This is a genomic window from Saccharomonospora amisosensis (assembly GCF_011761185.1).
GTDB classification, from domain to species: domain Bacteria; phylum Actinomycetota; class Actinomycetes; order Mycobacteriales; family Pseudonocardiaceae; genus Saccharomonospora_A; species Saccharomonospora_A amisosensis.
The window spans coordinates 4656785-4711662 of record NZ_JAAOYM010000001.1; the positions used below are offsets into that span (position 1 = coordinate 4656785).

Consider the following 54878-nt stretch of genomic DNA (forward strand, 5'->3'; position numbering starts at 1 on the left):
CATCCACAGCCAAGCCCCGCAACGTTTTGCCCGCGAAACGCGATGCGTCGACATGGGCGACTTGGGCAGTGGCGTGGACGCCCGCATCTGTGCGGCCCGCGACCACCATGGGTCCGACCATCGCCTCGCCCGGTGGTTGCTTCGCGAGCGCTTCCTCGAGCACTCCCTGCACTGTCCGTTGCCGTGGCTGCTTTGCCCACCCGGAAAAGTCGGTGCCGTCATAGGCCAAGTCGAGACGAATACGAACGAGCCCGCCATCCACTGTGGGAACGGCGGGCTCGTTCATCGGACTTTGAGCCGTCAGGACTCTTCCTTCTTGTCGCTCGGCTCACCGGTAGGCGCTTCAGCGCCCTCGGCGGGGTCCGCAGTGGCCTCGTCCGTCGCAGTGGTCGGCGCCTCCGCGTCCTGGTCGGCGGCCGACTCCTTCTCAGCCTGAGCAGTCTCCTCGGGCTTCGACTCCTCTGCCCGCGTCTCGGACGCCGCAGACTTGTCCTTCGCGAACTTCGTCTTCTTCGCGGCCTCGGCCTCTGCCGTCACGGTCTTCTCCGACACCAGTTCGATGACTGCCATCGGAGCGTTGTCGCCCTTGCGTGGCAGTGTCCTGGTGATTCGTACATAGCCACCGTTGCGGTCCTCGAAGAAGGGGCCGATCTCGGCCATCAGCTTGTGCACGACGTCCTTGTCGCGCACGACACGCATGATCTGGCGGCGGTTATGCAGATCACCGCGCTTGGCCTTGGTGATCAGCTTCTCCGCGAGTGGCCGCACACGCTTCGCCTTCGCCTCGGTCGTGGTGATCTTGCCGTGCGCGAACAACGACGTGGCCAGGTTGGCCAGCATCAACCGCTCGTGCGCGGGCGATCCGCCGAGACGGGGTCCCTTGGTGGGAGTGGGCATCGGTTCTCCTCGTTCAGCTCGTCAGCCGCAAGACGACTTACAGCTGCTCCGTCTCTGCGTAGTCCTGACCATCGTCATGACCGGTGTCGGGCAGGCCAGGGGTAGCTTCGGCCCCCCACGTCTCACCCTCGTAGGTGGACGCCGCCGCAGTGGGATCAAACCCAGGCGGGCTGTCCTTCAACGTGAGACCAAGACCGACGAGCTTCATCTTGACCTCGTCGATCGACTTCGCACCGAAGTTACGAATATCGAGCAAGTCCGCCTCACTGCGGGAAACCAACTCGCCGACAGTGTGGATGCCCTCACGCTTGAGGCAGTTGTAAGACCGCACCGTCAGGTCGAGGTCCTCGATCGGCATCGCGTAGGCCGCGATGGTGTCCGCCTCCTGCGGCGAGGGGCCAATCTCGATGCCCTCGGCATCAACATTCAGCTCACGCGCGAGGCCGAACAGCTCAACCAGCGTCTTGCCCGCCGATGCGACGGCGTCCCTGGGAGTGATCGACGGCTTGGTCTCCACATCGAGAACCAGCTTGTCGAAGTCCGTGCGCTGCTCGACACGGGTGGCCTCAACCTTGTAGGTCACCTTCAGCACCGGTGAGTAGATCGAGTCAATGGGAATTCGACCGATCTCGGCACCAGCCTGCTTGTTCTGCAGTGCAGGAACGTACCCGCGGCCACGTTCGACGACGAGCTCGATCTCGAGCTTGCCCTTGCCGTTCAGCGAGGCGATGTGCAAATCCGGATTGTGAACCGTCACACCAGCTGGTGGCACAATGTCAGCGGCGGTGACCTCACCGGGTCCCTGCTTGCGCAGGTACATCGTGACGGGCTCGTCCTCCTCGGAGGAGACCACGAGCTCCTTGAGGTTCAGGATGATCTCGGTGACATCTTCCTTCACCCCGGGAACGGTGGTGAATTCGTGCAGCACACCGTCGATGCGAATGCTGGTGACCGCAGCGCCCGGGATCGAGGACAGCAGCGTACGCCGCAGCGAGTTGCCGAGCGTGTAGCCGAAGCCTGGCTCGAGCGGCTCGATGGTGAACCGTGAGCGGGTCTCGTTGACCGTCTCTTCGCCGAGAGTCGGCCGCTGGGAAATGAGCACTTTCCTTCTTCCTTTCCTGCCGGCGCCCGCCATATGACGCCGAAAGGTGTGGCGTAGCGGCGACGCGCTTCGGGCGCCGCCGCCAACCCATTCCTGGCCGAAGCCAGGCCCTGGGTTACTTCGAGTAGAACTCGACGATCAACTGTTCCTGCACCGGAATCTCGATCTGCGCACGTTCGGGCAACTGATGCACAAGAATCCGCAGGCTCGACGGCACGACCTGCAGCCACGCCGGAATAGGGCGCTCGCCCATGGCTTCCTTGGCCGCCACGAACGGCAGCGTCTGAAGCGACTTGGGCCGCACGTCGATGATGTCGAACTTCGAAACCCGGAAGCTCGGGATATTCACCTTCTCGCCGTTGACGAGAAAATGGCCGTGACTGACGAGCTGGCGGGCCTGCCGCCGCGTGCGGGCCAGGCCAGCACGGTAAACCACGTTGTCCAGTCGCGACTCAAGGATCTGCAGCAGGTTCTCACCCGTCTTGCCAGCGCGGCGGGCGGCCTCCTCGTAGTAGCGCTTGAACTGGCGCTCCAGAATGCCGTAGGTGTGGCGCGCCTTTTGCTTCTCCTGAAGCTGGAGCAGATACTCGCTTTCCTTGACGCGGCCCCGGCCGTGCTGGCCGGGCGGGTAAGGGCGGCGCTCGAACGCCTGGTCGCCACCGATGAGGTCGACCTTGAGCCGACGCGAAACGCGCGTCGCGGGGCCGGTGTAACGGGCCATCTGTTCTTACTCCTCCCGTTCCTCAGACCCGGCGCCGCTTCGGCGGGCGGCAGCCGTTGTGCGGCTGCGGGGTCACGTCCTGGATCGTCCCCACCTCGAGGCCGGCGGCCTGCAGCGACCTGATCGCCGTCTCACGGCCGGAGCCGGGACCCTTGACGAAGACGTCGACCTTCTTCATACCGTGCTCGGCGGCCTTCCTGGCCGCGCTCTCGGCTGCCATTTGTGCGGCGAACGGCGTGGACTTGCGGGAGCCCTTGAAGCCGACGTGGCCGGAGGAGGCCCACGAAATTACCGCACCGTTGGGGTCGGTGATGGAAATGATGGTGTTGTTGAATGTGCTCTTGATGTGGGCATGCCCGTGAGCGACATTCTTCTTTTCCTTGCGCCGGACCTTCTTGGTTCCGGTCGTGCGTGCCTTGGGTGGCATGGTCTGGGTGACTCCTCGTTAGCGCGAGTTCTTCTGGTGGGCCGCAGCGGCTTCACGCTGTCCACGCCGAATCAACGTGCCGGCGTCGGTGTACAGCTGGCGCAGCGCCATCGGGCGAGCGTAAAGAGCCTTCGGCGACATGTAGGAAGCGCTGCCCTGACGTTGCATGGCTCCGCCCACGAGCTTCTTGCCCCGGATACTCACTTCTTGCCCGCCTTCTTCTTGCCCGCGACCGTCTTCTTCGGGCCCTTGCGCGTACGGGCGTTGGTCTTGGTGCGTTGCCCGCGGACAGGAAGTCCGCGTCGCCAGCGCAGGCCTTCGTAACAGCCGATCTCGATCTTTCGACGGATGTCAGCATTTACCTCGCGACGGAGGTCACCCTCGACCTTGAAGTTCTCTTCGATGTAGTCCCGCAGTTTCACAAGGTCGTCATCGCTGAGGTCCTTCACGCGGGTGTCCGCGTTCAGTTCCGTGGCGGTGATCAGTTCCTTGGAACGGGTACGGCCGATGCCGTAGATGTAGGTAAGCGCGATCTCGAGCCGCTTCTCGCGGGGAAGATCGACGCCAGCGAGTCGTGCCATTGGCGCTCATGCTCCTTCTTCATCGTGTCTCCAGGTCTGCTCCCTGACCATTCCCGGGACGACTCGCTGTCGCACCACCCGCTCTCGCGGGCGGCGTCCCGGCCCCGGCCTGGAGTCCGGGGGTGAGCCGGTCCCGTCGGCTTTCGCCGCGGTCCGGCAGGTACGGGGAGTGGTTCTCGGCTATGAATTCACTCGGACGAGTGCCGGTGATCAGCCCTGCCGCTGCTTGTGCCGCAGGTTGTCGCAGATCACCATGATCCGACCGTGCCGACGGACGATCTGGCACTTGTCACAGATCCGCTTGACGCTCGGCTTGACCTTCACGTCTCCTGCTCTCCTGCTCGTGCTGAGTTGCTGCGTGCCCCCTGGTGGAGGTCTCCCTCCACCACGCTCACCGTGATCACTTGTAGCGGTAGACGATGCGACCACGGGACAAGTCGTAGGGCGAAAGCTCTACGACAACCCTGTCCTCCGGCAGAATGCGGATGTAGTGCTGCCGCATCTTGCCACTGATGTGTGCAAGGACCTTGTGGCCGTTCTCCAACTCGACGCGAAACATCGCGTTGGGAAGCGGCTCGATTACGCGGCCTTCGACCTCGATGGCCCCGTCCTTCTTCGCCATGTCCTCCGCGTTTCGTGATTGGTTGAGCGGTGAGTGCTTGCCTGCCTGGTGGCACGCACGCCACGCCAATCCCGCTGCCCAGTGGAAGTGAGCATGCTGGAACCGGCGTGATGAGCACGCCGAATAGTCAGTGTACGCGCCGCGTGTCAAGCCCCCTAAGCCGGGGTTGCTTGAGTCAGCCGCCTACCAGGTGAACGACTCACGAGTAATGATAACAGCGTTTCGGAGGAGTGCCGCGCTCCCAAATCACGTTTAGCGGGCAAACCGTGCTTGCCGGGCAACGTTTAGCGGGCAAACCGTGGTAAGCGGTGACAGATCATCACTGTTCTGGTTCCGTCAACACCCACGGCCCCTCGTCGGTGACCGCTACCGTGTGCTCCCAGTGCGCGGCGCGAGATCCATCAGCGGTGACCACCGTCCAGCCGTCTTCCAGCTCGACGGTCTCTGGCGAGCCAGCCGTGAGCATGGGCTCGATTGCCAACGCCATACCCACCTCGAGCAGCGGCCCTCGGCCTGGCCTGCCCACGTTGGGCAGGAATGGGTCCATGTGCATTGCCGAACCGATACCGTGCCCGCCGTACTCGAGCACCATCCCGTACTCGACACCGTCCTCGGCGGCAGCTCGCCGGGCCGTCTGCTCGATGGCATAAGAGATGTCGGTGAGCCGCGCGCCCGGGTTGACCGCCCTCACCCCTGCTAGCATCGCGGCCCTGGTGGCCGCCGACAGCTTCTTGTCCGCCTCCGCAACGGCACCGATCTCGATGGTGACCGCCGAGTCACCGTGCCAACCGTCCAGGATGGCCCCGCAGTCCACCGACAGCAGGTCACCTTCCCGTAGGACACGCGCCGGCGAGGGGATGCCATGCACGATCTGCTCGTTCACCGATGTGCAAATCGACGCCGGAAACCCGTGATAGCCCTTGAACGACGGCACCGCGTTGGCTTCCCGGATGGTCTGCTCGGCCAACTCGTCGAGTTCTGCCGTGCTTACGCCCGGCGCAGCGGTTTGGACTACGTCACGCAAGGTTCGAGCGACAACCAGACCTGCCGCGCGCATGGCTTCCAGCTCGCCCCGGCTCTTCACCTCGATGGAGCGATCCCGACGGAACAACTGCCGCACGCGGCGTGGGAGGAGCTTCACGAGCGGTTGCCGAGAGCTTCCAGCACTCGAGCCGACACCTGGTCCACGTCGCCCACGCCGTCCACCGTCACAAGGATGCCAGAGTAATACTGCAACAGCGGAGCGGTCTCAGAACGGTACACCTGCTGCCTGCGTCGAATCACGTCCTCGGTGTCGTCCGTACGCCCCCTAGCCAGTAAGCGATCCACCAGCACGTCTTCAGGTACCTGCAGCTCGATCACGGCGTCCAATGCGGTATCCGACTCCGCGAGCATCTGGGCCAGCACATCAGCTTGCTTGGTGTTGCGTGGGAAGCCGTCGAGCAGGAAGCCCGACTTGGCGTCCGGTTCCGTGAGCCGCTCCCGCACCATCTCGTTGGTCACCGAATCCGGAACCAGTTCACCGGAGTCCAGGTAACGCTTCGCTTCTCTGCCAAGTGGTGTCTGCTCCCCTACGTGGGTCCTGAACAGCTCGCCCGTGGAGATATGCGGTACGCCGAGTCGCTCGGACAACGCCGCAGCCTGCGTACCCTTTCCTGCCCCAGGCGGACCGACTAGAACCACGCGCGTCATCGCAGGAACCCTTCGTAATTGCGCTGCATCAGCTGGCTTTCGATCTGCTTCACCGTGTCGAGACCGACACCAACCATGATCAGCACAGCAGTGCCGCCGAACGGGAAGTTCTGGTTCTGACCTTCACCGGTGATCGACAGGAAGAAGTTCGGCAGGATGGCAACGATGCCGAGGTAGATCGACCCCGGAAGTGTGATACGGCTGAGCACGTGACCGAGGTACTCGGCCGTGGGCCTGCCTGGCCTGATGCCGGGAATGAAGCCACCGAACTTCTTCATCTCCTCCGCACGCTCATCCACGTTGAAGGTGATCGTGATGTAGAAGTAGGTGAAGAAGATGATCAGCGCGAAGTACATCAGGATGTGCACCCAGCTCGACTGGTCGACCAGGTACGTCTGCAGGAAGCGTTGCCACCAGGACGCCTCGTTCGGGTTCCCCACGAGCCTGCCGATCAGGTCGGGCAGGTAGAGCAGCGAGGACGCGAAGATCACCGGAATGACACCGGCCTGGTTGACCTTGATCGGCAAATAGGTGGACGTCCCGCCGTACATGCGTCGGCCGATCATGCGCTTGGCGTACTGCACGGGGATTCGGCGCTGCCCCTGCTCGACGAAGATGACACTCGCGATGATCGCCAGCCCGAGCACACACACGAAGAAGAACACCAGGCCGCCCTGGTTGTTCAGGATGTTGCCACCCTCAGCCGGGATGCGCGCGGCGATGTTAAGGAAGATCAACAGCGACATCCCGTTGCCAACGCCGCGTTCGGTGATCAACTCACCCAGCCACATCATCACGGCGGTGCCTGCCGTCATGGTGAGCACCGTGAGCGCGAGCGCGTACACGCTGTTGTCCGGCAGCACCGGCTGGTCACAGTCACCGAAAAGCTGACCTCGATCGGCCAGCGCGACCACACCCGTCGCCTGCAAGATCGCCAGCGCGATAGTCAGGTACCGCGTGTACTGGGTGAGCTTGCTCTGCCCCGCCTGGCCTTCCTTCTTCAACTCCTCGAACCGCGGGATGACCACGGTCAGCAACTGCACGATGATGCTCGCCGTGATGTAGGGCATGATCCCGGTGGCGAACACCGATAGCTGCAGCAGCGCACCACCGCTGAACAGGTTCAGCAGCGAGAAGATGTTCTGATCTTGAACCTGCGCCTGACAAGCCTGGACGTTCGGGTACGACACCCCAGGTGCTGGCATGGTCGCGCCGATCCGATAGACGGCCACGATCATCAGCGTGAACAGGATCTTCTTGCGCAGGTCCGGCGTCGCGAGAGCCGAGCGGAAGGCGCTGAGCACGCGGGGGACCTCCTCGGCGTCGTCGGCGATCAGCCGACGATCGGCTTGGCCGGCACTGGACCGGCAGGACACACTGTTGCTGGCGGGCAAGCCAGGGGCGCGTCGGGGCACGGGTATCCCGAAGCGTGGCTCCGACTCTAACAGCCCCGCTCAACGCGACATCACGTAGTGCCGCTTTTGAGCCCGCCTGCCCCGGCTCGCCGCCGCAGCCCGGGCTCGCCGGGCACGTTTAGCGGGCAAACCGTGGTGAGGGGACCCGATGGGAACGCGTTTAGCGGGCAAACCGCGGTAAGGGGAGCTGGCATGGAACGGCCCGGAGGGGTTTCCCTTTGGGTGGGTTCTCCTCCGGGCCGGTTCCGCTCACTCAGAGCTTGGTGGCCGAGCCACCTGCCGCCTCGAGCTTCTCCTTCGCCGAGTTGGAGAAGGCATCGGCGGTCACATCCAGCTTGACGCCGTTCAGCTCACCGTTACCGAGCACCTTCACCAGCTCGTTCTTGTGCACCAGGCCGCGGGCGACAAGTTCCTCCTTGCCGACCTTGCCACCGTCGGGGAACACCCGGGCCAGGTCGCCCACGTTCACCGCCTGGTACTCGGTGCGGAAGCGGTTCTTGAAGCCACGCAGCTTCGGCAATCGCATGTGAATGGGCATCTGCCCACCCTCGAAGCCGGCTGGCACATTCTTACGGGCCTTGGTGCCCTTCGTGCCGCGACCGGCGGTCTTGCCCTTCGAGCCCTCACCACGGCCGACCCGGATCTTCTCCCGGTTGGCGCCAGGAGCGGGCCTGAGGTGATGGATCTTGATGGCCATTACTTGACCTCCTCCACGGTCACCAGGTGCCGCACCGTGTGGATGAGGCCACGCACCTGCGGGGTGTCATCACGCACGACCGACTGCCGGATCTTGCGCAGACCCAGCGTGCGCAGCGAATCCCTGTGGTTGCGCTTGGTCCCGATCGTGCTCTTGATCTGGGTGACCTTGAGCTGAGCCATGTCAGACCCCCTGCCCCGCACGCTGGCGCAGCATCCGGGCCGGTGCCACGTCCTCCAGCGGAAGACCACGGCGCGCCGCGACCTCCTCCGGACGCTGCAGGTCCTTCAGTGCCCGCACGGTCGCGTGCACGATGTTGATCGCGTTGTCGCTGCCGAGCGACTTGGACAGCACGTCGTGCACGCCCGCGCACTCGAGCACCGCACGAACCGGCCCTCCCGCGATAACTCCGGTACCAGGGCTGGCCGGGCGCAGCAGCACGACACCGGCGGCCTCCTCACCCTGCACAGGGTGGGGAATGGTGCCTGCGATGCGAGGCACGCGGAAGAAGTTCTTCTTCGCCTCCTCGACACCCTTGGCGATGGCCGCGGGCACTTCCTTGGCCTTGCCGTAGCCGACGCCGACCTGTCCGTCCCCGTCACCGACGACGACCAGCGCGGTGAAGCTGAAGCGCCGACCACCCTTGACGACCTTGGCCACTCGGTTGATCGCTACGACGCGCTCGAGGTGCGGGGTCTTGTCCTGGGCCGCCCCGCCACGGCCACCGTCACGACGGTCCCTGCGGTCCCTGCCGCCACCGCGCTCGCGGTCGCCGCCGGGTCCGCCCTGGCCGCCGGATTGCCGCGTACGTCCCGGCATCAGGCGTTCCTTCCGTTCTCGAGAATGTTGCTCACTGTTAGAACTCCAACCCCGCCTCGCGGGCGGCGTCGGCCAGCGCGGCGATCCGGCCGTGGTAGGCGTTGCCACCACGGTCGAACACCACCTTGGAGATTCCCGCGTCCTTGGCGCGGGCCGCGACCAACTCGCCGACCTTGGCTGCCTTGGCCTTCTTGTCGCCCTCGACCGAGCGCACACTCGCTTCGAGGCTCGATGCCGACGCCATGGTGTGCCCGGCGATGTCGTCGATCAACTGGACGACGATGTGTCGCGAGGACCGCTTCACCGACATCCTGGGCCGCTCGGCCGTACCGTTGATCTTCTTGCGCAGCCGGTTGTGCCGCCGGATCTTGCCTTCGCGCCGACGGGTCGAGATGTCCTTGCCGATGGGCTTGCGCTTTGTAACCGTTTCGCTCATGATCACTTACCCGTCTTTCCGACCTTGCGGCGGATGCGCTCACCCTCGTAGCGCAGGCCCTTGCCCTTGTACGGGTCGGGGCGACGTAGCTTGCGGATGACCGCCGCGGTCTGGCCGACCTTCTGCTTGTCGATGCCGGACACCGAGAACCGCGTCGGGCTCTCCACCTTGAAGGTGATGCCCTCCGGTGCCTTGATCGTCACCGGGTGGCTGTAGCCGAGGGCGAACTCCAGGTCCTGCCCCTTGGCCTGCACGCGGTAACCGACCCCGTGGATCTCCATCCGCTTCTCGTAACCGTCGGTCACGCCGACGACCAGGTTGTTCACCAAGGTGCGGGTCAGACCGTGCAGCGAGCGGCTCTCCCGCTCGTCGTCGGGACGCCTCACCTGCAACGTGCCGTCCTCGGCGCGCTCCACCATGATCGGCTCGGGAACGGTGTGCTCGAGAGTGCCCTTGGGGCCCTTGACCGTGACGCGCTGTCCGTCGATGGTCACCTCGACCCCGGAGGGGACGGTGATCGGCAGCTTACCGATGCGTGACATGCCAGTCCCCCTTCCTCACCAGACGTAGGCGAGGACTTCCCCGCCCACGCCGTTGCGCTTGCACTGCCTGTCGGTCTGCAGCCCCGACGACGTCGAGATGATCGCCACCCCGAGGCCACCCAGAACACTGGGCAGGTTGGTCGATTTGGCGTACACCCGCAGACCGGGCTTCGAGACTCGCCGCAGCCCCGCGATGCTGCGCTCCCGGTTCGGGCCGTACTTCAGCTCGACGACGAGGTTCTTGTGCTTCTCGCCCGGCTCTGTCCGGTAGCTCGAGATGTAGCCCTCGCGCTTGAGGATCTCGGCGATGTTCACCTTGATCTTCGAGTGGGGCAGCACGACCTCGTCGTGGTACGCCGAGTTCGCGTTGCGCAGACGTGTCAGGAAGTCTGCGATCGGGTCGGTCATCGTCATGGTGACCTTCAACCTTTCTCGCCCTGGTTCCCCGCGTCGCGGGGCCTGTGGCGAAGTGGGAGTCGGTAGTGAGCCTTCACCAGCTGGACTTGTTCACACCGGGAAGCTGGCCGGCGTGCGCCATCTCCCGCAGGCAGACGCGGCAAAGGCCGAACTTGCGGTAGACGGAGCGCGGCCGCCCGCAGCGCTGGCAGCGGGTGTAGCCCCGAACCTTGAACTTCGGCTTGCGCGCGGCCTTGGCGATCAGAGCTTTCTTGGCCATCTGCTCAGTTCTCCTGTGTCTTGCGGGACACCCGCGCCCGGCTGGCTTTCCTGAGCGTGTGCACTCGGGTGTCGCTCATGACGCCTCCTTGAACGGGAAACCGAGCTTGCGAAGCAGCGCACGGCCCTCGTCGTCAGTGGTGGCGGTGGTGACGACCGTGACGTCCATGCCGCGAGGGCGGTCGATGGAGTCCGGGTTGATCTCGTGGAACATCGACTGCTCCGTGAGACCGAAGGTGTAGTTGCCCTTGCCGTCGAACTGCTTCGCGGACAACCCGCGGAAGTCACGGATACGCGGCAGTGCGATGGTGAGCAGCCGGTCGAGGAACTCCCACATGCGGTCGCCGCGCAGCGTCACTCGCGCACCGATCGGCTGCCCCTCACGCAGCTTGAACTGCGCGATGGACTTGCGGGCCCTGCGCACCTCCGGCTTCTGGCCGGTGATGGTGGCCAGGTCGCGGACGGCGCCCTCGATCAACTTGCTGTCGCGGGCGGCGTCGCCGACGCCCATGTTGACCACGACCTTGACCACACCGGGGATCTGGTGCGGGTTGGTGTAGCCGAACTCCTCGCGGAGCTGCCCTGCGATCTCTTCGCGGTACCGGATCTTCAACCGCGGTGTCGGATATGTCTTCTCTGCGGTGGTCATCAGATGTCCTTGCCGGTCCTGCGCGAGATCCGAACCTTCTTACCGTCCTCGCCGATGCGGTGGCCCACCCTGGTCGGCTTGCCATCGGAGTCCACCACCATCACGTTCGACACGTGGATGGGGGCCTCCTGCGTCACGATGCCGCCGGACTGAGCGCCCCGCTGGGTCTGGGTGATCCTGGTGTGCTTCTTGATGCGGTTCACACCCTCGACCAGAACCCGTTGGCGGTCTGGATAGGCCTGGATGACCTTGCCCTTCGCGCCCTTGTCCTTGCCTGCGATGACGAGGACGGTGTCGCCCTTCTTCACCTTCATCTAGAGCACCTCCGGCGCGAGCGAGATGATCTTCATGAACTTCCGATCGCGCAGCTCGCGCCCAACCGGGCCGAAGATGCGGGTCCCTCGCGGTTCGTTGTCGTTCTTGATGAGGACCGCGGCGTTCTCGTCGAACCGGATGTAGGAGCCGTCGGGGCGACGCTTCTCCTTCACCGTCCTGACGATGACGGCCCTGACGACGTCACCACGCTTCACGTTGGCGCCCGGGATGGCGTCCTTGACGGTGGCGACGATGATGTCGCCGATGCCCGCGTAGCGCCGCCCCGAGCCACCGAGCACCCGGATGGTCAGGATCTCCTTGGCACCCGTGTTGTCGGCGACTCGCAGTCGCGACTCCTGCTGGATCACGTCAACTCCTGTATGTCGCGCCGGTTCTCGGTAGACCCGAGCCTGGCGGAACGAACGGGGCCACTCGAGCCCCTGCTTACTTGGCCTTCTCGCGGATCTCGACGAGCCGCCAGCGCTTGGTGGCCGACTGGGGCCGGGTCTCCATGAGGAGCACGCGGTCGCCCACACCGGCCGTGTTCTGCTCGTCGTGCGCCTTGACCTTCTTGGTCGAGCGCATCACCTTGCCGTACAGCGGGTGCTTCTTGCGGTCCTCGAGCTCGACCACGATCGTCTTGTCCATCTTGTCGGACACGACCAGACCTTCCCGGACCTTCCGGTAGTTACGGCCGGACTCCTTCTTCTGCACCGGCTCCGTCATGCGGCACCTTCACTCTCGTTCTCGTCAGGCGCGATGGAGAGCCCGAGCTCACGCTCGCGCATCACGGTGTAGATGCGGGCGATGTCCGCGCGCACGGTGCGCAGCCTGCGGTTGTTGTCGAGCTGCCCGGTGGCCATCTGGAACCGGAGGTTGAACAACTCCTCCTTGGCTTCCTTCAGCCGCAGCACGAGCTCCTCCGCAGTGAGCTCACGAAGTTCTGACGCCGCAACTCCTCCGGCCTTAGCCATCAGAACTCACCACCTTCGCGCGTCACGATCCGGCACTTCATCGGCAGCTTGTGGATCGCGCGGCGCAGCGCCTCGCGAGCCACGGTCTCGTTCGGGAAACTCATCTCGAACATGACCCTGCCCGGCTTCACGTTGGCCACCCACCACTCGGGCGATCCCTTACCGGAACCCATGCGGGTTTCGGCTGGCTTCTTCGTCAGCGGCCGGTCGGGGAAGATGTTGATCCAGATCTTCCCGCCACGCTTGATGTGCCGGGTCATGGCGATACGGGCAGACTCGATCTGCCGGTTCGTCACATAGCTGTGCTCGAGCGCCTGGATCCCGTACTCACCGAAGTTGACCTTGGTGCCACCCTTGGCGGCGCCGGAACGCTTCGGCGAGTGCTGCTTGCGGTGCTTGACCTTGCGTGGGATGAGCACGCCTCAGCCCTCCGTTTTCTCTGCGGCGTCCTGCGCCGCCACCTGCGGAGCCTGGCCTGCGGCCACATCGGTGTCGCTCTGCGCGCCACCCTGCGAGGCCGCGGCGGCCCGGCCGGCTTCGGTCGAGGTCGGCGTGGTGCCGGAGGAACCGGAACGACGCCGGGAGGGCCGCTCGCGCCGTGGGGCGCGCTCGGCGGCCGCGGCCGCGTCCCGCTCCTGCTTGCCCTTCAGCCCACCGACGATGTCGCCCTTGTAGATCCACACCTTCACGCCGATCCGGCCGAAGGTGGTGCGAGCCTCAAAGAAGCCGTAGTCAATGTCGGCACGCAACGTGTGCAGCGGAACCCTGCCGTCGCGGTAGTGCTCCGAGCGCGACATCTCGGCGCCGCCGAGCCTGCCGCTGCACTGCACGCGGATGCCCTTGACCTGCGGCGAACGCATCGAGGTCTGGATCGCTTTACGCATGGCCCGCCGGAAAGCCACCCGGTTGGACAGCTGCTCGGCCACGCCCTGGGCGACCAGCTGCGCGTCCGACTCGGGGTTCTTCACCTCGAGGATGTTCAGCTGCACCTGCTTGCCGGTGAGCTTCTCCAGTGCGCCACGAATCCGGTCGGCCTCGGCGCCACGGCGGCCGATGACGATGCCCGGCCGCGCGGTGTGGATGTCCACACGGACCCGGTCCCGGGTGCGCTCGATCTCGACCTTGGAAATACCGGCCCGCTCCATGCCCGTCGACAGGAGCTTGCGGATCTTGACGTCCTCGGCGACGTACTCCGAGTACTGCTTGTCGGCGTACCAGCGGGACTTCCAATCCGTGGTGATCCCGAGCCGGAAGCCGTGCGGGTTGATCTTCTGGCCCACTACCGGCCACCTGCCTTCTTCTTGCTCTTCGACTTCGCCTTGTCGGACGCGGGCCGGGACTCGAGCTCAACCGTGATGTGGCTGGTCCGCTTGCGGATCCGGTACGCCCGGCCCTGGGCGCGCGGCCGGATGCGCTTGAGCGTCGGACCTTCGTCGGCGTAGGCGTTCTTGACCCAGAGCGTGTCCGGGTCGAGGTCCAGGTTGTTCTCCGCGTTGGCCATGGCACTGGCGAGCACCTTCGCCACGGGCCCACTGGCCGCCTGCGGAGCGAACCTGAGCACGGCCAGCGCCTCGTTGGCGTTACGGCCCTTGATCAGCTCGATCACCCGGCGCACCTTGGTCGGCGAGTCCCGGACGAAGCGAGCTCGCGCGAAGGCTGTCGGCAGGGTCTCCTCTGCCTCGGCCACCGCGTCATTACGCGCGTTCATCGCTGCTTCCCCTTCTCGGTGCGCGCTCAGCGGCGGCGCGACTTGCGGTCTTCCTTGACGTGGCCCTTGAAGGTCCGCGTCGGGGCGAACTCACCAAGTTTGTGTCCGACCATCGCCTCGGTGACGAACACCGGCACATGCTTGCGGCCGTCGTGCACCGCGATGGTGTGGCCGAGCATGTCCGGAATGATGGTCGACCTGCGAGACCAGGTCTTGATCACTGTCTTCTTGCCCGACTCGTTGAGCGCGTCCACCTTCTTGAGCAGGTGGTCGTCCACGAACGGGCCCTTCTTCAGGCTGCGCGGCATCTCTTACTACCTCCCTGCTCAGCGCTTCTTGCCGGTGCGCCGACGGCGGACGATCAGCTTGTCGCTCGGCTTGCTGCGACGCGTGCGGCCTTCCGGCTTGCCGTTCGGGTTCACCGGGTGCCTACCGCCGGAGGTCTTGCCCTCGCCACCACCGTGCGGGTGGTCGACCGGGTTCATCACGACACCACGGACGGTGGGGCGCTTGCCGCGCCACCGGTTACGTCCCGCCTTGCCCCAGTTGATGTTGGAGTGCTCGGAGTTGCCGACCTCGCCGACCGTCGCCCTGTTGCGCACGTCCACGTTGCGGATCTCGCCGGAAGGCATCCGCAGCTGGGCGTACGGACCGTCCTTGGCGACCAACTGCACGCGGGCACCCGCCGACCTCGCGATCTTCGCGCCGCCGCCGGGACGGAGTTCGATCGCGTGGATCACGGTGCCCACCGGGATGTTGCGAAGCGGCAGGTTGTTGCCCGGCTTGATGTCGGCCCTCGGACCGCTCTCCACCCGGTCACCCTGCTTGAGGCGTTCCGGCGCGATGATGTAGCGCTTGTCGCCGTCGGCGTAGTGCAGCAACGCGATGCGGGCACTGCGGTTGGGGTCGTACTCGATGTGCGCGACCTTGGCGGGAACACCGTCCTTGTCGTTACGCCGGAAGTCGATGACCCGGTACGCGCGCTTGTGTCCACCACCCTTGTGCCGGGTGGTGATCTTGCCAGCGGAGTTGCGGCCGCCACGCCCGTGCAGCGGACGCAGCAGTGCCTTCTCCGGCGTCGAGCGGGTGATCTCGGCGAAATCCGAGACGGAGGAGCCACGACGACCAGGCGTCGTCGGCTTGTACTTGCGGATGCCCATGTCTTCTCAGTCCCTTACGCGGCGGGTCCGCCGAAGATCTCGATCGGCTTGCTCTCGGCCGAGAGCGTGACAATGGCGCGCTTGGTGTCCTTGCGCTTGCCGTAGCCGTACCGGGTGCGCTTGCGCTTACCCGGCCGGTTCAGCGTGTTCACGCTGATCACCTTCACGCCGAAGACCTTCTCGACCGCGACCTTGATCTGGGTCTTGTTGGCGTCGGGGCGGACAAGAAAGGTGTACTTGTGATCCTCAAGCAGCCCGTACGACTTCTCGGAGATCACCGGCGCGATCAGGATGTCACGCGGGTCGGGAATCGCCACGGAGCTCATGCCTGGTCACTCCTTTCGGCATCGCCCGACTTGGCCGCCCTGCTCGGGCCGGCGAGAAACACGTCGAACGCCGCCTTGGTGAACACGACGTCATCGTTGACGAGAACGTCGTAGGTGTTGAGCTGGTCGGGGGTCAGCAGGTGCACGTTCGGCAGGTTGCGCACGGAAAGCCTGCTCAGCTCCTCGTCGCGGTGCAGCACCACGAGCACACGCTTGGCCTGCGTCACCGCGGCGAGCGCGGCCTTGGCTGCCTTCGTGGACGGCTTCTCACCGGACACCAGCTCCGTGACCACGTGCAGTTGCCCTGAGCGCGCCCGGTCGGAGAGGGCGCCGCGCAGCGCGGCCGCCTTCATCTTCTTCGGGGTCCGCTGGGTGTAGTCACGTGGCGTGGGGCCGTGCACGGTGCCACCGCCGGTGAACTGCGGTGCACGGACCGAACCCTGCCTGGCGCGACCGGTTCCCTTCTGCCGGTACGGCTTGCGGCCACCGCCGCGCACCTCGCCCCTGGTCTTCGTGTCGTGCGTACCCTGCCGCGCCGCGGCCAGCTGGGCCACGACGACCTGGTGCATCAGCGGGATGTTCGCCGGTACGTCGAAGATCTCGGCGGGAAGCTCGACCGTCCCCTCGGCCTTGCCTGCCGGGGTCTTGAGTTCCACGGTCGCGGTCACTGCGTCACACCACCCTTCGCGGCGCTGCGGACGAAGATCAGCCCGCCCTTGGGTCCGGGAACCGCGCCCTTGATCAGCAGCAGGCCGTCCTCGGGACGCACCGCGTGCACGGTGAGGCCCTGCGTCGTCACTCGCTGGTTGCCCATCCGGCCCGCCATGCGCAGGCCCTTGAACACACGGCCAGGAGTGGCGCAGCCGCCGATCGAACCGGGAGCACGGTGCTTGGCCTGGTTACCGTGGCTGGCGCCCTGCCCGGAGAAGCCATGTCGCTTCATTACACCGGCGTAGCCCTTGCCCTTGCTGGTACCGGTCACGTCGACCACGGAACCGCTGGGGAACACCTCCGCGGTGATCTCCTGGCCGACCTCGTAGGACTCGGCGTCGGCCGTGCGTAGCTCGGCGATGTAGCGCCGCGGTGTCACACCGGCCTTCTCGAAGTGGCCCGTCCTCGGCTTGTTGACCCTGCGTGGGTCGACGGCACCGAAGGCGAGCTGTACGGCCGAGTAGCCGTCCGTCTCCTTGTTGCGCACCTGGGTCACCACGTTCGGCCCGGCCTGCACGACGGTCACCGGGACAACCCGGTTGTTCTCGTCGAAGACCTGGGTCATGCCGAGCTTGGTGCCCAGAATGCCCTTCACTTGCCTTTCAGACATGAGTCTCTATCTCCGCCGCTCGACCAACGCTTACTGGATGTTGACGTCGACGCTCGCCGGAAGGTCGATGCGCATCAGCGCGTCGACCGTCTTCGGCGTCGGGTCGAGGATGTCGATCAGACGCTTGTGCGTGCGCATCTCGAAGTGCTCGCGCGAGTCCTTGTACTTGTGCGGCGAACGGATGACGCAGTAAACGTTCTTCTCGGTGGGCAGCGGCACAGGTCCGACGACCGAGGCGCCGGTGCGCGTCACCGTCTCGACGATCTTGCGCGCGCTGGCGTCGATCGCCTCGTGGTCGTAGGCCTTGAGCCTGATGCGGATCTTCTGTCCCGCCATGGTTCCTTACCGTCTCGTACCGCTGTTACCGCACGTCAACGACTTGCCTTCCGGTCCACGCGGTCGGGCGTGTCGCGCCCACTACGCAGACTGATCCCGCAGGATCGTTGTCGTGCCGCTAGGTCTGTCACATCACGAAGGGCCGACGGCGCGGCCGGCCACTCCCGACCCACGGAAAGACCGTGGGTCCAGGACGCTCGCAGCAGGGCGGCCGATTTCTTGAACTCAGTCCCTGGAAATCGGCCGCCCCGCGTCGAGCAACCTTAACAGGATGCCACACGGGCACCCGGCATTCGCACCGGGGGGTGCACTGCCTTACTTGATGATCTTGGTGACCTGACCGGCACCAACGGTACGGCCACCCTCACGGATGGCGAACCGCAGACCCTCGTCCATGGCGACCGGCTGGATCAGCTGCACCGAGATGTGGGTGTTGTCGCCGGGCATGACCATCTCCGTGCCCTCGGGAAGGGTCACGACGCCGGTCACGTCCGTGGTGCGGAAGTAGAACTGCGGGCGGTAGTTGTTGAAGAACGGCGTGTGCCGACCACCCTCGTCCTTGGACAGAATGTAGACCTGGCCCTCGAACTCGGTGTGCGGCGTGGTGGTGCCGGGCTTCACGACGACCTGACCGCGCTCCACGTCCTCACGCTTCACACCACGCAGCAGCAGAGCCGCGTTGTCACCGGCCTGACCGTAGTCCAGCATCTTGTTGAACATCTCGATGCTCGTGACCGTGGTCTTGCGCGAGTCGGGCCGGATACCGACGATCTCGACCTCTTCGTTGAGCTTGATCTCACCGCGCTCGATACGGCCGGTGACGACCGTCCCGCGACCGGTGATGGTGAAGACGTCCTCGATCGGCATCAGGAACGGCTTCTCGGTGTCACGCACCGGGTCCGGGATGTTGTCGTCCACGGCCTCCATGAGGTCGAGCACGCTCTGCGACCACTTCTCGTCGCCCTCGAGCGCCTTCAGCCCGGACACGCGAACCACCGGAGCGTCGTCGCCGGGGAACTCCTGGGCGCTCAGCAGCTCACGGACCTCCATCTCGACGAGCTCGAGGATCTCCTCGTCGTCCACCATGTCGGCCTTGTTCAGAGCCACCACGATGTAGGGCACACCGACCTGACGGGCGAGCAGCACGTGCTCGCGAGTCTGCGGCATCGGGCCGTCGGTGGCCGCCACCACGAGGATCGCGCCGTCCATCTGGGCCGCACCGGTGATCATGTTCTTGATGTAGTCGGCGTGACCCGGAGCGTCGACGTGCGCGTAGTGCCGCTTGTCGGTCTGGTACTCGACGTGCGAGATGTTGATCGTGATACCGCGCTGCTTCTCCTCGGGCGCGTTGTCGATCTGGTCGAACGCGCGCGACTGGTTCAGCTCGGGAAACTTGTCGTGGAGAACCTTGGTGATCGCCGCGGTCAGAGTGGTCTTGCCGTGGTCGACGTGCCCGATGGTTCCGATGTTGACGTGCGGCTTGCTCCGCTCGAACTTCGCCTTCGCCACTGGAATGTCCTCCTGGACTTTCTTGCTCGTGACCGGCGTGGCTGCCGATCTACGACTCGATCTGGTCAGTTGTGCGGACCTTCAGGGAACAGCCCCTTGGCGCCCGCTTTGGATGCTTTGAGGGTTGTTACTCCCCCACCGCCGCGGTGCCGATGTGAAGACACCGGGTTCGCCGTACCCGTCCCAGGGCGCTCACTCCCCCGTCGCCTTCGCGATGATCTCCTTCGCGACGTTCGCCGGAACCTCCGCGTAGGAGTCGAAGTGCATCGTGTAGTTGGCACGACCTTGGGTCTTCGACCGCAGGTCGCCCACGTACCCGAACATCTCCGACAGCGGCACGAGCGCCTTCACGACGCGCGTGCCCGACCTCTCCTCCATGGCCTGGATCTGGCCACGGCGGGAGTTCAGGTCGCCGATGACGTCACCCATGTAGTCCTCGGGTGTGGTCACCTCGACCGCCATCATCGGCTCCAGCAGTACCGGGCCTGCCTTCCTCGCGGCCTCCTTCATCGCCATCGAACCGGCGATCTTGAAGGCCATTTCCGAGGAGTCGACCTCGTGGTACGCACCGTCCAACAAGGTGAACTTCAACCCGACGAGCGGATAGCCTGCGAGCACGCCGTACTGCATGGCGTCCTGCGCACCCGCGTCCACCGATGGGATGTACTCCCTCGGCACGCGGCCACCGGTGACCTTGTTGTCGAACTCGTAGAGTGCGCCGTCCGTGGTCTGCAGCGGCTCGAGCTTGACGATCACCTTCGCGAACTGACCGGAACCACCGGTCTGCTTCTTGTGGGTGTACTCGAGCTTCTCGACGGTGTTGCGGACGGTCTCACGGTAGGCGACCTGGGGCTTACCGATGTTCGCCTCGACCTTGTAGTCGGACTTCATCCGGTTGACGAGCACCTCGAGGTGGAGCTCGCCCATGCCCTCGATGATCGTCTGCCCGGTCTCCTCGTCCTGGCTGACCCGGAAGGTCGGGTCCTCCTCGGCGAGCTTCTGGATCGCGGTGGAGAGCTTCTCCTGGTCCGCCTTGGTCTTGGGCTCGATGGCGACCTTGATGACCGGCTCGGGGAAGGTCATCGACTCCAGCACAACCGGGTTCTGCGGGTCGGCGAGGGTGTCGCCGGTCGTGGTGTCCTTCAGCCCGATGACGGCGTAGATGTGGCCCGCCTGCGCCTCATCGACTGGGTTCTCCTTGTTGGAGTGCATCTGGAAGATCTTGCCGATGCGCTCCTTGCGCTCCTTGGTCGCGTTGACGACCTGGCTGCCCGCCGCGACCTTGCCCGAGTAGACCCGGATGTAGGTCAGCTTCCCGAAGAACGGGTGCGCGGCGATCTTGAACGCGAGCGCGGAGAACGGCTCAGTAACCGACGGCTTGCGCATGACCGCGGTCTCGCCGTCGGTCAGCGTCCCTTCCACCGGCGGCAGATCCAGCGGCGACGGCAGGTAGTCGATCACGGCGTCGAGCATGGGCTGCACGCCCTTGTTCTTGAACGCCGAACCGGCAAGCACCGGGTAGGCCGCGCGCTCCGTGGTGAGCTTGCGGATGCCGTTCTTGATCTCGGCTTCGGTCAGCTCTTCGCCGCCGAAGTACTTCTCCATGAGCTCGTCGTCGGTCTCTGCGACGGCCTCGACCAGCTTGTCGCGATATTCGGCGGCCTTGTCGGCGAGCGAGGCCGGGATTTCCTCGACCTCGTAGTCCTCGCCCTTCTTGACGTCGCCACGCCACGTCAGCGCCTTCATGCGGACGAGGTCGATCACACCCTCGAACTCGCTCTCCGCGCCGATCGGCAACTGGATGACGAGCGGGCGGGCGCCGAGGCGCTCCTCAATGGTGCGCACGGTGAAGTAGAAGTCCGCGCCCAGCTTGTCCATCTTGTTGACGAAGCAGATGCGAGGGACCTCGTACTTGTCGGCCTGGCGCCAAACCTGCTCGGACTGCGGCTCGACACCCTCCTTGCCGTCGAAGACGGCGACCGCGCCGTCGAGCACGCGCAGGTTGCGCTCCACCTCGACGGTGAAGTCGACGTGGCCAGGGGTGTCGATGATGTTGATCTGGTAGTCGTTCCAGAAGGTGGTGGTGGCAGCCGAGGTGATGGTGATACCCCGCTTCTGCTCCTCCTCCATCCAGTCCATCGTCGCGGCGCCGTCGTGCACCTCGCCGATCTTGTAGTTGATCCCGGTGTAGAACAGGATCCGCTCGGTGGTGGTCGTCTTACCGGCGTCGATGTGGGCCATGATGCCGATGTTGCGGACCTTGCTCAGGTCGGTCAGCACGTCACGTGCCACTTCAGTGTTCCCCTGTCTCAAACGTGGGGCCCGGCATTGGCTGATCGTCCCGGACCGGGCGACTGTGTTCCTTGCTCACCAGCGGTAGTGGGCAAAAGCCTTGTTGGACTCGGCCATCTTGTGGGTGTCCTCGCGGCGCTTCACGCTGGCCCCGAGGCCGTTGCTCGCGTCGAGCAGCTCGTTCTGCAGGCGCTCGATCATGGTCTTCTCGCGGCGCTGCCGCGCGAAGGTGACGATCCAGCGCAGCGCAAGGGTGGTCGAGCGACCGGGCTTGACCTCGATGGGCACCTGGTAGGTCGCGCCACCAACCCTGCGGCTCTTCACCTCGAGAGTGGGCCGCACGTTGTCCAGCGCACGCTTCAGTGTGACGACCGGATCGGTGCCGGTCTTCTCACGAGCCCCTTCCAGCGCGCCGTAGACGATTCGCTCGGCGAGCGAACGCTTCCCGTCCGTCAGCACCTTATTCACCAGCTGGGTGACGAGCGGAGATGCGTACACCGGGTCAGCGATCAGCGGCCGCTTCGGGGCCGGACCCTTGCGGGGCATTAGCTCTTCTCCTTCTTCGCGCCGTACCGGCTGCGCGCCTGCTTGCGGTTCTTCACACCCTGGGTGTCGAGCGAACCGCGGATGATCTTGTAGCGAACGCCCGGCAGGTCCTTCACACGCCCGCCACGCACGAGCACCATGGAGTGCTCCTGGAGGTTGTGACCCTCGCCGGGAATGTAGGCCGTGACCTCGATGCCGCTGGTCAGCTTCACACGCGCGACCTTGCGCAGCGCCGAGTTCGGCTTCTTGGGTGTGGTCGTGTACACGCGCGTGCACACACCACGACGCTGCGGGCTCCCCTTGAGCGCCGCGGTCTTCTGCTTGGCAGCCTTGTCCTGGCGGCCCTTGCGGACCAACTGCTGGATCGTGGGCAATGGACCAGCTTTCTGTCGCGTCCTTCAGCTATACAGCTCTGCTTGTCTCCCCGGTCCCCGAGGTCGGGCGTGTCGGCCCGCGTCAGGATCTTCGCGACCCTTCAACTTCCCATCGGGATTGCCGTGGAGCTCCGCCTGGCCAGCGCGGCGAACCGGGAACACCCGGACGTGGCCCGATGGCGCACGGAGCAGCCCGACAGCTGCCGGGCACGGTCGTCAAAGATACCCGCCCGCATTGATGGCTACCACATCGGGGGTCGCTTCCGGCCCACCAAGCAGCCACGGACGGATGGCCTGCGGTTACCAGCTTACCCGATTCCGGCCCACGGCCGTGTGGGGATGATCCATCATGAGTCCGCAAAGCAAGCCGGCCGTCGCAGCCACCATAGCCCGGGAGGCCCCTCGTGTCAGCGGAGTTCGACCAACTGGTCGCGGAGTTCGAGAAGTTCCAGTCCAAGATCAAGAATGTGGATGACCGATTCGCGAACCTCGGTCAGCTGCGCAACGAGATTGCCTCGCTCGAGGCAACCGCCACCTCCGCCGACCGCTCCATCACCGTCGTGGCTGGTCCCGGCGGCGCCATCAAGGACATCCAGTTCACAGAGAAGGCGCTGGGCCAGCAACCACAGGCGTTGTCTTCGGCTCTGCTCACAACTATCCAGCAGGCCGTGGCGGAGGCGGCACGCAAACAGGCCGGGCTCGTCGACGAGCACCTCGGTGACGACGCCCAACTCAGCGAGCAGGTTCTCCAGGCCCAGGCGGAACTGTTCGGCACTTCCGTTGAGGAGCTGCGCTCCCAGCACGGCGACGGCGTCCGCAGGCAGCCTGCCGAGGAGGAGTACCACGACGACTACTCGCAGCGGACGGTGCTGAGCTCCGGCGCTGACCGTGGCACCCAGGCACCGCCACCCAGCGCGGGTGGCAGCTCGGCGGGCGAGGAGTTCCTGCAGAACCTGTTCAACGAGGAGGACCGCTGATGACCGGGTTCAACGTCAATTCCGAGGAACTACGCACCTACTCGGGCAAGCTCGCGGGGCAGAAGGACACGGCTAGCGAGATCGCGGGCCTCGTCGACACCGCCGACGTCGGGGACAAGTCGTGGGGCGTCGTCGGGTTGTTCGTGAAACACAGTTACACCGAGATGCTCGGCGATCTCAAAGAACTGTTCACCAGCCTGCAGGACGGTTTCCAGTCGGCATCCGAAAAGTTCGCCATGGCCGCGGACGGCTACCAGCAAAACGAGGACGCCGTGAAACAACTCCTCAACGGGGTCAAGTTCGAGATCGACGGCAAGTAAGGGACACGGAATCAACCAACATGACTGAAGAAGAGCACGAAGCAGGCGGCGTCAAGATCAAGGTCGGGGAGAAGGACACCGGCACGAAGGCACGCGAAGCCGTACCCATTTACGGCAACGCACTGAAAGCGTTCGAGGCCGGAGGCAAACTGACCGACGGCGCCACCGGCTCCGAAGTGTCCGGCTTGGTGTCCGAGGGTTCCGGTCTGATCATGTCCCTCGGTGGCGCTGCCATGGGAATCGCCACCGATCCGATCGGCTGGCTGGTAAGTCAGGGCCTGAACTTCCTGATCAGCGTGGTACAACCGCTCGAGGACGCCATTCACTTCGTCAGCGGCGACGGGCCAGCACTGTCACAAGCCGCGGAGAACTTCGACGCCATCGGCAAGGGCGTGGAGAAGCTGCGCGAGAAGTTCAACGAGGACCTCGCCAACTCCCTGCAGAACTGGGGAGGAGCGGCGTCAGAAGCAGCTGGCACCAAGCTCGCCGACTTCGCCAGGGGCATCGACGGCGTCGCCGGGCAGGCGGGCGAGCTGGCCCAGTTCCTGCAAATGTCAAGCATGGTAATGACGGTCATCGAGGACTTCATCAAGGCGCTGCTCACCGAATTCATCACCTGGCTGATCATGATCTGGATACCCGCCCTCGCCGCCGCCGTTCCAACCGCAGGCGCCTCGACCGCCGCCGCTGGGACAGCCACCACAGCACGCGCGGCCACGACCGGAGGAAAGGTCTCACAGGCGATCGCGAAGCTGCGCAGGCTTTTCGACAAGGTCATGGACTTCCTGCGGGGGCTCCGTACCCGGATGGGCAACCTGCGCACCGGGTTCAAACAGGCCATGGACTACAAGAAGCTCGACAGCGCCTTGGCGGACATGGCGCTGGAGGCGGGCAGCAAGTCTCCGATCGTCAAACTCATGAGCGGCGACGGCCTGGTCGGCGAGCGGGTGCAGGCCGGGTTCGCGCGCTCCGTGGGCAAGAACGTGATGGATACTGCCGTCGCCCAGGTAGGACTCGGCACGGGTGCCAACGCCGGGCCGGAGAAGTCGGCTCGCAACATCGGCAACGCGCAGAAGGCCGGGGAGTATGACGAGACGGGTGCGGACCAATCCAGGAGTGAGACCGAGGGCTACCTGGACATCTGAGCCAGTTCACGACTGAGAAGGTTGGACCGATGGACCCGGCAATCTGGCTGCCCGACAACGTGTGGGGATGGTTGATCCTCGCCCTGCTCGTACTCGGGCTTGGCTGGTGGCTGAAACGACTCATCCCCAGGGTGATCTTCCGGTGGGGCGGAGCCCGCCGCATGGCGCGGCAACACGGTTGGCTGGTGAAGACCGGCAGCGGCACGAACGGTGATCTGAGCCCGGACGGTACGGCCACACCTGAATCGTGGGAGGCCACAGCACTGCCGGGAACCGACATCGAACTGCTCGGTGAACACCGCGGGTACATCTTTCACGCGCGCCAGCAGCGAACTCGGATCAGGGTCAGTGCGGGCACGTCGGGTGGATACAGAAAGGCCTGGCGCTACGACTACGTGGTGAGCATCGCCATGAACCGCTACCCCTATGGCGGTTTCTTCACCTCCAGCAGCCGCCAGGCGATCATCGACTGGCGGCTGGCTTTGTACCCGGCGTTCATCGAATGGGAACAGCCGATCTTCAAGGATCTGTCCTCCGGGGCTTACACACCACCCGAAGGCTTCCGCAGCCGGCAAGGAATGATCTCCACCGAACACAGGGACCGCAGGCTCAGCAAGGGCGCCCTGCTGAACCATCTCGACCAACTGCTGAACGAAGTCCAGCCAGGCGCCCCGCGCGTTTAGCGGGCTAACCGTGGTCGTCGACACCACGGTTAGCCCGCTAAACGTGGCATGCGAATGTCGGCCCGGGCTAGATGCCGCAGCTGGAGGCCGACCAGAACCGGCTCGACCGGTGGTCGACGTGGGTGTGATCACTGTGCCCCGGGTAGCCGGGTCCGAGGATCCCGTTGAAGCCGTGGTTGCGTGCCTGCCTGGCGAGCGTGCAAAGCGAGTGCGGGCCCGACCCGAGGTCCACCGCGTCGCCGTAGAGGTGACGGCTGTTGGGTGCGCCGCCAACCGCGTCGTTGCAGGAATGGCTGCGGAAGCCGCTGGTCACCCGAATCGGCTGATCACCAAGTGCGTGTCGCATGGCCTGTAGCTTCCACATCGAGACCAATGCGTTGGCTCTTGCCGTGGACGCACCGACCGCACCGCCCGACCAACTGGAGTTGCAGTTGTTCAACTCGCCGTAGGAGAAGTTCACCGGGCTGCAGTCGTCGTCCTGGAGTGCGTAGATCTTGCTGAACGTCTGCGGGCCGGCGATCCCATCAGCACTGAGGCCGTACGCCTGCTGAAAACGGGTGACCGCGGCCTTGGTGGCTGGGCCGTACGAACCGTCGAGCGCGAGCACCGACCCGTATCCGGGATAGCCGGAGACGCGTACTTGCAGCTGACGGACGTCCTCACCCGAGGCACCTTGTGACAACGTTCGGTTCCAGGTGTAACAGCCGTCAGCCTGCGCGGGCGCTGCCGTGACCACGGCGCCCACAAAACTGGTGACGACAGCGATCAGCAACACGGCGAGCAACCCGGTTACGCGTCTCTTCATCAACAACCTCCTCACACGAACGAGTGACGATGAGGAAGCTTGCTGTAACGACTCTCAAGCTGTCAACAACTCACCAACTGATCGCATAACACGAGTAACAATCACCTCCGCTGGCTGCCCTGACCACGTTTTGCCCGCGAAACGCGGTCCATGGGCCGGGCCTGGGCACGTTTAGCGGGCAAAACGCGGTGAGGGCGCAAGAAAAGGGGGAGGCCTCGGCCTGGTGGCCGGGGCCTCCCCCCTTTTGCTGACGCAGCGTGAGTTGGCGCTGCCGCTGGTACGACCGGTTACCGGAAGTCGCGACCGAAGTCGTAGTCGTCCAACGGCACTGCCGCACCGGTACCGGTGCCGAACACGTCCGGGGTGTAGTAGCCGTCGTCGTAGGACGGGATCGCGTACGCGGCGACCCGAGCCTCCTCGGTCGGCTGCACCTGGATGTTGCGGTACCTGTTGATACCCGTGCCAGCCGGGATCAGCTTTCCGATGATCACGTTCTCCTTGAGGCCCACGAGCTTGTCGCTGCGGCCGTTGATCGCCGCATCGGTCAGCACTCGCGTGGTCTCCTGGAACGACGCCGCCGACAGCCACGAGTCCGTGGTCAACGACGCCTTCGTGATGCCCATCAGCACCGGACGACCGGAGGCCGGCTCGCCGCCCTCGGCCACTGCCTGCCGGTTGACCTGCTCGAACCTCGTGCGCTCCGGCAGCTCACCCGGCAGGAACTCGGTCGCACCGGAATCGATGATCGTGACACGCCGCAGCATCTGCCGCACGATGACCTCGATGTGCTTGTCGTGGATCGACACACCCTGCGCCCGGTACACCTTCTGCACCTCGTCCACCAGGTGCATCTGGGCCTCGCGCGGCCCCATCACACGCAGCACCTCGTGCGGGTCGGGCGTGCCTTCCAGCAGCGGCTGGCCCACGTTGACGTGATCGCCGTCCTGCAACGGACCATCCGGTCCCAGCGCGAGCCGCTGCCGCTTCGACAGCTTGTCGAAGACGATCTCCTCGCTGCCGTCGTCCGGGATGAGCGTGATCTTCCAGAACCGCTCGCTCTCCTCGATCCGCACGCGGCCGTCGACGTCGGCGATCGGCGCCTTGCCCTTCGGGACCCTCGCCTCGAACAACTCGGTGACACGAGGCAGACCGGTGGTGATGTCGTCACCGGCGACACCACCCTGGTGGAAGGTACGCATCGTGAGCTGCGTGCCCGGTTCACCGATCGACTGCGCAGCGACGATACCGACGGCCTCACCGACATCAACCAGCTTGCCCGTCGCCATGGACCGGCCGTAGCAGGTGGCACACACACCCATCGCCGACTCGCAGGTGAGCACGCTGCGCACCTTCACCCGGGTGATGCCCGAGGTGATCAGCCGCTCGATCGCCGGGTCACCAAGGTCGTCACCCGCATTCAGGACGACGTTGCCCTGCTCGTCCACCGCGTCGGCGGCGAGGTTGCGGGCGTAAACGCTGGTCTCCACGTGCTCGGCGCGCGCGACGCGACCGTCGGGCAGCTTCTCCCCGATGGTCATGTTTATGCCGCGGCTGGTGCCGCAGTCAGTCTCACGGACGATCACGTCCTGCGACACGTCCACCAGCCGTCGGGTCAGGTAACCCGAGTCGGCGGTCCGCAGCGCCGTGTCAGCCAGACCCTTCCGCGCGCCGTGCGTGGCGATGAAGTACTCCGCCACCGACAGGCCCTCACGGAAGTTCGACTTGATCGGCCTGGGGATGTACTCGCCCTTCGGGTTGGACACCAGACCACGCATCCCGGCAAGCGAGCGGACCTGCGTCATGTTGCCCGCCGCACCGGACTTCACGATCATGGCGATCGGGTTGTCCTCGGGGAAGTGATCCTCCATGACCTTGGCGACGTCCTCCGTCGCCTGGCCCCAGACCTTCACCAGTTCGTTGTTGCGCTCGGCGTGCGAGAGCTGACCGCGCTGGTAGCGCTTCTCGACCTGGGCTGCCCTGGCCTCGTACTGGTCCAGGATCTCCTTCTTCTCCGGCGGCACCAGCACGTCGGAGATCGCCACCGTGACACCCGAACGGGTAGCCCAGTGGAACCCGGCGTCCTTGAGCCGGTCGAGCGTCTGCGCGACCTGCGTCATCGAGTACCGCTCCGCGAGGTCGTTCACGATGACCGCCTGCCGCTTCTTCGGCAGTGGTTCGTTCACGAACGGGTAGTCCGCGGGCAGCAGCTCGTTGAACAGCACCCGGCCCAGCGTGGTCTCGGCCAGCCACGGCTGCCCCGGCTCCCAACCGTTCTCACGCAGCTTGGCCTCTTCGGCCTTCGGCGGCTGCCGATCGCGGATGCGGATCTTCACGGGGGCGTGCAGTCCGACCTGCTTCATGTCGTAGGCCATCACCGCCTCGGCGAACGACGAGAACGACTGGCCGGCGCCCTTGGCGTTCTCGTCCAGCCTCGTCAGGTGGAACAGCCCGGTCACCATGTCCAGTCGTGGCATGGCCAGCGGACGACCCGACGCGGGCGAAAGGATGTTGTTCGCCGACAGCATCAGGATGCGCGCCTCGGCCTGCGCCTCCGCCGACAGCGGCAGGTGCACGGCCATCTGGTCGCCGTCGAAGTCCGCGTTGAACGCCTCGCAGACCAGCGGATGCAGCTGGATGGCCTTGCCTTCCACCAACTGCGGCTCGAAGGCCTGGATACCGAGCCTGTGCAGCGTCGGCGCGCGGTTGAGCAGCACCGGGTGGCCGTTGATGACCTCTTCCAGCACGTCCCACACCTGCGGACGCGCCCGCTCCACCATCCGCTTGGCGGACTTGATGTTCTGCGCGTGGTTGAGGTCCACAAGCCGCTTCATCACGAACGGCTTGAACAGCTCCAGCGCCATATCCTTCGGCAGCCCGCACTGGTGCAGCTTCAGCTGCGGACCGACGATGATCACCGAACGGCCCGAGTAGTCGACGCGCTTGCCGAGCAGGTTCTGGCGGAACCGGCCCTGCTTACCCTTCAGCAGGTCGGAAAGCGACTTCAGCGGACGATTTCCCGGACCGGTGACCGGCCTGCCGCGCCTGCCGTTGTCGAACAGCGCGTCAACGGCCTCCTGCAGCATCCGCTTCTCGTTGTTGACGATGATCTCGGGCGCACCGAGATCGATCAGCCGCTTGAGCCGGTTGTTGCGGTTGATGACGCGGCGGTACAGGTCGTTGAGGTCGGACGTCGCGAACCGGCCACCGTCGAGCTGCACCATCGGGCGCAGCTCCGGCGGGATGACCGGAACGGCGTCGAGCACCATGCCGCGCGGGTCGTTGCCGGTGGCCTGGAACGCGGCGACGACCTTCAGCCGCTTCAGCGCCCGCAGCTTCTTCTGGCCCTTGCCGTTGCGGATGGTCTCTCGCAGCGACTCCGCCTCTGCGTCGACATCGAACTCGGTGGCCAGCTTCTGGATGGCTTCCGCGCCCATGCCGCCGGTGAAGTACTCACCGTAGCGGTCGACCAGCTCACGGTAGAGCTGCTCGTCGACGATGAGCTGGCGCGGTTCCAGTTTGGTGAAGGTCGACCAGACCTCCTCCAGCCGGTCCAGTTCGCGCTGGGCGCGGTCGCGGATCTGGCGCATCTCGCGCTCGCCGCCCTCCTTGACCTTGCGGCGAACGTCGGCCTTGGCGCCCTCGTTCTCCAGCTCTTGGAGGTCGGCCTCGAGCTTCTGCGCGCGCGCCTCGATGTCGGCGTCCCGCTTGGCCTCGATGTTCTTGCGCTCGACACTGATCTCGTTCTCCAGTGTCGGCTGGTCGTTGTGCCGCAGCTCCGTGTTCACGCCGGTGATCACGTACGCCGCGAAGTAGATGATCTTCTCGAGGTCCTTCGGAGCCAGGTCGAGCAGGTAGCCGAGCCGCGACGGCACACCCTTGAAGTACCAGATGTGTGTCACCGGCGCGGCCAGCTCGATGTGGCCCATCCGCTCACGACGAACCTTGGCGCGGGTCACCTCGACGCCGCAGCGCTCGCAGATGATGCCCTTGAAGCGGACCCGCTTGTACTTACCGCAGTAGCACTCCCAGTCCCGGGTGGGTCCGAAGATCTTCTCGCAGAAGAGCCCGTCCTTCTCCGGCTTGAGTGTGCGGTAGTTGATGGTCTCCGGCTTCTTGACCTCGCCGAACGACCACTGGCGAATGTCGTCGGCGGTGGCCAGACCGATCCGGAGCTCATCGAAGAAATTGACGTCCAGCACGTCCTTGCATCCCCTTGGGTTGATTCGGCTAGAGGGGTTGGGCTACCTGGCGGGGGTACGCGGGAGGCACACCCCCGCCAGGCGGCTGGGTCATTGCACGACGTCGTCCACCGAGGGCGACTCGTTACGGGACAGGTTGATGCCGAGGTTGGCGGCGGCACGCTCGAGGTCCTCGTCGTCGGAGTCGCGCATTTCGATCGCGGCCCCGTCGCTGGAGAGCACCTCGACATTCAGGCACAGCGACTGCAGTTCCTTGAGCAGCACCTTGAACGACTCCGGGATACCAGGCGAAGGCATGTTCTCGCCCTTGACGATGGCCTCGTAGACCTTCACCCGGCCGAGCACGTCGTCGGACTTGATGGTGAGCAGTTCCTGCAGCGTGTACGCAGCGCCGTAAGCCTGCATCGCCCAGCACTCCATCTCACCGAAGCGCTGGCCACCGAACTGTGCCTTACCGCCGAGCGGCTGCTGGGTGATCATGGAGTACGGTCCGGTGGAACGCGCGTGGATCTTGTCGTCCACCATGTGGTGCAGCTTCAGGATGTACATGTAGCCGACCGCCACCGGGTACGGGAACGGCTCGCCGGTCCTGCCGTCGAGCAGGGTCGCCTTGCCGTCCGACTGCACCAGCCGGTCGCCGTCGCGGTTGGGCTTGGTGCAGGAGAGCAGCCCCATGAGCTCCTCCTCCTTAGCACCGTCGAACACCGGGGTCGCGGTGTTGGTGCCCGGCTCGACGTCGCGCAGGTCGTCAGAGAGGTTCGCGGCCCACCCCGGGTTGCCCTCGATCTTCCAGCCCTGGGAGGCCAACCATCCGAGGTGGAGCTCGAGGATCTGCCCGATGTTCATCCTTCGCGGCACGCCGTGGGTGTTCAGCACGATGTCGACCGGGGTGCCGTCCTCGAGGAACGGCATGTCCTCCACCGGCAGGATCTTGCCGATGACACCCTTGTTGCCGTGCCTACCCGCGAGCTTGTCACCGTCCTGGATCTTGCTCTTCTTCGCGACGTAGACGCGGACCAGCTCGTTGACGCCGGGGGGCAGCTCGTCGTCGTCCTCTCGAGAGAACACCCGGATGCCGATGACCTTGCCGGTCTCGCCGTGCGGCACCTTCAGTGAGGTGTCGCGAACCTCGCGGGCCTTCTCACCGAAGATCGCGCGAAGCAGCCGCTCCTCCGGGGTCAGCTCCGTCTCGCCCTTCGGCGTGACCTTCCCGACCAGGATGTCGCCGTCGCGGACCTCGGCGCCGATCCGGATGATGCCCCGCTCGTCGAGGTCGGCGAGCACGTCCTCGGAGACGTTGGGGATGTCCCTGGTGATCTCCTCGGCACCCAGCTTGGTGTCGCGCGCGTCGATCTCGTGTTCCTCGATGTGGATCGAGGTGAGCACGTCGTCCTGGACCAGTCGCTGCGAGATGACGATGGCGTCCTCGTAGTTGTGGCCCTCCCACGGCATCACCGCGACGAGCAGGTTCTTGCCGAGCGCCATCTCGCCGTCGTCGGTCGACGGACCGTCGGCGATGACCTGGCCCTGCTCGACCCGATCTCCTTCGGACACGACCGGCCGGTGGTTGAAGCAGGTGCCCGCGTTGGTGCGACGGAACTTGTAGAGCCCGTAGCTCTTCCTGGTGCCGTCGTCGTGCATGATCGTGATCATGTCGGCGGACAGCTCCTCAACCACGCCTGCCTGCTCGGCAACGAGCACGTCACCGGCGTCGACCGCCGCGGTGAGCTCCACGCCGGTTCCGACCAGCGGCGCCTCGTTACGCAGCAGCGGAACGGCCTGCCGCTGCATGTTGGCACCCATCAGCGCGCGGTTGGCGTCGTCGTGCTCGAGGAACGGGATCATCGCCGTGGCCACCGACACCATCTGGCGCGGCGACACGTCCATGTAGTCGATCTCGAGCGGGTCGATCAGCTCGACCTCGCCGCCCTTTCGCCTACCGAGCACCATGTCCTCGGCGAAGTACCCCTCCGTCGTGAGCGGCGCGTTGGCCTGTGCCTTGACGAAGCGGTCCTCCTCGTCGGCGGTCAGGTAGTCGATCTGGTCGGTGACCCTGCCCTCGACGACCTTGCGGTACGGGGTCTCGATGAAGCCGAACGGGTTGACCCGCCCGTAGGAGCACAGCGACCCGATGAGGCCGATGTTCGGGCCTTCCGGTGTCTCGATCGGGCACATGCGGCCGTAGTGGCTGGGGTGCACGTCGCGGACGTCCATGCCCGCCCGCTCACGGGACAGACCGCCAGGGCCCAGCGCGTTGAGGCGGCGCTTGTGGGTCAGGCCCGAAAGCGGGTTGTTCTGGTCCATGAACTGCGACAGCTGGGAGGTTCCGAAGAACTCCTTGATCGCGGCCACCACCGGACGGATGTTGATCAGCGTTTGCGGCGTGATCGCCTCCACGTCCTGCGTGGTCATGCGCTCGCGCACCACGCGCTCCATGCGGGAGAGGCCGACGCGGATCTGGTTCTGGATCAGCTCGCCCACGGTGCGCAGCCTGCGGTTACCGAAGTGGTCGATGTCGTCGGTCTCGACAGGGACCTCGTTCTCACCGACCCGCATCGTCTCCTCGCCCGCGTGCAACCGGACCAGGTACTCGATGGTGGTAACGATGTCCTCTTCGGTGAGCGTGCCGGTTTCGTAGGGCAGATCGAGCCCCAGCTTCTTGTTGATCTTGTACCGGCCGACCTTGGCGAGGTCGTAGCGCTTCTCCTTGAAGAAGAGGTTCTCCAGCAGCGTCTGCGCGCTCTCCTTCGTGGGAGGCTCGCCAGGTCGCAGCTTGCGGTAGATGTCGAGCAGCGCCTCGTCGGTACCCGCCGTGTGGTCCTTCTCCAACGTCGCCAGCAGAGTCTCGGAGAAGGAGAACCGCTCCCGGATCGCTTCGGTGGTCCAGCCGAGCGCCTTCAGCAGCACGGTGACCGGCTGGCGGCGCTTGCGGTCGATCCGGACACCGACGGTGTCACGCTTGTCGACGTCGAACTCCAGCCACGCACCGCGACTGGGGATGATCTTGACGCTGAAGACGTCCTTGTCCGTGGTCTTGTCCACGGTCTGGTCGAAGTACACGCCCGGTGAGCGCACGATCTGCGACACCACGACGCGCTCGGTGCCGTTGATGATGAACGTGCCCTTGTCGGTCATCACGGGGAAGTCACCCATGAAGACCGTCTGGCTCTTGATCTCACCGGTGTTGTTGTTGACGAACTCGGCCGTGACGAACAGCGGCGCCGCGTACGTCATGTCCTTGTCCTTGCACTCCTCGACGGAGGCCTTCACCTCGTCGAAGCGCGGATCGGAGAAGGACAGTGACATCGAGCCGGAAAAGTCTTCGATCGGGGAGATCTCGTTGAGGACCTCCTCGAGGCCGCCGACCGGGTTCTCCTCGCCCTCGTTGACGGCGCGCTCGTACCACGCCTCCGAGCCGGTGAACCATTCGAAGGACCGGATCTGCACGTCAAGCAGGTTCGGAGTGCCGAGCGGCTCGCGGATCTTCCCGAAAGAGACCCGCTTCGGTGCTCCTGGAATACCCGTTGACTGTCGAATAGAGTTGGTCGCAGCAGTGGCCTGGTTCGCGGGAGAGACTGCCAAGATGCGTCCTTCCGGGGACATAGCTGGTTGAGCAGCCGCGTTAGCAACTACCAACGCGTACTGTCAAGGTGCGGTGTTGCCGACCATACTAGCTACCGCATTAGGGCAGCCTGAAAGTGGGCAGCGCAAAGAAGCAGTCTAGCCCGGAAGACGCCGCTTGTCGAGGGGGCCTACCCGATGGGTGCCCAGCCTCGACGGCCTGTCTCCTGGCTCGCCTCCCGCAAGGCGTGCCGTTGCCTGTAAGCGTGAACCCCTGAAGACGCTGAGTCAAGCGCCCAGGTGGGGTTACCCGCCGGTTGGCGCAGTGTCAGTTACCGCCTTGGGGCTGCCCTGCCTGCGATGACGGCGCGGGCTGTTGACTCGGAGCCGCCTGGTCACCGCCGTAGGTGTCCATGTTGACGACCTTCCACTCACCGTCACGACGCTCGGTCGTCAGCCACATCGCGGCGCCGCCCGCGGAGGTCTGGTTATTGTCTGTCCTCGTCGCCGTCTGGTCGATGTACACCATGACCTTCGCGCGGTCACCGTCGAGCTGCACCACCGCGCTCCGAGTTGCCTTGACGGTGACGACCATCTTCTGCTTGGGCGCGATCTCGCGCACCTGGCCCATCAGCGCGTCGTACTTGCGTTTGACCTCGTCGTTGACCAGCAGCCTGTCGGCGGCACGCTGGGTCTTGTTCAGGTCGTTGAAGTCCACTGAGAACAGCGACTCGGCCGCCTCGCTCATCGCCTGCTTGACCTGCGCCGTCGTCGCCACGTCCACCAGCGCGGTGTTGTCGGTGGCTGAAGCGACCTCCCCGTGCCGGAACTTGAACAACACGGCCAGACCGGAGAACACCAGACCGACCACCAACAACAAGGCCACCGCGGCGTAACCGAACCGGCGCGGCGGTCGCTTCGAAGACTCGCCCTCCGGTCGCGCCGACGTCAGCGGGTCGCCATCGACCTCCGCGGTGGTCACTTCCTCCTCCGCGGCGGGCTTGGCCCTGCCAGCGTCCCTGGTCTTGCGGCGCGGGCTCGGGCGGGATCGCTCGGTGGCACGCTGCCCGCTGTCTGGCTCCCGCTCCGCGTCCGCCTTCCCTGACCTCGGTTCCTTCGGGGCTTCGACCTGCTCGGTTTCGTGCCGCCCTTCGGGGGCCTCCGGCCTGCGCAGACCGGCGACACGGGGACGGCGCGCCGGTGTCGGTACACCGTCGAGTCGGCGACGGGGTGATGGCACGACTGACTCCTGACTGCTAACGCGTTGGTTTGCTGAGCGAGGGACTCACTGCCCGGGTCCGACCACCGGTACCTCGCCCATGTTGGCCAGCTTCCAGACCTGCTCGCCGTTCTCGTCGACGCGGGTCAACTGCAGCTCCAGCCGCAGCGCCTTGGCGCTCTGCTTGTCGCCCTGCGTCACGTCGAGATTCACCGTGGCCAGTGCGCTCGCCTTGCCCTCGTGCACGTTGAGCTCTTCCACGGCGACGTCCTGAACCGTCGAGACAACCTTCGTCTTTGCCTTGGCGATGGCGTCGCGGTAGCTCTTCTCCGACTGCTCGATCATCTTGCGCAGCTCGTCCGTCGCGAGCGTCTTCTGCCGCTCGAAGTAGGCGTCGGGGTTCTCGTAGTCCAGCTCGGTCAACGCCGTTACCGCGTTGCCCGCCGCACGCACGACGTCCTCCCTCGCACCCGCGATCTCGGCGTCGTCGCTGCCTGACGCGACCCACCACATGACCCCGAACACCGCCGCCACCACGAAGGCGGCGACTGCGAACGCGGCGCTGGCGGCGACGAGCCACTTCGGTGGTCCGGCACTCGACCGCCCCGCCCGCTCCTCGGAGGCGCCCTCCACCTCCGGTTCCGCGTCGGTGACCTGGTCAGCCCCGGTGTCGGTGGCTTCCGCGGTCTCCTCGGCGTCGGCGGCCTCGTTCGCCCGCGTCCGCCGCTGCTCGTCCGAACTCATAGCGCTCCAGAGTAGGTATGCGGTGTGATGTGGCTGTCAGCCCGGCAGCCCGGCCAGCTGCGACAGACTCGTGATGTCGAGGCCAGGACCACCCGCGATGCCCGGCAAGCCGCGCAGCGAGGCCAGCTCCTCCTCGTCGCGGTGGGAGTTGGCTTCCACCTGCTGCTCGCTCGGCTTCTGCGGAACGCCGTGGTAGGGCGCGTTCTGCGACCCGCGCACCGCGATCGGGCTGCCTGGTGGTTCGGCGCAGTACGCGTCCTGTTTGGGCTCCCTCGGCGCGGTTTCGCTGCCGGGTCGGTACTGCTCCGGCGGCAGGTAGCCCTTGGTGCAGGTCGGCGGGTTGAACAGGTTCAGCGCCAAGCCGAGGTGCGCGGTGCCGTCGCCGGGGGTGACCGTGTACGCCCCTGCCGCGACGACCGGGTAGGTCACGAACGCCTGCTCCAACCCGTCGAGCCGAGTGACCGCCAGGTTCGAGGTGGTCAACAGGTTGGCCACAAGCGTGGAAAGGCCAGGGCCCGACTCGGCCAGTACCTGGCTGACCTGCCCAGACACCTTCGGCGTTATGTCGATCAACTCGCGCAGCTCGCCGTCGGAGTCGCGCAGTGTCGCCGACAGGTCCTTGAGGTCCCTGCTGAACGAGCGCATCGAGGATGCCATCTCGTTCTGCGTCGTCAACACCGTCGTGCCCGCGTCGAGCAGCTGCACCGTCTGCGGCAGGTGCTGCTGCGCGACCGTGGTGAACTCGCGCGTGGTGTCCATCAGCACCTGCAGATCATCGCCGGTGCCACGGAAGGCGTTGTAGGACTCGTCGACCACTGTTCGCAGCGCGTCCGTGGGTACGGAGGCGGCCAGACTGTCGAGGTCGGCGATGACCTGCTCGGTGGGCACCGGCGTGTCGGCACGCTCCACCGATATCACCGAACCGTCCCGCAGGAACGGTCCACGGTCGGTCACCGGGCGTAGGTCGACGTACTGCTCCCCGACAGCCGACCGGTTCGCCACCACGGCATGCAGGTCACTGGGCACCTTCGGCGCGTCGCCCTCGATGTTGAGTTCGGCCTGCAGCCCGGTTTCGGTGAGACTCAGCCTGCCGACCTTGCCGATGTTGTAGCCGCGGTAGGTCACCTCGGCGCCGGTGAAGATGCCTCCCGACTCGGCGAGCTGCAACCGCACCGTGTAGCCGCCGGTGCCGAAGGTCTTCTCGACGTCGGTGAACCGCACCAGCGCGTACCCGATCGCCAGCACCGAGATGACCAGGAAGGCCACCAGCTGGATTTTCGTCCTGCGCAACAGCATCAGCCGGCACCTCCGGAAAAGAGGTCGAAGAGCCCGCCGAGGCCCGTCGACTCGTCCTGGCGCTGGTCGTCGCCGGTGTTGTTGCCTCCCTCGCCGGGCAGCGGCAGCGGCGGCGGACCGTCACCGGAGCCGTCCTGCCCGCTGGTGAGACCGCCGAGGATCGGCACGTCCTGCAGCGGGTTCTGCCTGCTGCGGCTGAGGTTGGCGAGGATTTCCTGCAGGTTGAGGTCGATGTCGGCGTAGAGGTTGAAGTAATCGCCCTTGGCGCCCTCCACCGCCGCGTCGCTGAACGGGTAGGTGAGCATCACCTCCAGCGCCTTCGGCAGGTCGGACCCGGCCTCGCCGAGCTTGCGCAGGGTCGGCAGCAACGCCTCCAGGTTGGCGACCAGATCCTCCTGGCTCGCGTTGACCGTATCGACCGCGACCACGGACAGTTCGTCCAACGCCCGCAACATCGTGACCAGCTGGCCGCGCTGCCGCTCCAGCACTTCGAGCCCCGGACCGAGGTCGTCGATCGCTCCCACGATCTGGTCGCGCTGGCCGTTCAGCGTCGAGGAAAGCCGGTTCAACCCGTCCAGCGCGCGAGTGATGTCGGCCGACTGCTCGTCGAGTGCACTGACCAGCTCGTCAGTGTTGCGCAGCAGGGCCTTGACGTCGGCCTCGTTGCCATCCAGGGCGTTGTTCAGCTCCTTTGTGATGGTGTTCAACTGCTCGACACCGCCGCCATTGAGCAGCATGGACAGCGCGCCGAGCACCTCCTCCACCTCGACGCTGCGGTTGGTGCGCGTCACCGGGATCACGTCGCCGTCACTGAGTTCGGCCTGTGCCGCGGCCTCGGGTGGCGCGGTCAGCTCGACGTACTTCTCACCGAGCAGGCTCGACTGGCGCAGGTTCGCGATCGCGTTGGCCGGCAGCTCGACGTCACCGTTGACCAGCACCGTGACCTCGGCGGTCCAGCCGTCCGCTGCGAGGCCGACGTTCTCGACCCTGCCTACCGGTACCTCGTTGACACGCACCCCCGCCTGCGGCACCAGGTCCAGCACGTCGCGGAACTGCACCTTGACCGTGTAGGGATCGTTCCCCACGTCGGCGCCGCCCGGCAACGGAACGTCGTAGATGCCGGAGAAACCGGGGACGGAGCAGCCCCCCGCCAACACGCCCGCGCACACGACGGCTGCGACCTTCACACGGCTGCGGTTCACTGGCCACCCCCTGAGGCGTTTAGCTGGCCGAGGACCGGCAGCGGCAGGTCGGGCAGCTCGCCGTTGTTCAGGGCATTGACTGACTGGGCCAGCGAGGGCAGCGGCAGGGCTCCGTCGAGCACCGGCGCCAGTTGCCCGCACAGCTCGCCGAGCGCGTCGAGTTCTTCCGGTGTCTGCTTGAGGAAGTTGCAGATCATCACGACGGGAGGTTGGGTCAGTTCGTTGAGGTTCGCCCTCGCGTCCAGCGTTCCTGAGGACGCGTTGTAGGTGTTGGCCAGGTTGCTCAGTGCCAGCGGTGCGATGTCGAGCGTCTCGGCGAGTGCGGCACGCTGGTCGACGAGCACCCTGGTGATCCCCGCCAGCTTGTCCACATTGGATCGAACCCGGCCGTGGTTGTCCTCGATGAAGCCCCGCACTGCCTGCAGTGTGGTGCCCAGCTCCCGCACGGTCGCCGCCAGGTTCTCCCGCTCCCCCGACAAGAACGAGCTGACGTCGGCCAGCTGTGATTCGAACCGGCGGACCTCCTCGTCGCTCTCGGCGAGCGTGGTTGACAACTTGGCGAGGTTGTCAACGGTCGCGAAAAGGTCGCCGGAGTTGCCAGAGAGGCTGCGCGCGGCCTGGCCCAGCTTGGTGATCGTGTCGTTGAGCTGGGTGCCGTTGCCCTCCATGTTGTCCGACAGTGTGTTGAGCAGGTCGGAGAGCGACCCGTCGGCGTTGGCTCCGTTGGGCCCCAGCGACTCCGAAACGCGGCTGAGGCTGTCGCTGAGTTCGTCGATCTCCAGTGGCACCGCCGTGCGATCCATCGGGATGACGGCCCCGTCCTCCAGTTGCGGACCGCCGGTGTGGGCGGGGGCGAGCTGCACGTAGCGGTCGGAGACCAGCGAGGGTGCCACGATCGCGGCCTGCGCGTCGGCGGGGACGGCGACGTCCCGGTCGTAGGCCAGCTCCACCCTGACCCGGTCACCGAGCGGCTGGATACCGGTTACCTCTCCCATCTCCACACCGAGAACGCGCACGCTGTTGCCCACGTAGAGGCCGATCGCGGCGGGAAAGTAGGCGACGGCATGCTTGCGTCCGGCGTCCTTGAGCGTCCACCACAGCGCGCCCGCGACGACGAGCCCGAGCACGCACGCGATGACGATTCCGCGCGTGAGCTGCCTTCCGAAGCGGGTGTCGGTCATCGTGCGTTACACCCCTCTTCGTTCAGTGGCCCCAGCGAGGGCAGCAGCATTCCGCAGATGTAGTTGTCGAACCAGCGGCCGCTGCTGATGGTGTTGTTGAACACCCGGATGAACGGCGCGAAGCGCTTGATGCCCTCGGAAAGCGACTCCTGGTTGCGCTGCAGCATGTTGGTGAGCCGGTCGAGTTTGGCCATAACGGGTTCAAGTTGCTCGTTGTTGTCGTCGACAAGCCCACGCAGTTCGGCGGCGAGTTGCCTGCTGCCCGTCAACAGCGCGCTGATGGCCTGTTCCCGGGCGGAAAGCTCCTCGAGCAGTTCGTTGCCGTCCTCGAGCAGCTTGCGCAGTTCCGCGTCACGGTCGGCGAGCGTCTGGCTCACCTGCCGGGTGTTGGCGAGCAGATTCGCCAACTGCCGGTCGCGGGTGGCGATGGTGTCGGAGAGTCGCGAGAGCCCGTTCAGCGCACCGCGCACGTCGTCCGGGGTGTCGGCGAAGGTCTGCGACAGCACGTCGAAGCTTTGCGAGAGCTGGTCGGTGTCGATCTCGTCGACGGTCTCCGAAAGCCCGCGGAACGCCTCGAGCACGTCGTACGGCGCGGTCGTGCGCTCCCTCGGGATGGTGTCGCTGGGATCCAGCGGCCGGTCACCGACCGGGTCGAGTGCGAGGTACTTCTGCCCGAGCAGCGTCTTGATCTTGATGGTCGCCGCGGTTCGGTCGCCGAGCCAGGCATCGGAGACCTTGAACGAGACGAGCACCCGGTCGCCGTCGAGCTCGACATCGGTCACCTTGCCGACCTTGACGCCGGCGATACGCACCTCGTCGTCGGTCTGCAGGCCCGCGGCCTCGCTGAAGTGCGCACGGTAGGTGGTGCCTCCGCCGATGATCGGCAGGTCGTCTGAGTTGAGAGCGGCCAGCGTGCCGAGGATCATCAGCACGATTCCCACCACCGCGATGGGAATGGGGTTGCGCTTGGAGAAGCTGGTCATGACAGGCACCGCTCCCTGCTCGCAGGCATGACCGGGAGGTGGACCGGTTCGTTCACAACGCCGGGCACTCCCACGTTGCCGTTGGCCTCGCAGAGGTAGAAGTTGAACCAGGAGCCGTAGTCGGCGGTCGCGCTCATCCTGGTGACCTTCTCCGGCAGGAACTGGATGAAGTGTTCGACGAGCGGTTCGGAGTCGTTGAGGTTGCCCACCAACGTGCCCAGCGCCTGGATGTCCTGCTTCAGCGGCTGCCTCGCTTCCCGCAACAGCCCGGCCGTGGTGTCACTCAGCTCACCGAGCGATTCGATGGCATCGCCGATGGGTTCCCGGTCGCTCGCCAACCCGGAGACGAACTGCTGCAGCCTGGCCACGAGGTCCGACAGTTGCGGCGTGTGCTCGTTCAGGGTCTGCAACACGGAGTTCAGGTTGTCGATGACCTGACCGATGACCTGGTCCTTCTCGGCGATCGTCGTGGTGAGCGATGCCGTGTGAGCGAGCAGGTTCTCAACCGTGCCGCCCTCGCCCTGCAACACCTGGATGATCTCGTAGGACAGCTTGTTCACGTCCTCCGGTGACAGTGCGCGGAACAGCGGTTTGAAGCCGTTGAACAACTCGGTCAGGTCAAGGGCCGGGCGGGTGCGTTCGATGGGGATGTTGCCGCCCGGCTCGAGGTAGCCGCCAGGCTCGCCGGTGCCTCGCTCCAGTGCGACGTAACGCTGGCCGACGAGGTTGCGGAACTTGATCGTGGCGGTGACTCCCGCTGGCAGCCTGCGGTTCTGATCGACCTCGAACTCCACCTCGGCCTGCCTGCGGTCGACGATCCGGACGTCGGCGACCTGGCCGACCCGGACACCGGCGATGCGCACGTCGTCACCCTCGATCAGCATCGTCGCGTCCGTGAAGCGCGCGGTGTAGGTCTTGGTGTCCGACAGGTTGAGGTTGGCGATGCTCAGCCCCAGCATGGCGGTGAACACGATGGTGACCACGACGAAAATGCTCAGCTTCGTCAAAGGTGCGGCGATTCCCCTCATCGCACGGTCACCTCCGCTCCCCGGTACAGCGGGCCCACCAGAAGCGCACCCCAACCGGGCACATCGGACGGACTCAGCCCGACAGCGGGCCCGATGAGGTGAGAGAGCAGCGCGTGCTCAGCCACACTGTTGACGGGATTGGAGCTGGCGGTTGTGCCGCCGTAGCCACCCGCGTTGGCGTTGTTGTTGGCCGGGTTGAGCCCCTCGCTCTGGGTACGAGCCGCGGGCGGTGTGGTGCTGCCGTCCTGTAGCGGTCCGTCCGGCGGATGTTGTGGGAAGGGTTGCGGGAATTCCTTCATGTCGTAGCAGCGTGGGCCCCGCTTGTCGTTGTACTCGGGCTCGTCCTGACCCGGTTTGTAGGGACCTCGGTTGGTCGTGATCTCGATTGTGGCGTGCAGACCTGGCTTGTTGGTGCCCTTGCCGAACGCCTTGTCGATCCGGGGAACGAGATCACTCATCTGCCCGAGGAAGCACGGGTACTCCGGCGCGTATTTGGCGAGCAACTCGGCTGTCGGCCGCGCCGTCTCGCCAAGGCTGATCAGGTTGTCCGCGTTGGCGGAGAGGAAACTCTCCAGATCCACCGACGCGGTGCCGAGGGTGGTGTAGAGGTTGCTCAGCTTGTGTTGCTGCTCGACGACGGTGCGGCTGGTCACCGAGAAGTTCTCCAGCACTCGCACCAGATCTGGCGCGGCGTCGGAAAGATTGTCGGAGAACCGCGCGAGCTGACGCAGGTTCTCCTGCAGCCGGGGCAGGTGCGGGTTCAGCTCGCCGACGTAGTCGCCGAGTTGTGCCAGCGTCTCGCCCAACGGTTTGCCCCTGCCCTCCAACGCGGTGGAGATGGCGGCCAGCGTGCTCGACAGCTTCTGCGGTTGCACCGCTCGCAGCACCGGCATCAGGCTTTCCAACGCCTGGTCGAGCTCGATGGCGCTGCTGGTGCGGTCCTGCGGGATCACATCGCCGTCGCGAAGAGCCTGCGGAGAGGGTTCCTCCGGCAACTGCAGCGACACGAAGCGCTCGCCGAACAGCGTCTTCGGCAGAAACCGGGCCGTGACATTGGTCGGTACCAGGTGGGCATGTTGCGGGTCGAGTCGCAAGGTGAGCACCGCACCCGTTTGGGTCGGCGTGATATCGGCGACGCTGCCAACGATGAGCCCGCGAACCTTGACGTCGGAGTTGACCGCCAGTTGGTTGCCGATCGTGTCCGCCTCGAGTGTCACCGTGACGAACTTCGAGAAGCTCTTGTTGTACAAGGCGATGCTGAGCGCGACCCCGCCGACGAGCACGGCGACCAGCAGCAGCCCGAGCAGCCTCCGCCGAAGGGTGACCAGTGCGGCGCTCATCCTGCGATCCTCACGGTGGTGTCGGTTCCCCAGATCGCGAAACCGATGAAGAAGTTGACGATCGCGACCGTGACGATGGAAAGCCGCACGGCACGGCCGACGGCGACACCCACCCCTGCGGGCCCACCGCTGGCGCGATAACCGTAGTAGCAGTGCGTCAAGATGATCAACACGCTGAAGATCAGGACCTTGACGAATGAGTAGAAGACGTCCTCAGGCGGCAAGAACATATCGAAGTAGTGGTCGTAGGTGCCTGCCGACTGGTCGTACAGGTAGACGACCACCGTTCGGGAGGCGAGGTAGGAGCTCAGCAGACCGACGACGTACAGCGGAATCACCGCGACGAAGCCGGCGATGATGCGGGTTGTGACAAGGTAGGGCAGGCTAGGCACACCCATGACCTCCAGCGCGTCGATCTCCTCCGAGATCCGCATCGCGCCGAGCTGTGCGGTGAAGCCCGCGCCAACGGTGGCCGAAAGCGCGAGCCCAGCGACCAGCGGCGCGATCTCGCGAGTGTTGAAGAAAGACGTCAAGAACCCCGTGAACGCCGACGTTCCGATCGAGTTCAACGCGGAGAAACCCTGCAGGCCCACCAGCACACCGGTGAACAGGGTCAGTCCGACCATCACGCCGACGGTGCCGCCGATGACTGCCAGCGAGCCGGACCCGAAACTCACCTCGGCGAGCAGGCGCAGCACTTCCTTGGTGTAGCGCCGGATCGTCCTCGGCGCCCACGCGACGGCGCGCAGGTAGAACGACATCTGATCGCCGAGGTCGTCGAGGACCTCCAGTGGCCGGTTGGCGATCTTCTTCGCGTGCTGTGACAGGGAAGGCATCGTGCTAGTCCAACTTCGCAGGAACGATCTGGAGGTAGATCAGCGTGATCACGAAGTTGACCACGAAGAGCAGCAGGAACGTGATGACGACCGACTGGTTCACCGCGTCGCCGACCCCCTTTGGTCCCGGCGGAGGATTCAGCCCGCGGTAGGCCGCGACCACCGCGGCGATGAAGCCGAAGATGAGGGCTTTGATCTCGCCGACCCACAGGTCGGGCAGCTGGGCCAGCGCTGAGAAGCTCGCAAGGTAGGCGCCGGGTGTGCCGTCCTGCAACACCACGTTGAAGAAGTAGCCACCGAGCACGCCGATCACGCTGACCATGCCATTTAGCAGCATGGCCACGAGCATCGCGGCGAGCACCCTGGGTACCACGAGCCGTTGCACCGCGGAGACGCCGAGCACCTCCATGGCGTCGATCTCCTCGCGGATCGTGCGCGCTCCGATGTCGGCACAGATGGCGGAGCCACCCGCGCCCGCGACGAGCAACGCGGTCACCAGCGGGCTCGCCTGCTGCACGGTGGCAAGCACGCTCCCCGCACCGGTGTAGGACTGCGCGCCGAGCTGCTTGGCCAGCGAACCGAACTGCAACGAGATGACCGCGCCGAACGGGATGGCGACGAGTGCCGTCGGCAAGATCGTGACGCTGGCTATGAACCAGGACTGCTGGATGAACTCCCGCAACTGGAAAGGCCGCTGGAAGATCCCCCGTGCGACGTCGAGGCCGAGTGCGAACAGCTTGCCGGTCTCTCGCAACATGCCAGCACCGGGGACCCTGGCCGCCGAGGCCGGTGAGGTCATGAGCGTCCCTGCTGGTGCCCTGGCCGTCGCCGGGTGGGATCATCCACCCTCGGCTGTGGGTCGCGCCAGCCGGAGCGAGGCACCTGCGCGACCGCCTCTGTGGGTAACTGGCCGCGGTGAGCGCCGACGTAGTGGCCGGGCTGCACCCCGTAGCGCAACCTGTCCTCCGGGGTGAGCGACTGCAGGATGGCCTCCTGCGCCGCGGGCGGCAGGGTGTGCAGAATCTGCATGACACGGTCCTTGCGACGGCGCACGGCCTTGCGTTCGGGCAGGCCGGGCGTCGGCTGCAACTGCGGCACGATGCCGCGCATGTCCTCGGTGGAGCCGTCGTGGTGACCGGCGTCGACGTGGGCCTGCTCCCTGGCCATCTGCGCGGAGTCCTTCTCCTCGCTCATGCCGATGGGCCCGAGCCTGCTGCCGTTGAGGAACTGCTCGACCGCGGGCTCGTCGCTGGTCAGCAGCACCTCACGGGGCCCGAACATCACCAGCTCCTTGCGGTAGAGCATGCCGATGTTGTCGGGCACGGTCCGTGCCACGTTGATGTTGTGGGTGACGATGAGGATCGTGGCGTCGATCTGGGAGTTCAGGTCGACGAGCAGCTGCGAGATGTAGGCCGTGCGTACCGGGTCGAGGCCGGAGTCCGGCTCGTCACACAGGATGATCTCCGGATCGAGCACCAACGCCCGCGCCAGACCGGCCCGCTTGCGCATACCGCCGGAGATCTCACCCGGAAGCTTCTTTTCGGTTCCGGACAAGCCGGTCATTTCGAGCTTCTCGAGAACGATCTTGCGGATCTCGGTCTCGGATTTCTTGGTGTGCTCACGAAGTGGGAAGGCGACGTTGTCGTAGAGGTTCATGGAACCGAACAACGCGCCGTCCTGGAACAGCACCCCGAACAGTTTCCGGATCTCGTAGAGCTTGTGCTCGGAGCATTTCACGATGTCGACGCCGTTGATGACGCACTTTCCCCGATCGGGCTTCAACAGCCCGATCATCGACTTCAGGAAGACCGATTTGCCCGTACCCGAAGGACCGAGCATCACCGAGACTTCGCCAGGCGGCAGCGTCAACGTGACATCCCGCCAGATGGCCTGCTTACCGAAGGATTTGGTCAAACCTTCGATGACCACCTCGGCACCCATCGCACCTCCCGGAGCTCATTCGCGGCGGTATGCCCCGAAGCCCTGCGTCAACCACATGCAACGAGTTGAGGGCGCACAGGTTACTCGCCAGTTCAAAAAATGGTGGACACCGCATCGAGCAGCGTCGACCGTGGAGCAAGGTAACGCACGTGGGTGACACACGAAAAGGGCGGGCACCGGGATGATCATTCCCCGGTGCCCGCCCTCGCGGTCGCGCTGGTGGCGCTCAGCTCACTTGACGGAGACGCTCGCGCCCGCCGCCTCGAGCTTCTCCTTGGCGGCGTCCGCCGCCTCCTTGTCGACCTTCTCCAGCAGCGGCTTCGGCGCGCCCTCGACCATCTCCTTGGCCTCCTTCAGACCGAGGCCGGAGACGATCTCGCGAACGACCTTGATGACCTGGATCTTCTTGTCGCCCGCACCCTCGAGGATGACGTCGAACTCGTCCTGCTCCTCCTCGGCGGGTGCCGCGCCCTCACCGGCGCCACCGGGGGCGGCGACAACGGCCGCAGGAGCGGCGGCGGTGACGTCGAAGGTCTCCTCGAACTTCTTGACGAATTCGGACAGTTCGAGCAGGGTCAGCTCCTTGAACGCGTCAAGCAGCTCGTCGGTGCTCAGCTTCGCCATGGTGGCGTTCCTTCCTTGATCGGGCCCAGATCGGGGATTGGTGTGTCTGAATGTCAGCTCTCGGCAGCTTCGCCTTCGCCACCCTCGGACTTGCGCTTGTCCTCCAGCGCGGCAGCCAGGCGCGCGACCTGGGACGCCGGAGCCTGGAACAGCGCAGCGGCCTGGGACAGCTTCGCCTTCATCGCGCCAGCGGCCTTGGCGAGCAGCACCTCACGGCTTTCCAGATCGGCGAGTCGCTCGATCTCGGCGACCGTGAGCGGCCTGCCGTCCATGTAGCCGCCCTTGATGACGAGGGCGTTGTGGTCCTTCGCGAAGTTCTTGAGTGCCTTCGCGGCCTCGACCGGCTCACCCTCCACGAAGGCGATGGCGGTGGGACCGATGAAGAGCTCGTCGAGACCCTCGATGCCAGCGTCCTCCGCGGCACGCTTGACGAGGGTGTTCTTCGCGACCCGGTACTTGGCGGTGTTGCCGAGAGCGCGGCGCAGCTCGCTGAGCTGTGACACGGAGAGGCCGGTGTACTCGGTGACAACCGTTGCCGAGCTGTTGCGGAACCGGTCCGCGATCTCGGCGACGGCCGCCACCTTGTCGGGCTTCGCCATGGTCGCCTCCTCTCTTGGCGTTGGCGACCGCCGGCGGTTCGGACCCCCAATACGACGAAACGCCCCTGCGCAGCAGGCGCGGGGCGTCGTGAGAACGCGGTCTGGGCCGCGTACGTGCCTCGTCCTCCTGCGCGGGCCGCCCGTCGTCTGCGGGACCTTCGTTCCTCGCGCGTCGGCGCGAGAAAGACCAGCGGTCTTCGGTAGAACCGCAAACCAGCATACGTGACCACCAACCCCCACCCGCTCCGGCCCCCACAAACCGCGTTTCGCGGGCAAACCGCGGTCGGCTCACCGCGGTTTGCCCGCGAAACGCGGTCGGCGGCACCACGGGGAGTGCGCGAGCAGGCATCATGGGTCACGTGGCTGAGCAGCGATCCGACGGACGGCACGATCCCGAACCGCGGGCAGGCGCCGAGGTGGGGCCCGCCGAGGAGGCCGCGCCGCAGCACGCCGACCAGGAACAACTGCGCCAGTTCGAGCAGTTTCAGCAGTTCCAGGAGTTCCTGCGATTCCAGGAAGCGCAGCGGCAGGCAGGCACCGAGCTCACCCGTGGCGGGCAGCCGCAACCCGTGCCCACGGTGACCCGGGACCTCGTCCCCGCGCCTCCGTCGACCGGCAGCAAGGTTCCCGGCTGGCTGCGCTGGCTCGGCAAGAAGCTGCTCGGCTGGCTGATCTTCTTCATCCTGCTCGCCATCGCACTGACGTGGGCGTACAACTACTTCCTCGGCGGAGGTGACGACAACAGCAGCGAGTCGGCAGCCAAGATGGGTGGCGGTACCTACAAGACCAACGAGCTGTTCTCCAAGGAGCCGTACGCCGCGGTCAGGCAGCTGTACTCCAAGATCGCGGAAGGCCGTGCCGACCTCGCGTGTGGATACTTCGACAACGAACGGCGGGCCGTCCAACAGCGGTTCGCGCAGGATTTGGGTTATCGCGACTGCCAAGAAGCAGTGAACGAACTCAGCAAGCAGGTCACACACGTCACGAACTACTCGCGTTCCATCCACCCTCGGCGTTACGACGCCAACGCCACCAGCCTGCGAATCGACTCCTGTGACTTCGACGTCGAGGGCGGGCCTGCGCTTGGGGTCTTCACCGTCACCCAGGTCGAGCTCGGCCAGTGGCTGATCACCGGCCACGAGCCGGGACCGGCCACCTGCCCAAAGCCGACACCGGCGACGACTGGCAACTGACACGCAAGGGACGGCCGTCCGAGCAGGACGGCCGCCCCTTGTTCAGTACGGTTCAGGCCGCGGCTTCCTCGGTGAGGAGGTTGCGCGTGCGTGCCGGGTCGACCGGAATACCGGGGCCCATCGTCGTCGAGAAGGTCACCTTCTTCAGGTAACGGCCCTTCGCGGCGGCGGGCTTGGCCCTGAGCACCTCGTCGAGCACCGCGGCGTAGTTCTCCACCAGCTTCTCGAGGTCGAACGACGTCTTGCCGATGACCAGGTGCAGGTTGGCCTGCTTGTCAACGCGGAAGCTGATCTTCCCGCCCTTGATGTCGGTGACGGCCTTGCCGACGGCCGGCGTCACGGTGCCGGTCTTCGGGTTCGGCATCAGGCCACGAGGGCCGAGTATGCGGGCAACCCGCCCCACCTTCGCCATCTGGTCCGGCGTCGCGATCGCGGCGTCGAAGTCGAGCCAGCCACCCTGGATGCGCTCGATCAAGTCGTCGGACCCGACCGCGTCCGCGCCCGCCGCCTCGGCCTCGGCGGCCTTGTCACCGGTGGCGAAGACGACGACGCGGACGGTCTTTCCCGTTCCGTGCGGCAGGTTCACGGTGCCGCGGACCATCTGGTCGGCCTTGCGGGGGTCGACGCCGAGCCGCATCGCCACCTCGACGGTGGCGTCCATCTTGATCTTGGAGGTCTCCTTGGCGAGCTTGGCGGCCTCGAGCGGCGTGTACAGCCGATCGCGGTCGACCAGCTCCGCGGCCTGGCGGTAAGCCTTGCTGCGCTTGGTCATGCTCTGTCCTTACGAGTCGAAGTGGATCAGTTGTGGTACGGGTCAGCGCGTGGCCCTTCCACCTGCGGCGGAGTGCCGCGAGATCATTCGATGGTGATACCCATCGAACGGGCGGTACCGGCGATGATCTTGGCGGCCTGGTCCGGGTCGTTGGCGTTCAGATCGCTCTTCTTCGTTTCGGCGATCTCGCGGATCTGATCCCAGGTTACTTTGCCGATCTTGCTCTTGTGCGGCTCGCCGCTGCCCTTCTCCACGCCCGCGGCCTTCAGCAGCAACTTGGCCGCCGGTGGGGTCTTGAGCTTGAAGTCGAACGAGCGGTCCTCGAACACGGAGATCTCGACCGGCACGACGTTGCCACGCTGCGACTCCGTCGCCGCGTTGTACGCCTTGCAGAACTCCATGATGTTGACGCCGTGCTGACCCAACGCGGGGCCAACCGGCGGAGCCGGGTTCGCGGCACCCGCCTGGATCTGCAGCTTGATGATCGCTGCGAGCTTCTTCTTCTTGGGTGGCATTCTTCGTTCCTGTTCAGTGTCGCTCACCCTCGGGCTCCTGCCGTGCCCCGAGGTCCTTCCGGTCGGCTCAGCGACCGTCAGATCTTGGAGACCTGGCTGAACGACAACTCGACCGGCGTCTCCCGGCCGAAGATCGACACCAGGACCTTCAGCTTCTGCCCGTCCGCGTTGACCTCGCTGATCGTCGCGGGCAGCGTTGCGAACGGGCCGTCCATGACGGTGACCGATTCGCCGACCTCGAAGTCCACCTCGACGGGGCCGCCCGCGGCGGGCGCTTCGGCCGCGGCGGGTTCACCCTTGCCGGGCTTGGCGGGTGCGGCCTTCTCCACCTGCGGAGCGAGGAACTTCAGCACTTCCTCGATACTCAGCGGCGACGGGCGCGAGGTCGCACCGACGAAACCGGTGACTCCAGGGGTGTTGCGCACCGCGCTCCAGGAGGCGTCGTTGAGCTCCATCCGGACCAGGATGTAACCGGGCAGCACCTTACGCTGCACCAGCTTGCGCTGGCCGTTCTTGAACTCGGTGACCTCCTCGGTGGGCACCTCGATCTGGTAGATGTAGTCCTCGACGTCCAGCGTCTGCCTTCGGGTCTCGAGGTTGCTCTTGACCTTGTTCTCGTAGCCGGCGTAGGAGTGCACGACGTACCATTCGCCCGGCAATGACCGCAGCTCCGCACGGAGCTTGGCGACCGGGTCTTCCTCGATCTCCTCCGCCTGCTCCTCGGCGTCCGCGGTGTCGGCGGTGTCGGCCTCCGCGTCCTCGGCGGCGGGAGCCGGCGCCTCAGCGGGCTCGGTGTGTTCCGAGTCCGCTTCACCGGTGGCCGCGAGCACCTGCTCGTCGGAGAGGCCGGTCAGGTCCTGACCGGCTCCTGAGCCGTTCTCGGAGGTCACTTTCCGTCCTCTCAGTTGATCGCGTGTGGTGGTCGCGGACGTCGCGTTGACGCCGCCACCCGCGAGGAGTGCCGGCCACCTACTCGCCGAATACGAAGTCCATGCCCTTCAGGAACACGTAGTCGAGTCCAGCGACCAGAGCCACCATGAAGATCAGGAAAACCAGCACCACGGTGGTGTAGGTGACCATCTGCTTGCGCGTCGGCCAGATGACCTTGCGCAATTCGGCCCATACCTCGCGCGCGAACCGCACCAGACGCGAGAACGGCGACGTCCGCTTCGAGTCCCTGCGGTTCCGCTTCGGCGTCGGCCGGTCCTTGCCCGTCGGCTTGGCGGCCTTGTCCGAAGTCTTCCCTTTCGGCGCGGGCCGCGTCCTGGCCTCCGTGCCCTTCCCGGTCCCCGCGCCGGAGCCAGTCTCTTCCCCCGTGCCAGCGGAGGCACGGCGCTCACGCCGAGCCGCGGCGGTGACCGGACGGGAAGGGCGCTTGGCTGCCCTTTCCTTGTCCTTCTCGCCGTCCTCGCTCACGAGCTACTCCTCCGCTCCACCTGACACGTCAACGCAGGGGTGACAGGACTTGAACCTGCAACCTGCGGTTTTGGAGACCGCTGCTCTGCCATTTGAGCTACACCCCTTCGAGCGAGCGAACCCGCTCTTCAGGACGCACTCCACCCACCCCACATTAGCTGCGGGGCCGGTGCCGTGCGTTCCAAGTCCGGCAGTCTACGGCAAGCCCGATGACGGGTCGCAACCGCGCCCGGTACAACCGGTACAGATGCTGTCGAGGGCGGCATCCGAGTCTTCGCGCGACCGTGAAAAAATGCCGGTATGGCCACGTCCGAGAGTACCGCCACCAGTCCTCGTTCCCGGGTGTCCGCCCGTATCGCGGGTATCACGCCCTCCGCCACGCTCGCTGTCGACGCGAAGGCGAAAGCCCTCAAGGCGGAGGGACGACCGGTGATCGGCTTCGGCGCGGGCCAGCCCGACTTCCCTACCCCCGACTACATCGTCGAGGCCGCTGCCGCCGCCGTGCACGAGCGCGTCAACCACGGCTACACCGCCGCGGCGGGGCTGCCCGAACTGCGTGAGGCCATCGCCGCCAAGACGCTGCGGGATTCCGGATTCGAGTGCGACGCCTCGCAGGTACTGGTCACCAACGGCGGCAAGCAGGCCGTCTATTCCGCGTTCGCCACGCTGCTCGACCCCGGCGACGAGGTGTTGCTGCTGGCGCCGTACTGGACGACCTACCCGGAGTCGATCACTCTGGCGGGCGGCGTGCCGGTGCAGGTCACCGCCGACGACTCGACCGACTACCTGGTCGGCGTCGAGCAACTGGAGGCGGCACGCACCGAACGGACGAAGGTGCTGCTGTTCAACTCGCCGTCCAACCCCACCGGCTCCGTCTATCCGAGGGAGCAGGTGGAGGCCATCGGCCGCTGGGCTGCCGAGCACGGCATCTGGGTGGTCACCGACGAGATCTACGAGCACCTCGTCTACGACGGCGTCACGGCCGAGTCGATGCCGGTGGTGGTACCCGAACTCGCCGACCAGACGCTGATCCTCAACGGTGTCGCGAAGACGTACTCGATGACCGGCTGGCGCGTCGGCTGGATCGTCGGACCGCAGGACGTGATCAAGGCGGCGGCCAGCTTCCAGTCCCATCTGTGCGGCAACGTCGCCAACGTGTCGCAGCGGGCGGCACTCGCGGCCGTGGCAGGCCCACTCGACGCCGTCGAGCGGATGCGCGCCTCGTTCGACGTTCGCCGTAAGAAGATCGTCTCGATGCTCTCGGAGATCCCCGGCGTGCACTGCCCGACTCCGCAGGGCGCGTTCTACGCCTACCCCTCGGTGAAGGCTCTGCTCGGCAAGGAGATCCGGGGCGAGCGGCCAGCCGATACGGTTGCGCTGGCCGACCTCATCCTGCGGGAGGCCGAGGTCGCGATCGTCCCGGGTGAGGCGTTCGGCACGCCCGGCTACTTCCGCTTCTCCTACGCCCTGGCCGAGGAGGATCTGGTTGAAGGCGTGAGCCGGGTCGCGAACCTGCTGTCCGAGGCACGCTGACCGACGCTCGCGTAGGCCCCGGGGTCGGATGACCTCGGGGCTCTTCGTATTGCCGAGCCCACGGCGGGGTTGCTCGACGACCTCGTCCGGTGAGCTCAGGCCTAGCGAACCTGATACAACCAACACGATGGGCAGGAAGGGTCTCGGTATAGCCGTCGCCGTGCTGATGCTCGTGACCGCATGCGGGCAGCAACCGGATTCACAGCAGCGACCGCAGCACTACGTCGCGCTCGGTGACTCCTACACTTCGGCTCCCGGTACCGGCGAATCGGTCGGTTCACCGCCCGGTTGCGACCGGTCCCGCAACAACTATCCACGGCTCGTCGCCGCCGAGTTGAGCGCCGAACGCTTCACCGATGCAAGCTGCAGCGGGGCCACCACGCGCGACATCACCCGACCGCAGCAAACCCCGGACGGCACCAATCCCCCGCAACTGAACGCGGTCCGACCCGAAACGACACTGGTCACGATCGGTATCGGGGGCAACGATGTCGGCCTCGTGGCGCTGGCGGGCGAATGCGCGGCGAACCAGGGCACGCGGTCGTGCCAGCGGCGACTGGCCGAGGGCGGAATCGACGAGTTGGCCGCCAGGATCGAAAGCGCGGGCGAAGCGGTTGGACAGGTGCTCGCGCGAATCAACGCGAAAGCTCCCGACGCGCGCGTCGTGGTGGTTGGCTACCCGACGATCCTGCCCGCCGACCCAGCGGTTTGCCCGCCCGAACTCCCTTACGCGGACGAGGACATCGCCTACCTGCGCCGGGGACTTCAGCGACTCAACACGGTGCTTGCCGAACAGGCACGCCAACACGGGGCAGAGTTCGCAGACACGGCGAAGGCGAGCGTGGGCCACGGGATGTGTGCGCCGCCGGACTCGCGCTGGGTGGAGGGTCCGCGTTCCACGACGGGTGCCGCACCGCTGCACCCGAACGCGCGCGGTGAGCGTTCGATGGCCAGTGCCGTCGTGCGTGAGCTCAGTTGATCCGCACCACAGCCTGAGCCTTACCCAGCACGGTCTTGCCTTCGAACTTGGCGGTGATGTCGATGCGCGCGGTGCAGTCGTCACGGATTTCGCGGACCTTGCCGGTGAACTCCACGAGGGCGCCGGTGTCGTCGGAGACGACGACCGGCCGGGTGAAGCGAACGCCGTACTCCACGACCCGTCCCGGGTCGCCTAGCCAGTCGGTGACCATGCGCCCGCCGAGTGCCATCGTGAGCATGCCGTGCGCGATGACGTCCGGCAGCCCGACACTCTTGGCGAAGCGTTCGTTCCAGTGGATCGGGTTGAAGTCCAGCGACGCACCCGCGTAGCGCACGAGCTGCTCCCTCGTGACCTGCACACTCAGCGCGGGCAACTCGTCACCGGTTTGGGGCCTCGGCAGGGTCATTGCCTCACTCTCCCCGGACAACGAGCTGGGCGTGGGTGGTGGAGACCGGCTCGTCGGCCACCGTGCTGATGTCGGCGCGGACGTTGAGGAAGTCGTTTCCCGCGCGGGTGAAGATGTCGGCGATGTGGGTGGTCAGCCGCAACTCGTCGCCTGCGTGGACCGGCCGGTGGTGGGTGAAACGCTGGTCGCCGTGCACCATCCGGGAATAGTCCAGTCCCAGCTCCGGGTCGGCGACGATGGCGTTGATCGAGGCCAGGTTGATGATCGTCAGGAACGTGGGCGGTGCGATCACGTCCGGATACCCCGCAGCCTTGGCGGCTTCCGGGTCTCGGTAGAGCGGGTCGGGATCACCGATGGCGTCGGCGAACTCAGCGATCTTCGCGCGGCTGACCTCGTAGGTGCTCGTAGGCGGGTAGGTACGCCCGATGAAGGAGGGGTCCAGTGGCACGCGCCGCAGGTTACCGCCTCCGCCGCGCGGCACGGTCGGGCGGCGCGGGTGAGCGGCGCCGCCCGACCATCGCGATCGGAGGCGCACCGGGTCAGTTCAGCGAGACCCCGTAGGCGTTGAGCGCCTCCACCACCGGCTGGAAGAAGGAGCTACCGCCGCCCATGCCGGATGTGATGCCGAGCGCGGTGCTTCCCGCGAAGAGCGCACCGCCGGAGTCACCGGAGTTCACCGAAGCCGATGTCTGGATCAGCTGGTGAACGGCGCCCTGCGAGTAGTTGACCGTCACGTTGGTGGCCTGCACGACGCCGCAGGTCAATCCCGTGGTGCTGCCGCTCTTGCAGATCCGTTGCCCGACAGTGGCGTTGCCCGCCGAGTTGATGGCCTGGGTGGAGCCGTCCCACAGCGTGACCGCACCGGGACCGCTTCCGGTGTCGTTGCGGATCAGGCCGTAGTCGTTGCCGGGGAAGCTGGCCGCAACCGAAGGGCCGACGTTCCACTGCGACACCGCGCCCGTGCAGTGGCCCGCGTCGACGATGTAGAGCTGGCCACCGGAGTTGACGTTGAACCCGGCCGAACACCGGCTGCCTCCGCCCGTGATGGCCTCGCCGCCGTAGATGGCCTTGTGCAGACCACCCGTAGCGTGCTCCACGCGCACCGCGTCACCGAAGCGGGCGGCCGCCGCGAGCAGGTCGGCGGCCGCGGCGTCGTCGGCTTCCTCGGCCACGGTGAGCACCACCTGGTTGGCCTCGGGATCGACGGCGATGGCGGTGTGGGCCACGGCGGGCACCGCCTCGAGT

67 protein-coding genes and 1 tRNA gene (2 of these 68 running past the window's edge) are annotated in these 54878 nt (G+C 65.8%); 7 read left to right on the forward strand and 61 right to left on the reverse strand.

Annotation, left to right across the window (positions count from 1 at the left end; translation table 11 throughout):
- From truA to rpsL, 37 genes are all read right to left on the reverse strand, one after another.
- On the reverse strand, positions 1-286 hold the 5' end (the start) of the coding sequence (gene truA, locus FHU38_RS22535; protein ID WP_167174879.1) for a tRNA pseudouridine(38-40) synthase TruA. Its footprint begins 608 nt before the window's first position; the window shows 286 of its 894 coding nt (coding positions 1-286); the start codon lies at positions 284-286; its stop codon lies beyond the left edge, outside the window.
- Positions 287-300: 14 nt separating this feature from the next.
- Entirely contained in the window at positions 301-897 is a 597-nt protein-coding gene (gene rplQ / locus FHU38_RS22540; protein ID WP_167174882.1) for a 50S ribosomal protein L17, read from the reverse strand.
- Between the two features lie 37 nt (positions 898-934).
- Positions 935-1999 carry a DNA-directed RNA polymerase subunit alpha gene (locus tag FHU38_RS22545; RefSeq protein WP_167174886.1) on the reverse strand — a complete coding sequence of 355 codons (1065 nt, stop codon included), beginning with the start codon at positions 1997-1999 and terminating at the stop codon, positions 935-937.
- A 115-nt stretch (positions 2000-2114) separates the two neighbouring features.
- Positions 2115-2720, reverse strand: coding sequence for a 30S ribosomal protein S4 (rpsD, locus tag FHU38_RS22550; protein WP_167174889.1), 606 nt, complete (start codon positions 2718-2720; stop codon positions 2115-2117).
- A gap of 22 nt (positions 2721-2742) precedes the next feature.
- Entirely contained in the window at positions 2743-3147 is a 405-nt protein-coding gene (rpsK, locus tag FHU38_RS22555; RefSeq protein ID WP_009152402.1) for a 30S ribosomal protein S11, read from the reverse strand.
- An 18-nt stretch (positions 3148-3165) separates the two neighbouring features.
- Positions 3166-3351, reverse strand: a complete 186-nt coding sequence (locus FHU38_RS28050; protein WP_167174892.1) for a hypothetical protein — start codon at positions 3349-3351, stop codon at positions 3166-3168.
- Positions 3348-3728 (reverse strand): 30S ribosomal protein S13, encoded by a 381-nt coding sequence (rpsM, locus tag FHU38_RS22565; RefSeq protein WP_009152400.1) that lies wholly within the window; start codon positions 3726-3728, stop codon positions 3348-3350. The genes FHU38_RS28050 and rpsM overlap by 4 nt, the downstream gene beginning before the upstream one ends.
- Positions 3729-3938: 210 nt before the next feature.
- Complete coding sequence (gene rpmJ, locus FHU38_RS22570; RefSeq protein ID WP_005461389.1) at positions 3939-4052, reverse strand: 50S ribosomal protein L36; 114 nt, start codon at positions 4050-4052, stop codon at positions 3939-3941.
- 76 nt (positions 4053-4128) lie between these two features.
- Positions 4129-4350: a translation initiation factor IF-1 gene (gene infA / locus FHU38_RS22575; protein WP_005443304.1), complete on the reverse strand. Its 222-nt coding sequence runs from the start codon at positions 4348-4350 to the stop codon at positions 4129-4131.
- 319 nt (positions 4351-4669) lie between these two features.
- Entirely contained in the window at positions 4670-5491 is an 822-nt protein-coding gene (gene map, locus FHU38_RS22580; protein ID WP_313886861.1) for a type I methionyl aminopeptidase, read from the reverse strand.
- Complete coding sequence (locus tag FHU38_RS22585) at positions 5488-6042, reverse strand: adenylate kinase (protein ID WP_167174895.1); 555 nt, start codon at positions 6040-6042, stop codon at positions 5488-5490. The genes map and FHU38_RS22585 overlap by 4 nt, the downstream gene beginning before the upstream one ends.
- Positions 6039-7346: a preprotein translocase subunit SecY gene (gene secY / locus FHU38_RS22590; RefSeq protein WP_167174898.1), complete on the reverse strand. Its 1308-nt coding sequence runs from the start codon at positions 7344-7346 to the stop codon at positions 6039-6041. The genes FHU38_RS22585 and secY overlap by 4 nt, the downstream gene beginning before the upstream one ends.
- 364 nt (positions 7347-7710) lie before the next feature.
- Positions 7711-8154: a 50S ribosomal protein L15 gene (rplO, locus tag FHU38_RS22595; RefSeq protein WP_167174901.1), complete on the reverse strand. Its 444-nt coding sequence runs from the start codon at positions 8152-8154 to the stop codon at positions 7711-7713.
- Positions 8154-8336: a 50S ribosomal protein L30 gene (gene rpmD, locus FHU38_RS22600; protein WP_009152395.1), complete on the reverse strand. Its 183-nt coding sequence runs from the start codon at positions 8334-8336 to the stop codon at positions 8154-8156. Before rpmD ends, rplO begins: the two co-directional genes overlap by 1 nt.
- A gap of 1 nt (position 8337) precedes the next feature.
- On the reverse strand, positions 8338-8973 hold the full coding sequence (rpsE, locus tag FHU38_RS22605; protein ID WP_009152394.1) for a 30S ribosomal protein S5: 636 nt from the start codon (positions 8971-8973) through the stop codon (positions 8338-8340).
- Positions 8974-9010: 37 nt separating this feature from the next.
- Positions 9011-9409 carry a 50S ribosomal protein L18 gene (gene rplR, locus FHU38_RS22610; protein ID WP_167174905.1) on the reverse strand — a complete coding sequence of 133 codons (399 nt, stop codon included), beginning with the start codon at positions 9407-9409 and terminating at the stop codon, positions 9011-9013.
- A 2-nt stretch (positions 9410-9411) separates the two neighbouring features.
- A complete protein-coding gene (rplF, locus tag FHU38_RS22615; RefSeq protein WP_167174908.1) occupies positions 9412-9951 on the reverse strand; it encodes a 50S ribosomal protein L6 in 540 nt (179 codons plus the stop codon).
- A 15-nt stretch (positions 9952-9966) separates the two neighbouring features.
- The gene (gene rpsH / locus FHU38_RS22620) at positions 9967-10365 is read right to left on the reverse strand and encodes a 30S ribosomal protein S8 (protein WP_167174911.1); all 399 of its coding nucleotides are present in this window, start codon (positions 10363-10365) and stop codon (positions 9967-9969) included.
- Positions 10366-10441: 76 nt separating this feature from the next.
- Positions 10442-10627, reverse strand: coding sequence for a type Z 30S ribosomal protein S14 (locus tag FHU38_RS22625; RefSeq protein WP_009152390.1), 186 nt, complete (start codon positions 10625-10627; stop codon positions 10442-10444).
- Between the two features lie 75 nt (positions 10628-10702).
- Positions 10703-11275: a 50S ribosomal protein L5 gene (gene rplE, locus FHU38_RS22630; RefSeq protein ID WP_167174915.1), complete on the reverse strand. Its 573-nt coding sequence runs from the start codon at positions 11273-11275 to the stop codon at positions 10703-10705.
- The gene (gene rplX, locus FHU38_RS22635; RefSeq protein WP_167174918.1) at positions 11275-11589 is read right to left on the reverse strand and encodes a 50S ribosomal protein L24; all 315 of its coding nucleotides are present in this window, start codon (positions 11587-11589) and stop codon (positions 11275-11277) included. Before rplX ends, rplE begins: the two co-directional genes overlap by 1 nt.
- A complete protein-coding gene (rplN, locus tag FHU38_RS22640; RefSeq protein ID WP_009152386.1) occupies positions 11590-11958 on the reverse strand; it encodes a 50S ribosomal protein L14 in 369 nt (122 codons plus the stop codon). It abuts the gene before it with no gap.
- Between the two features lie 76 nt (positions 11959-12034).
- Positions 12035-12316 (reverse strand): 30S ribosomal protein S17, encoded by a 282-nt coding sequence (rpsQ, locus tag FHU38_RS22645; protein ID WP_009152385.1) that lies wholly within the window; start codon positions 12314-12316, stop codon positions 12035-12037.
- The gene (gene rpmC / locus FHU38_RS22650; RefSeq protein ID WP_167174921.1) at positions 12313-12564 is read right to left on the reverse strand and encodes a 50S ribosomal protein L29; all 252 of its coding nucleotides are present in this window, start codon (positions 12562-12564) and stop codon (positions 12313-12315) included. Before rpmC ends, rpsQ begins: the two co-directional genes overlap by 4 nt.
- A complete protein-coding gene (rplP, locus tag FHU38_RS22655; protein WP_167174924.1) occupies positions 12564-12983 on the reverse strand; it encodes a 50S ribosomal protein L16 in 420 nt (139 codons plus the stop codon). Before rplP ends, rpmC begins: the two co-directional genes overlap by 1 nt.
- Before the next feature lie 3 nt (positions 12984-12986).
- Positions 12987-13844: a 30S ribosomal protein S3 gene (rpsC, locus tag FHU38_RS22660; protein ID WP_167174927.1), complete on the reverse strand. Its 858-nt coding sequence runs from the start codon at positions 13842-13844 to the stop codon at positions 12987-12989.
- Positions 13844-14272 (reverse strand): 50S ribosomal protein L22, encoded by a 429-nt coding sequence (gene rplV, locus FHU38_RS22665; RefSeq protein ID WP_167174930.1) that lies wholly within the window; start codon positions 14270-14272, stop codon positions 13844-13846. The genes rpsC and rplV overlap by 1 nt, the downstream gene beginning before the upstream one ends.
- 26 nt (positions 14273-14298) lie before the next feature.
- Positions 14299-14580 carry a 30S ribosomal protein S19 gene (rpsS, locus tag FHU38_RS22670; protein ID WP_005453244.1) on the reverse strand — a complete coding sequence of 94 codons (282 nt, stop codon included), beginning with the start codon at positions 14578-14580 and terminating at the stop codon, positions 14299-14301.
- Between the two features lie 18 nt (positions 14581-14598).
- On the reverse strand, positions 14599-15432 hold the full coding sequence (gene rplB / locus FHU38_RS22675) for a 50S ribosomal protein L2 (protein ID WP_009152379.1): 834 nt from the start codon (positions 15430-15432) through the stop codon (positions 14599-14601).
- Positions 15433-15446: 14 nt separating this feature from the next.
- Positions 15447-15758 carry a 50S ribosomal protein L23 gene (gene rplW / locus FHU38_RS22680; RefSeq protein ID WP_009152378.1) on the reverse strand — a complete coding sequence of 104 codons (312 nt, stop codon included), beginning with the start codon at positions 15756-15758 and terminating at the stop codon, positions 15447-15449.
- Positions 15755-16426, reverse strand: a complete 672-nt coding sequence (gene rplD, locus FHU38_RS22685) for a 50S ribosomal protein L4 (protein ID WP_167174933.1) — start codon at positions 16424-16426, stop codon at positions 15755-15757. The genes rplW and rplD overlap by 4 nt, the downstream gene beginning before the upstream one ends.
- Entirely contained in the window at positions 16423-17079 is a 657-nt protein-coding gene (rplC, locus tag FHU38_RS22690; protein WP_167174936.1) for a 50S ribosomal protein L3, read from the reverse strand. Before rplC ends, rplD begins: the two co-directional genes overlap by 4 nt.
- A 30-nt stretch (positions 17080-17109) precedes the next feature.
- Positions 17110-17415 carry a 30S ribosomal protein S10 gene (gene rpsJ, locus FHU38_RS22695; protein WP_003883485.1) on the reverse strand — a complete coding sequence of 102 codons (306 nt, stop codon included), beginning with the start codon at positions 17413-17415 and terminating at the stop codon, positions 17110-17112.
- Between the two features lie 315 nt (positions 17416-17730).
- Positions 17731-18924: an elongation factor Tu gene (gene tuf, locus FHU38_RS22700; RefSeq protein WP_167174939.1), complete on the reverse strand. Its 1194-nt coding sequence runs from the start codon at positions 18922-18924 to the stop codon at positions 17731-17733.
- Positions 18925-19116: 192 nt separating this feature from the next.
- Entirely contained in the window at positions 19117-21216 is a 2100-nt protein-coding gene (gene fusA, locus FHU38_RS22705) for an elongation factor G (RefSeq protein WP_167174942.1), read from the reverse strand.
- Positions 21217-21291: 75 nt separating this feature from the next.
- Entirely contained in the window at positions 21292-21762 is a 471-nt protein-coding gene (gene rpsG / locus FHU38_RS22710) for a 30S ribosomal protein S7 (protein WP_009152373.1), read from the reverse strand.
- Positions 21762-22136: a 30S ribosomal protein S12 gene (gene rpsL / locus FHU38_RS22715; protein ID WP_003102113.1), complete on the reverse strand. Its 375-nt coding sequence runs from the start codon at positions 22134-22136 to the stop codon at positions 21762-21764. The genes rpsG and rpsL overlap by 1 nt, the downstream gene beginning before the upstream one ends.
- 404 nt (positions 22137-22540) lie before the next feature.
- Here rpsL and FHU38_RS22720 point away from each other — a divergent pair, with 404 nt between their 5' ends.
- From FHU38_RS22720 to FHU38_RS22735, 4 genes are read left to right on the forward strand one after another with little or no spacing between them, the layout of a single operon-like run.
- Positions 22541-23113: a YbaB/EbfC family nucleoid-associated protein gene (locus tag FHU38_RS22720; protein WP_167174945.1), complete on the forward strand. Its 573-nt coding sequence runs from the start codon at positions 22541-22543 to the stop codon at positions 23111-23113.
- Positions 23113-23433, forward strand: a complete 321-nt coding sequence (locus tag FHU38_RS22725) for an ESX-1 secretion-associated protein (RefSeq protein WP_167174948.1) — start codon at positions 23113-23115, stop codon at positions 23431-23433. Before FHU38_RS22720 ends, FHU38_RS22725 begins: the two co-directional genes overlap by 1 nt.
- A 20-nt stretch (positions 23434-23453) precedes the next feature.
- Positions 23454-24578 (forward strand): WXG100 family type VII secretion target, encoded by a 1125-nt coding sequence (locus FHU38_RS22730; protein WP_167174951.1) that lies wholly within the window; start codon positions 23454-23456, stop codon positions 24576-24578.
- Positions 24579-24607: 29 nt separating this feature from the next.
- Positions 24608-25261 carry a hypothetical protein gene (locus FHU38_RS22735; RefSeq protein WP_167174954.1) on the forward strand — a complete coding sequence of 218 codons (654 nt, stop codon included), beginning with the start codon at positions 24608-24610 and terminating at the stop codon, positions 25259-25261.
- Positions 25262-25328: 67 nt separating this feature from the next.
- Here FHU38_RS22735 and FHU38_RS22740 read toward each other — a convergent pair whose 3' ends face one another.
- The 16 genes from FHU38_RS22740 to rplJ form a co-directional block, all read right to left on the reverse strand.
- Positions 25329-26066, reverse strand: a complete 738-nt coding sequence (locus tag FHU38_RS22740) for a D-Ala-D-Ala carboxypeptidase family metallohydrolase (protein WP_167174957.1) — start codon at positions 26064-26066, stop codon at positions 25329-25331.
- Between the two features lie 287 nt (positions 26067-26353).
- The gene (locus tag FHU38_RS22745; protein WP_167174960.1) at positions 26354-30265 is read right to left on the reverse strand and encodes a DNA-directed RNA polymerase subunit beta'; all 3912 of its coding nucleotides are present in this window, start codon (positions 30263-30265) and stop codon (positions 26354-26356) included.
- Positions 30266-30355: 90 nt separating this feature from the next.
- On the reverse strand, positions 30356-33847 hold the full coding sequence (rpoB, locus tag FHU38_RS22750; RefSeq protein WP_167174963.1) for a DNA-directed RNA polymerase subunit beta: 3492 nt from the start codon (positions 33845-33847) through the stop codon (positions 30356-30358).
- A 307-nt stretch (positions 33848-34154) separates the two neighbouring features.
- Positions 34155-35066, reverse strand: a complete 912-nt coding sequence (locus tag FHU38_RS22755) for a nuclear transport factor 2 family protein (protein ID WP_167174967.1) — start codon at positions 35064-35066, stop codon at positions 34155-34157.
- Positions 35067-35111: 45 nt separating this feature from the next.
- On the reverse strand, positions 35112-35789 hold the full coding sequence (locus FHU38_RS22760; RefSeq protein WP_208415791.1) for a hypothetical protein: 678 nt from the start codon (positions 35787-35789) through the stop codon (positions 35112-35114).
- 36 nt (positions 35790-35825) lie between these two features.
- Positions 35826-37085 carry an MCE family protein gene (locus tag FHU38_RS22765; protein ID WP_167174970.1) on the reverse strand — a complete coding sequence of 420 codons (1260 nt, stop codon included), beginning with the start codon at positions 37083-37085 and terminating at the stop codon, positions 35826-35828.
- Complete coding sequence (locus FHU38_RS22770) at positions 37085-38287, reverse strand: MCE family protein (protein ID WP_167174973.1); 1203 nt, start codon at positions 38285-38287, stop codon at positions 37085-37087. The genes FHU38_RS22765 and FHU38_RS22770 overlap by 1 nt, the downstream gene beginning before the upstream one ends.
- Positions 38284-39468 carry an MCE family protein gene (locus FHU38_RS22775; RefSeq protein WP_167174978.1) on the reverse strand — a complete coding sequence of 395 codons (1185 nt, stop codon included), beginning with the start codon at positions 39466-39468 and terminating at the stop codon, positions 38284-38286. The genes FHU38_RS22770 and FHU38_RS22775 overlap by 4 nt, the downstream gene beginning before the upstream one ends.
- A complete protein-coding gene (locus tag FHU38_RS22780) occupies positions 39465-40451 on the reverse strand; it encodes an MCE family protein (protein WP_167174981.1) in 987 nt (328 codons plus the stop codon). Before FHU38_RS22780 ends, FHU38_RS22775 begins: the two co-directional genes overlap by 4 nt.
- Entirely contained in the window at positions 40448-41479 is a 1032-nt protein-coding gene (locus tag FHU38_RS22785) for an MCE family protein (protein ID WP_167174984.1), read from the reverse strand. The genes FHU38_RS22780 and FHU38_RS22785 overlap by 4 nt, the downstream gene beginning before the upstream one ends.
- A complete protein-coding gene (locus tag FHU38_RS22790) occupies positions 41476-42819 on the reverse strand; it encodes an MCE family protein (protein ID WP_167174987.1) in 1344 nt (447 codons plus the stop codon). The genes FHU38_RS22785 and FHU38_RS22790 overlap by 4 nt, the downstream gene beginning before the upstream one ends.
- The gene (locus FHU38_RS22795; RefSeq protein WP_167174990.1) at positions 42816-43655 is read right to left on the reverse strand and encodes an MlaE family ABC transporter permease; all 840 of its coding nucleotides are present in this window, start codon (positions 43653-43655) and stop codon (positions 42816-42818) included. The genes FHU38_RS22790 and FHU38_RS22795 overlap by 4 nt, the downstream gene beginning before the upstream one ends.
- A 4-nt stretch (positions 43656-43659) precedes the next feature.
- On the reverse strand, positions 43660-44454 hold the full coding sequence (locus FHU38_RS22800; protein WP_167174993.1) for an MlaE family ABC transporter permease: 795 nt from the start codon (positions 44452-44454) through the stop codon (positions 43660-43662).
- Complete coding sequence (locus FHU38_RS22805; RefSeq protein WP_167174996.1) at positions 44451-45596, reverse strand: ABC transporter ATP-binding protein; 1146 nt, start codon at positions 45594-45596, stop codon at positions 44451-44453. The genes FHU38_RS22800 and FHU38_RS22805 overlap by 4 nt, the downstream gene beginning before the upstream one ends.
- A gap of 231 nt (positions 45597-45827) precedes the next feature.
- Positions 45828-46220, reverse strand: a complete 393-nt coding sequence (gene rplL, locus FHU38_RS22810; RefSeq protein WP_167174999.1) for a 50S ribosomal protein L7/L12 — start codon at positions 46218-46220, stop codon at positions 45828-45830.
- Between the two features lie 53 nt (positions 46221-46273).
- On the reverse strand, positions 46274-46819 hold the full coding sequence (rplJ, locus tag FHU38_RS22815; RefSeq protein ID WP_009152353.1) for a 50S ribosomal protein L10: 546 nt from the start codon (positions 46817-46819) through the stop codon (positions 46274-46276).
- A 350-nt stretch (positions 46820-47169) separates the two neighbouring features.
- Here rplJ and FHU38_RS22820 point away from each other — a divergent pair, with 350 nt between their 5' ends.
- A complete protein-coding gene (locus tag FHU38_RS22820) occupies positions 47170-48012 on the forward strand; it encodes a hypothetical protein (protein WP_167175003.1) in 843 nt (280 codons plus the stop codon).
- Between the two features lie 52 nt (positions 48013-48064).
- Here the strand turns inward: FHU38_RS22820 and rplA are convergent, their stop codons facing one another.
- The 5 genes from rplA to FHU38_RS22845 form a co-directional block, all read right to left on the reverse strand.
- Positions 48065-48784, reverse strand: coding sequence for a 50S ribosomal protein L1 (gene rplA / locus FHU38_RS22825; protein WP_167175006.1), 720 nt, complete (start codon positions 48782-48784; stop codon positions 48065-48067).
- Positions 48785-48867: 83 nt separating this feature from the next.
- Complete coding sequence (rplK, locus tag FHU38_RS22830) at positions 48868-49299, reverse strand: 50S ribosomal protein L11 (protein WP_167176428.1); 432 nt, start codon at positions 49297-49299, stop codon at positions 48868-48870.
- A 77-nt stretch (positions 49300-49376) separates the two neighbouring features.
- Positions 49377-50189, reverse strand: coding sequence for a transcription termination/antitermination protein NusG (gene nusG / locus FHU38_RS22835; RefSeq protein ID WP_167175009.1), 813 nt, complete (start codon positions 50187-50189; stop codon positions 49377-49379).
- Positions 50190-50268: 79 nt separating this feature from the next.
- Positions 50269-50715 (reverse strand): preprotein translocase subunit SecE, encoded by a 447-nt coding sequence (gene secE, locus FHU38_RS22840; RefSeq protein ID WP_167175012.1) that lies wholly within the window; start codon positions 50713-50715, stop codon positions 50269-50271.
- A 34-nt stretch (positions 50716-50749) separates the two neighbouring features.
- A tRNA-Trp gene (locus tag FHU38_RS22845) sits at positions 50750-50822 on the reverse strand.
- 193 nt (positions 50823-51015) lie between these two features.
- Between FHU38_RS22845 and FHU38_RS22850 the strand changes: the two genes are divergently transcribed.
- Positions 51016-52248 carry a pyridoxal phosphate-dependent aminotransferase gene (locus FHU38_RS22850; RefSeq protein WP_167175015.1) on the forward strand — a complete coding sequence of 411 codons (1233 nt, stop codon included), beginning with the start codon at positions 51016-51018 and terminating at the stop codon, positions 52246-52248.
- Between the two features lie 127 nt (positions 52249-52375).
- Positions 52376-53227, forward strand: a complete 852-nt coding sequence (locus FHU38_RS22855; protein ID WP_167175018.1) for an SGNH/GDSL hydrolase family protein — start codon at positions 52376-52378, stop codon at positions 53225-53227.
- Here the strand turns inward: FHU38_RS22855 and FHU38_RS22860 are convergent.
- The 3 genes from FHU38_RS22860 to FHU38_RS22870 form a co-directional block, all read right to left on the reverse strand.
- Entirely contained in the window at positions 53220-53633 is a 414-nt protein-coding gene (locus tag FHU38_RS22860; RefSeq protein WP_167175021.1) for a MaoC family dehydratase, read from the reverse strand. The genes FHU38_RS22855 and FHU38_RS22860 overlap by 8 nt on opposite strands.
- 4 nt (positions 53634-53637) lie before the next feature.
- The gene (locus tag FHU38_RS22865) at positions 53638-54081 is read right to left on the reverse strand and encodes a MaoC family dehydratase N-terminal domain-containing protein (RefSeq protein ID WP_167175024.1); all 444 of its coding nucleotides are present in this window, start codon (positions 54079-54081) and stop codon (positions 53638-53640) included.
- Positions 54082-54172: 91 nt separating this feature from the next.
- Positions 54173-54878, reverse strand: partial view of a S1 family peptidase gene (locus FHU38_RS22870; protein ID WP_167175027.1) — the 3' portion only. The gene runs 386 nt beyond the window's last position; the window shows 706 of its 1092 coding nt (coding positions 387-1092); its start codon lies beyond the right edge, outside the window — the gene reads right to left on this strand; its stop codon occupies positions 54173-54175.

Coding starts and splice junctions, on each gene's coding strand:
- rpsJ (WP_003883485.1), bottom strand. CDS start 17,415: ATGGCGGGACAGAAGATCCGCATCAGGCTCAAGGCCTACGACCACGAG.
- FHU38_RS22860 (WP_167175021.1), bottom strand. CDS start 53,633: ATGACCCTGCCGAGGCCCCAAACCGGTGACGAGTTGCCCGCGCTGAGT.
- FHU38_RS22795 (WP_167174990.1), bottom strand. CDS start 43,655: ATGCCTTCCCTGTCACAGCACGCGAAGAAGATCGCCAACCGGCCACTG.
- rplJ (WP_009152353.1), bottom strand. CDS start 46,819: ATGGCGAAGCCCGACAAGGTGGCGGCCGTCGCCGAGATCGCGGACCGG.
- rplV (WP_167174930.1), bottom strand. CDS start 14,272: ATGAACGCGCGTAATGACGCGGTGGCCGAGGCAGAGGAGACCCTGCCG.
- rplB (WP_009152379.1), bottom strand. CDS start 15,432: ATGGGCATCCGCAAGTACAAGCCGACGACGCCTGGTCGTCGTGGCTCC.
- FHU38_RS22765 (WP_167174970.1), bottom strand. CDS start 37,085: ATGCTGTTGCGCAGGACGAAAATCCAGCTGGTGGCCTTCCTGGTCATC.
- FHU38_RS22780 (WP_167174981.1), bottom strand. CDS start 40,451: ATGACCAGCTTCTCCAAGCGCAACCCCATTCCCATCGCGGTGGTGGGA.
- infA (WP_005443304.1), bottom strand. CDS start 4,350: ATGGCGAAGAAGGACGGGGCCATCGAGGTCGAAGGCCGCGTAATCGAG.
- rplR (WP_167174905.1), bottom strand. CDS start 9,409: ATGAGCGAAACGGTTACAAAGCGCAAGCCCATCGGCAAGGACATCTCG.
- FHU38_RS22820 (WP_167175003.1), top strand. CDS start 47,170: ATGGGTCACGTGGCTGAGCAGCGATCCGACGGACGGCACGATCCCGAA.
- FHU38_RS22585 (WP_167174895.1), bottom strand. CDS start 6,042: ATGACGCGCGTGGTTCTAGTCGGTCCGCCTGGGGCAGGAAAGGGTACG.
- rpmC (WP_167174921.1), bottom strand. CDS start 12,564: ATGGCTAAGGCCGGAGGAGTTGCGGCGTCAGAACTTCGTGAGCTCACT.
- rplL (WP_167174999.1), bottom strand. CDS start 46,220: ATGGCGAAGCTGAGCACCGACGAGCTGCTTGACGCGTTCAAGGAGCTG.
- rpsG (WP_009152373.1), bottom strand. CDS start 21,762: ATGCCCCGCAAGGGTCCGGCCCCGAAGCGGCCGCTGATCGCTGACCCG.
- rplK (WP_167176428.1), bottom strand. CDS start 49,299: ATGCCACCCAAGAAGAAGAAGCTCGCAGCGATCATCAAGCTGCAGATC.
- FHU38_RS22775 (WP_167174978.1), bottom strand. CDS start 39,468: ATGACCGACACCCGCTTCGGAAGGCAGCTCACGCGCGGAATCGTCATC.
- FHU38_RS22855 (WP_167175018.1), top strand. CDS start 52,376: ATGGGCAGGAAGGGTCTCGGTATAGCCGTCGCCGTGCTGATGCTCGTG.
- rpsS (WP_005453244.1), bottom strand. CDS start 14,580: ATGCCGCGCAGCCTGAAGAAGGGCCCGTTCGTGGACGACCACCTGCTC.
- rpsK (WP_009152402.1), bottom strand. CDS start 3,147: ATGCCACCCAAGGCACGCACGACCGGAACCAAGAAGGTCCGGCGCAAG.
- FHU38_RS22625 (WP_009152390.1), bottom strand. CDS start 10,627: ATGGCCAAGAAAGCTCTGATCGCCAAGGCCGCGCGCAAGCCGAAGTTC.
- rpsE (WP_009152394.1), bottom strand. CDS start 8,973: ATGCCGGGACGTACGCGGCAATCCGGCGGCCAGGGCGGACCCGGCGGC.
- rplX (WP_167174918.1), bottom strand. CDS start 11,589: ATGAAGGTGAAGAAGGGCGACACCGTCCTCGTCATCGCAGGCAAGGAC.
- FHU38_RS22800 (WP_167174993.1), bottom strand. CDS start 44,454: ATGACCTCACCGGCCTCGGCGGCCAGGGTCCCCGGTGCTGGCATGTTG.
- FHU38_RS22735 (WP_167174954.1), top strand. CDS start 24,608: ATGGACCCGGCAATCTGGCTGCCCGACAACGTGTGGGGATGGTTGATC.
- rpsM (WP_009152400.1), bottom strand. CDS start 3,728: ATGGCACGACTCGCTGGCGTCGATCTTCCCCGCGAGAAGCGGCTCGAG.
- rpsQ (WP_009152385.1), bottom strand. CDS start 12,316: ATGACGGAGCCGGTGCAGAAGAAGGAGTCCGGCCGTAACTACCGGAAG.
- rpsH (WP_167174911.1), bottom strand. CDS start 10,365: ATGACGATGACCGACCCGATCGCAGACTTCCTGACACGTCTGCGCAAC.
- FHU38_RS22760 (WP_208415791.1), bottom strand. CDS start 35,789: ATGAGTTCGGACGAGCAGCGGCGGACGCGGGCGAACGAGGCCGCCGAC.
- FHU38_RS22805 (WP_167174996.1), bottom strand. CDS start 45,596: ATGGGTGCCGAGGTGGTCATCGAAGGTTTGACCAAATCCTTCGGTAAG.
- rpsD (WP_167174889.1), bottom strand. CDS start 2,720: ATGGCCCGTTACACCGGCCCCGCGACGCGCGTTTCGCGTCGGCTCAAG.
- FHU38_RS22740 (WP_167174957.1), bottom strand. CDS start 26,066: ATGAAGAGACGCGTAACCGGGTTGCTCGCCGTGTTGCTGATCGCTGTC.
- FHU38_RS22725 (WP_167174948.1), top strand. CDS start 23,113: ATGACCGGGTTCAACGTCAATTCCGAGGAACTACGCACCTACTCGGGC.
- rplO (WP_167174901.1), bottom strand. CDS start 8,154: ATGGCCATCAAGATCCATCACCTCAGGCCCGCTCCTGGCGCCAACCGG.
- rplW (WP_009152378.1), bottom strand. CDS start 15,758: ATGAGCTCCGTGGCGATTCCCGACCCGCGTGACATCCTGATCGCGCCG.
- FHU38_RS22730 (WP_167174951.1), top strand. CDS start 23,454: ATGACTGAAGAAGAGCACGAAGCAGGCGGCGTCAAGATCAAGGTCGGG.
- FHU38_RS22785 (WP_167174984.1), bottom strand. CDS start 41,479: ATGAGGGGAATCGCCGCACCTTTGACGAAGCTGAGCATTTTCGTCGTG.
- rplQ (WP_167174882.1), bottom strand. CDS start 897: ATGCCCACTCCCACCAAGGGACCCCGTCTCGGCGGATCGCCCGCGCAC.
- FHU38_RS22790 (WP_167174987.1), bottom strand. CDS start 42,819: ATGAGCGCCGCACTGGTCACCCTTCGGCGGAGGCTGCTCGGGCTGCTG.
- rplA (WP_167175006.1), bottom strand. CDS start 48,784: ATGACCAAGCGCAGCAAGGCTTACCGCCAGGCCGCGGAGCTGGTCGAC.
- rplF (WP_167174908.1), bottom strand. CDS start 9,951: ATGTCACGCATCGGTAAGCTGCCGATCACCGTCCCCTCCGGGGTCGAG.
- rplC (WP_167174936.1), bottom strand. CDS start 17,079: ATGTCTGAAAGGCAAGTGAAGGGCATTCTGGGCACCAAGCTCGGCATG.
- rpmD (WP_009152395.1), bottom strand. CDS start 8,336: ATGGCTCAGCTCAAGGTCACCCAGATCAAGAGCACGATCGGGACCAAG.
- FHU38_RS22850 (WP_167175015.1), top strand. CDS start 51,016: ATGGCCACGTCCGAGAGTACCGCCACCAGTCCTCGTTCCCGGGTGTCC.
- rplE (WP_167174915.1), bottom strand. CDS start 11,275: ATGACCACCGCAGAGAAGACATATCCGACACCGCGGTTGAAGATCCGG.